This window comes from Billgrantia zhangzhouensis (assembly GCF_021404465.1).
Taxonomy (GTDB): domain Bacteria; phylum Pseudomonadota; class Gammaproteobacteria; order Pseudomonadales; family Halomonadaceae; genus Halomonas; species Halomonas zhangzhouensis.
The window spans coordinates 1-54,546 of record NZ_JABFTT010000015.1; the positions used below are offsets into that span (position 1 = coordinate 1).

A 54,546-nucleotide genomic window follows, 5' to 3' on the forward strand; every position below is an offset into this window, starting at 1 on the left:
GCCTGACGACCATAGCGAGTGGGAACCACCTGATCCCATGCCGAACTCAGCAGTGAAACCGCTCAGCGCCGATGGTAGTGTGGGGCCTCCCCATGCGAGAGTAGGTCATCGTCAGGCATTTCTTCAGAAACCCAGCTTCGAGAGAGGCTGGGTTTCGCCGTTTGGGGCCTCCCACGTAGAGTAGCGGGGAGCCGCCCTGGACATCGTCAGGCATTTTTTCAGAAACCCAGCTTCGAAAGAGGCTGGGTTTCGTCGTTTAGGGGCCTCCCATGGAAAGTAGCGGAGCGTTGCCCGGGGCGGCAGGCATCTATTCAGACATCCCGGCCAAACTTAGTCGGGTTTTTCTTTATCCGATCAATGCGTTTCCGCAACAGCGGCAGTTCGCTAGAATGGATCTTTTCCCGGTTAGGGCACAGGCATGACCATCGGCGAACTCATTCGGCTGCTGAGTGATGGAGACTTCCACTCCGGCGAGCAGCTGGGCGAACGGCTGGGAGTATCCCGTACTGCGGTCTGGAAGCAATTGAAGAAGCTCGAAGCGATGGATATTCCTCTCGAAGCGGTCAAGGGGCAGGGGTACCGTCTGACCATGCCGCTGGAGCTGATGGACGGCAAAAAAATCGTGGCCGGCCTGTCACGCCAGGGGCGTCAGCATCTCGCCAGGCTGTTCGTGGAGGAGACGCTACCATCCAGCAATGAGTTCATCCGCCAGCGCTTTGCCCAGGGCGCCGGACATGGTGAGGTATGCCTGGTGGAGCAGCAGAGCGCTGGTCGTGGCCGGCGTGGACGTGTCTGGTCGACTCCATGGGGGCGTGCGCTCATGCTGTCGGTAGGGTGGCGTTTCGAGTCCGGGGTCGCGGCACTGGAGGGATTGAGCCTGGCAGTGGGTGTAGCCTTGGCCAGGGTGCTCGAGCGCCATGGTATGCGGCCCCGACTGAAGTGGCCCAATGATGTTCTGCTTGCTGATGCAGAGGGTGGGCTGGGCAAGCTGGCTGGTATCCTGGTCGAGATCAGCGGAGACATGGGAGGCCCTTGCGAAGTCGTGGTCGGTATGGGTATCAACTTCAGCCTTCCTGATGGATTTCGTGCACAGATCGAGCAGCGTGTGGCTGCGGTTCATGATCAGGTGCCGGCGTTGTCACGCAACCAGTTGGGTGTCGAATTGCTGGACGAGCTGTTGCCGCTGCTGGCAGGCTACGAGTCGATGGGGTTCGCTGCCTGGCAGGAGGAGTGGAACGCACGCCATGCCTTTCGAGGATGTGAAGTGGATGTGCTGCGTGGACAGCAGCGTCTGGTGGCGACGGCCGAGAGTGTGGATGAGTCGGGCAATCTATGGATTCGTCATAGTGACGGGCGTGAGCGCCTGGGGGGAGGGGAGATCAGCGTGCGTGGGCGTACATGATCCTTGACCTGGACATTGGCAATACGCTTTCCAAATGGCGACTGAAGGATGCCGACAGCAGCGAGATTCGCTCGCGGGGCGCCGTCTGGACTCGCGAAGAGTGGAAGCCTGGCTCCGACATACCGGATCTCGACGTGGTCGAGGCGGTGCGCATCTCCAGTGTTGCCCGCCAGGCAGTGCTGGAGCAGACCGTGACGCTGCTACAGAGCCGGGTGCGTAACGTACATGTGGCGCGTTCGGTACCTGAGGCGCTGGGGGTGGTCAACGGTTATGAGGAGCCGCACCGGCTGGGTGTCGATCGCTGGATGGGGGTGCTGGCCGGCTATCAATTGGCTGGCGGCTGCTGCGCCGTGGATTGTGGCAGCGCCATTACCATTGATTTCGTGCTGCCGGGTGGGCGTCACTTGGGGGGCTACATCTTGCCGGGCCTGCGCTTGATGAAGGAGAGCCTCAAGCTTGGCACCCGTAACGTTGCCATTGACCCCGACAGCGAGGCCGAGGAGTTGCTGCTGCCTGGCAAGCGCACCGTCGAAGCGGTCAATCATGGAATCTACCTGGCTGCCGTCAGTGCGGTGAACCGCATCTACGCAGAAGTGTGTGATCGCGAAGGGGTGGCGTTGCCGATGTTACTGACCGGAGGTGATGCCCGGGTTGTGGCGAGAGGGGTGCACTCCCCGCATGCGGTGTGGCCCGATATGGTCTATGGCGGCCTGGAAGCGTGCTTTCCCCTGACGGCAGCCGAGCGAGCCGGGCGCATGTCCGGGGCGCCACGCGTCCCGCCGCCTGCAGGGCTGGAAAAAATTCGGGCAGGCCTTGCATTCTCCATGTTGCTTTGACACAATGCAGCGCGTTCCGAAGCCATGGGCGTGCGGCTATGCTGCGCTGTTTTGGCAAGTGGCTGAAAAATAAGCCCTTGACATGGTTTCGGTAGGCGGTAGAATGGGCCGCCATCTGGAGGGGTTCCCGAGTGGCCAAAGGGAGCAGACTGTAAATCTGCCGCGAAAGCTTCGAAGGTTCGAATCCTTCCCCCTCCACCAGATAAGCCGATCGAGGCCTGGGGTCTGGGTTGGAAAGAGTGGGTAGGCGGGCATAGTTCAATGGTAGAACCTCAGCCTTCCAAGCTGATGATGCGGGTTCGATTCCCGCTGCCCGCTCCAGGTATTGCCTTGAATGTAAGGGCGGTGGTGTCGTAAGTTTTGCTCATGTAGCTCAGGGGTAGAGCACACCCTTGGTAAGGGTGAGGTCGACGGTTCAAATCCGTCCATGAGCTCCAATTCTGAGAGGCGAGCGAAGGCTCGCCTTTCTTTTCTTCACGGTGGTGGTTCGCCGGGAAGGGTTGCCAGTCGGCGAGTCATCCGCTATCATGGCGCCCGCTGTTGTGCATGCGGCCTGCAAGAGGTGCTGCATACCAGATACAGGCCAGTAGCTCAATTGGCAGAGCAGCGGTCTCCAAAACCGCAGGTTGGGGGTTCGATTCCCTCCTGGCCTGCCAACCTTCCCCAGGTTGGCATTCTTCATACGAACATACTCGATTGCCGCACCCTGAGGAGTCTCGTTTTCATGAAACATAACGCCGAGGTGCAGGAGTCGCGCCGCGACGGGCTCAAGTGGGCGGTTGTCGTCACGTTGGTGGTGCTGGCGGTGGTGGGGAATACCTACTTTGCCGACCAGGCGCTTCTCTATCGTGTGCTTGGTGTCGTCGTGCTATGTGCGGGTGCTGCGGCGATCGCGCTGACTACCGCCAAGGGGCGGGACCTTGCCGAGTTGGCCAAGAGCGCCAAGAAAGAAATTCAGCGTGTGGTGTGGCCGACCCGTCCCGAGACCGTGCAGACGACTGCCATCGTGCTGGTGGCCGTGCTGGTCGTCGGGCTGATGCTGTGGCTGATCGACACCCTTCTTAGCTGGGCGATGTCCGGCGTCATCGGTTAGGAGTCTTCATGTCCAAGCGTTGGTACGTCGTTCACGCCTACTCCGGCTTCGAGAAACATGTCATGCGCTCCCTCAAGGAACGCGTGAAGATGTATGGCATGGAGGACCGTTTCGGCGAGATCCTGGTGCCGACCGAAGAAGTCGTCGAGGTGCGTGACGGCAAGCGCCGTAAAAGCGAGCGCAAGTTCTATCCCGGCTACGTGCTGGTTGAGATGGAGATGAACGACGCCACCTGGCACCTGGTCAACGAAACGCCCCGGGTCATGGGGTTCATTGGTGGCACCAAGGAGAAGCCGGCACCGATTACTCAGCGAGAGGCTGATGCCATCCTGCGCCGGGTGAAGGACGGTACCGATAAGCCACGGCCCAAGACCATGTTCGAGCCGGGCCAGTCCGTGCGTGTCATCGATGGTCCCTTCGCCGATTTCAATGGTGTCGTCGAAGAGGTCAACTACGACAAGAGTCGCCTCCAGGTCAGCGTGCTGATCTTCGGCCGGGCGACGCCTGTCGAGCTGGAGTTCTCGCAGGTCGAGAAAGAGTGATACATCTCGGCTTTTGAGTTTGTTGTCGACCGCTTCGGCGGTCGTTTAACCCGGGGAGCCGCGAGGCGCTACTACCCAACTGGAGTCAATCATGGCCAAGAAAGTACAGGCTTACATCAAGCTGCAGGTTGCAGCCGGTAAGGCCAATCCGAGTCCCCCTGTGGGTCCCGCGCTGGGTCAGCACGGCGTTAACATCATGGAGTTCTGCAAGGCGTTCAACGCTGCGACCCAGGACATTGAGCCGGGTTTGCCGACTCCCGTGGTGATTACCGTTTATTCCGACCGCAGCTTCACCTTCATCACCAAGACGCCGCCAGCGGCCGTCCTGCTGAAGAAGGCAGCTGGCATCAAGTCCGGCTCCGGTGAGCCGAACAAGAAGAAGGTCGGTACCGTGACCCGTGAGCAGCTCGAAGAGATCGCCAAGACCAAGGAGCCGGATCTCACGGCTGCCGATCTCGACGCCGCGGTGCGTACCATTGCCGGTAGCGCCCGCAGCATGGGCCTGAACGTGGAGGGTCTCTGATCATGGCCAAGCTTTCCAAGCGCGCACAGATGATTCGCGAGAAGGTCGATGCCACCAAGGCTTATTCCCTTGAGGAGGCCGTGGCACTGCTCGCTGAGCTCTCTACCGTCAAGTTCAAGGAGTCGCTGGACGTCGCCATCAATCTGGGCGTCGATCCGCGTAAATCCGATCAAGTGGTGCGCGGTGCTACCGTGATGCCCAACGGGACCGGCAAGGACGTGCGCGTCGCCGTGTTTACCCAGGGTGCCAACGCCGATGCCGCCAAGGAAGCCGGTGCTGACGTCGTCGGCATGGACGATCTGGCCGAGCAGGTCAAGAAGGGTCAGCTCGATTTCGACGTGGTCATCGCCTCGCCGGATGCCATGCGTGTGGTCGGCCAGTTGGGGCAGATCCTCGGTCCGCGCGGCCTGATGCCGAACCCCAAGGTCGGCACAGTGACTCCCGATGTGGCGACCGCGGTGAAGAACGCCAAGGCCGGCCAAGTGCGTTTCCGCACCGACAAGAACGGTATCATCCATACCACTCTGGGCAAGGTCGATTTCGACGCCGACGCCATCCGGGGCAACCTGGAAGCGCTGGTCGCCGATCTCAAGCGGCTCAAACCGAGCACGTCCAAGGGTATCTATTTCAAGAAGGTCACCCTGTCCACTACCATGGGCCCGGGCCTGACCCTCGATCATTCTGCCTTCGTGTAAGGCGAGGCAGAGCGAAGCGTTGCAAGAAACTTTGCGGTCCCCAAGTGCTCTGTTCAGGGCATGAGGGGCGCCGTCAAAGACCGCAGGTGCCGCCCTCTCTCGAGTGGGCGGCTTAATCTCCCCTAGGGATGCCTGCGCAGATGGTGTGGCCGCCAGAACGCTGGTGTGCACCATCACCCAGGACTCCCGGTATGCCTGTGGCTGCCTGGGAGAGATGGTAACCTCCGGAGCCCACTTTCGTGCGGTTCCGGCACGAAGGAGTGATCACTGTGCCACTAGCACTTGAAGGCAAGAAAGCGATCGTTGCCGAGGTCAGTGAAGCCGCCAAGGGCGCGCTCTCCGTCGTCGTTGCCGATTCTCGTGGCGTCACGGTCGAGAAGATGACCGGTCTGCGCAAGCAGGCTCGCGAGAATGGCGTCCAGCTGCGTGTTGTTCGCAACACCCTGGCACGTCGCGCCCTTTCCGGCACTCCCTGGGAGTGTCTGAACGAGAGTTTCGTTGGTCCGACTCTGCTGGCTTTCTCCACCGAGCATCCGGGCGCTGCCGCCCGTCTGTTCAAGGAGTTCGCCAAGGATGAGAAGAACTTCGAGATCAAGGCGCTGGCCTACGAAGGCGAGCTGATCCCGGCGAACGACATCGACCGTCTGGCGACCCTGCCGACTTATGACGAGGCCATTGCCAAGCTGATGTCCGTCATGAAGGAGGCTTCCGCCGGCAAGCTGGTTCGTACCCTGGCCGCGTTGCGCGATCAGAAGCAGGAACAGGCCGCCTGAACGGCGAGTACATTCCTGCTGTCTGAGTCGAACACTGAATAGAGCGCTCGGTGCGCCGAGGCTCCGCAAAGTTTAGGAATCATCAAAATGGCACTGACCAAAGAAGACATCATCAACGCCGTCGCCGACATGTCCGTGATGGAAGTCGTCGAGCTGATCGAAGCGATGGAAGAGAAGTTCGGCGTTTCTGCTGCTGCTGCCGTTGTGGCAGGCCCGGCTGCTGGCGGTGACGCCGGCGCTGCCGAAGAGCAGACCGAGTTCGACCTGGTGCTGGCCAGCGCCGGCGACAAGAAGGTCAACGTGATCAAGGCCGTGCGCGAGATCACTGGCCTGGGCCTGAAGGAAGCCAAGGCTGCCGTCGACGGCGCTCCGGCGACCATCAAGGAAGCCATGTCCAAGGACGAGGCCGAAGAGGCCAAGAAGAAGCTGGAAGAAGCCGGCGCCACCGTGGAACTCAAGTAACCCCTTGGTTTCCATGGCTTCACGCGCTGCGTAAGCTTCCACGGCTGGTGGCGGGCCTTCCCGCCGCCGGCCTTTTTCTGTTGCACTAGCGCCTTGCTGACGCAGCGTCGCTAGAAGAATCCCGACGGCGAGCTACCCCTGTGGAGCTTGCCGTCAGCGCCTGACGGGGGCGGTCCCGTCGGGTGGCGCCGACCACGCATCGGTCACCCATGGTGAACAAGCTGGGGAATACAGATGGCTTACTCATACACTGAGAAAAAACGCATCCGCAAGGATTTCGGCAAACTGCCCCAAGTGATGGATGTGCCCTACCTGCTGGCGATCCAGCTTGATTCCTACTACGACTTCCTCCAGCAGGACCGCTCGGCCGATGAGCGTCTCGAGGTGGGGCTGCATGCGGCGTTCAAGTCCGTGTTCCCAATCGAGAGCTTCTCCGGAAATGCCGCGCTCGAGTACGTCAGCTACCGTTTCGGCACCCCGGCGTTCGACGTCAAGGAGTGCCAACTGCGTGGCGTCACCTACTCTGCTCCCCTGCGGGTGAAGGTTCGCTTGATCATTTATGATCGCGACTCCTCGAACAAGGCCATCAAGGACATCAAGGAGCAGGAAGTCTACATGGGGGAGATCCCCCTGATGACCGAAAACGGTACCTTCGTGGTCAACGGCACCGAACGGGTCATCGTTTCCCAGCTGCACCGCTCACCGGGCGTGTTTTTCGACCATGACAAGGGCAAGAGCCACTCTTCCGGCAAACTGCTCTATTCCGCCCGTGTGATCCCCTACCGCGGCTCTTGGCTCGACTTCGAGTTCGACCCCAAGGACAACGTCTTCGTGCGTATCGACCGTCGCCGCAAGCTGCCGGCTACGGTGCTGCTGCGTGCGCTGGGCATGAGTGCCGAGGAGATCCTCGACGAGTTCTTCGATACCAGCACTTTCCACATCGAGAAGATCGGCTTCTCCGTGGATCTGGTGCCGTCGCGTCTGCGTGGCGAGACCGCCACCTTCGACATCAAGGATGCCGATGGCAACCTGATCGTCGAGGAGGGGCGGCGCATCACCCAGAAGCATATCCGGCAGTTGGAGAAGGCCGGTCTCGAGCGTCTCGAGGTGCCGATGGACTATCTGTTCGGCAAGACGCTGGCCAAGGATCAGGTCGATCCGAACACCGGTGAGCTGATCTGTTCCTGCAACGCCGTCATCACGCCGGAGCTGCTCGAGAAGCTGGGCCAAGCCGGTATCACCAAACTCGAGACTCTCTACACCAACGACCTCGACTGCGGTCCGTTCATCTCCGAAACCCTGCGCCTGGATACCACCAGCTCGCAGCTCGAAGCGCTGGTCGAGATCTACCGCATGATGCGCCCCGGCGAGCCGCCCACCAAGGAGGCCGCCGAGACGCTGTTCCACAACTTGTTCTTCACCGAGGACCGCTACGACCTCTCCGGCGTCGGTCGCATGAAGTTCAACCGCCGCCTGCGTCGCGATTCCGACACCGGCTCCGGCGTGCTCGACAACCGCGACATCCTCGACGTGCTCAAGGAACTGATCTATATCCGCAACGGCTTCGGCGAAGTTGACGATATCGATCACCTGGGCAACCGTCGTATCCGCTGTGTGGGTGAGATGGCCGAAAACCAGTTCCGCGTAGGCCTGGTGCGTGTCGAGCGTGCGGTCAAGGAACGTCTCTCCATGGCCGAGAGCGAGGGCTTGATGCCTCAGGACCTGATCAACGCCAAGCCTGTGGCGGCGGCGGTCAAGGAGTTCTTCGGCTCCAGCCAGCTCTCCCAGTTCATGGACCAGAACAACCCGCTTTCCGAGGTCACTCATAAGCGCCGCGTCTCTGCGCTTGGCCCGGGCGGCCTGACCCGCGAGCGGGCTGGCTTCGAAGTTCGCGACGTTCACGCCACCCACTACGGCCGCCTGTGTCCCATCGAGACGCCGGAAGGGCCTAACATCGGCTTGATCAACTCGCTGGCCACCTACAGCCACACCAACAGCTACGGCTTCCTCGAAACCCCGTACCGCAAGGTGGTGGATCGCCAGGTCACCGACGAGGTAGTGCACCTGTCGGCCATCGAGGAAGGGGACTACGTCATTGCACAGGCCTCGGCCAGCGTGGATGAGTCCGGCAAGCTGGTCGACGATCTGGTGCAGGTTCGCCACAAGGGCGAGACCACCTTCATGCGGCCCGAGCAGGTCACCCTGATGGACGTTTCGCCGCGCCAAGTGGTGTCAGTGGCGGCGGCGTTGATTCCGTTCCTCGAGCACGACGATGCCAACCGCGCCCTGATGGGCTCGAACATGCAGCGTCAGGCGGTGCCCACCCTGCGTGCCGAGAAGCCGCTGGTTGGCACCGGCATGGAGCGTTTCGTCGCGCGTGACTCCGGCGTCTGCGCTGTGGCGCGCCGAGGTGGTGTGATCGACTCCGTCGATGCCAAGCGCATCGTGGTACGAATCAACGAGGACGAGATCATCGGCGGCGAAGCCGGCGTCGACATCTACAACCTCACCAAGTACGTGCGCTCCAACCAGAACACCTGCATGAACCAGCGCCCCATCGTGCGTCCTGGCGACGTGGTCGAGCGTGGTGACATCCTGGCCGACGGCCCGTCCGTCGACATGGGCGACTTGGCGCTGGGTCAGAACATGCGCATCGCCTTCATGCCCTGGAATGGCTACAACTTCGAGGACTCGATCCTGCTGTCCGAGCGGGTGGTGCAGGAGGACCGTTTCACCACCATCCACATCCAGGAGCTGACCTGTGTCTCCCGCGACACCAAGCTGGGGCCGGAGGAAATCACCTCGGATATCCCCAACGTGGGGGAGTCGGCGCTCTCCAAGCTGGATGAGGCTGGTGTAGTTTACATCGGTGCCGAAGTTGGTCCGGGCGACATCCTGGTGGGCAAGGTGACGCCCAAGGGCGAGACCCAGTTGACCCCCGAAGAGAAGCTGCTGCGGGCGATCTTTGGCGAGAAGGCCTCTGACGTGAAGGATACCTCGCTGCGTGCGCCGACCGGTATGAAGGGTACGGTCATCGACGTGCAGGTGTTCACCCGAGACGGCGTGGAAAAGGATTCTCGTGCGCTGGCCATCGAGCAGATGCAGCTCGACGAGGTGCGCAAGGACCTTCAGGAGACCTACCGTATCGCTGAGGACGCCACCTTCGAGCGTCTCAAGCGCACGCTCACCGGCCAGCCGGTGAACGGTGGTCCCAAGCTGAAGAAGGGCGACGTGCTTTCTGACAGCTATCTGGAGGAGCTGCCGCGCCAGCAGTGGTTCAAGCTGCGCCTGCAAGACGAGTCGCTCAACGAATTGCTGGCCCAGGCCGACGAGCAGCTCGAGAACCGTCGCAAGGAGATGGAAGAGCGTTTCGAAGACAAGAAGCGCAAGCTGACCCAGGGCGACGACCTGGCGCCGGGCGTGCTCAAGATCGTCAAGGTCTACATGGCGGTCAAGCGCCGTATCCAGCCGGGTGACAAGATGGCCGGTCGTCACGGTAACAAGGGTGTCATCTCCGCCATCATGCCGGTGGAAGACATGCCCTTCGATGACAATGGCATGCCGGTGGACATCGTCCTTAACCCGTTGGGCGTGCCGTCACGTATGAACGTGGGGCAAATTCTCGAGACTCACCTGGGGCTGGCCGCCCATGGGCTGGGCATGAAGATCGAAGCCCTTTTGCGCGACGCCCGCAGTCAACAGGTGGCCGAACTCCGCGCGTTCCTGGGCGAGGTCTACAATTCCACTACGGGAACGCGGGTCGAAGATCTCGATTCGCTGAGCGACGACGAAATCATTGCGCTGGCCAAGAACCTGCGTGGCGGCGTGCCGATGGCTTCTCCGGTGTTCGACGGTGCTGCCGAGGGCGAGATCAAGCACCTGCTGCGCCTGGCCGACTTGCCGGACTCCGGTCAGATGACGCTGTACGACGGGCGTACCGGCGACGCCTTCGACCGTCCGGTGACGGTGGGCTACATGTACATGCTCAAGCTCAACCACCTGGTGGACGACAAGATGCACGCCCGTTCCACTGGCTCCTACTCGCTCGTTACCCAGCAGCCGCTGGGCGGCAAGGCGCAGTTTGGCGGCCAGCGCTTCGGTGAGATGGAGGTGTGGGCACTGGAAGCCTATGGTGCCGCTTATACCCTCCAGGAGATGCTCACGGTGAAGTCCGACGACGTGGAAGGTCGCACCAAGATGTACAAGAGCATTGTCGACGGCGACCACACCATGCATGCCGGCATGCCGGAATCCTTCAACGTTTTGGTGAAGGAAATCCGTTCGCTGGGCATCGATATCGAGTTAGAGAGCTAGGAGCCGACTCCATGAAAGATTTGGTGAAAGTCCTCAAATCGCAGTCACAGTCCGAAGAGTTCGACGCGATCAAGATTTCGCTCGCCTCGCCGGACATGATTCGCTCCTGGTCCTACGGCGAGGTCAAGAAGCCCGAGACCATCAACTACCGTACCTTCAAGCCGGAGCGGGACGGGCTGTTCTGTGCCAAGATCTTCGGTCCGGTGAAAGATTACGAGTGCCTGTGCGGCAAGTACAAGCGCATGAAACACCGCGGCATCATCTGCGAGAAGTGTGGCGTCGAGGTGACCAAGGCCGCCGTGCGTCGCGAGCGCATGGGCCATATCGAACTGGCCAGCCCGGTAGCCCACATCTGGTTCCTCAAGTCGCTGCCGAGCCGCATCGGCATGTTCCTCGACATGACCCTGCGCGACATTGAGCGGGTGCTCTACTTCGAGAGCTTCGTGGTCATCGACCCGGGCATGACCACCCTGGAGCGTGGCCAACTGCTCAACGACGAGCAATACTTCGAGGCGCTGGAGGAGTTCGGCGACGACTTCGACGCCCGCATGGGCGCCGAGGCGATCCAGGCGCTGCTCAAGGACATCGATCTGGGCGAGGAGGTCGACCGTCTGCGCGAGGAAATCCCGCAGACCAACTCCGAGACCAAGATCAAGAAGCTCTCCAAGCGTCTCAAGCTGCTGGAGGCCTTCCTGCAGTCGGGCAACGACCCGGCGTGGATGGTCATGGAGGTGTTGCCGGTGCTGCCGCCGGACCTGCGTCCGCTGGTGCCGCTGGACGGTGGCCGCTTCGCCACCTCGGACCTCAACGACCTCTATCGTCGGGTGATCAACCGCAACAACCGCCTCAAGCGCCTGCTCGATCTCAACGCGCCGGACATCATCGTGCGCAACGAGAAGCGCATGCTGCAGGAGGCGGTGGACGCGCTGCTCGACAATGGCCGCCGCGGTCGCGCCATCACCGGCTCCAACAAGCGCCCGCTGAAGTCGCTCGCCGATATGATCAAGGGCAAGCAGGGGCGTTTCCGCCAGAACCTGCTGGGTAAGCGCGTCGATTACTCCGGCCGCTCGGTAATCACCGTGGGCCCGACCCTGCGCCTGCACCAGTGCGGTCTGCCGAAGAAGATGGCGCTGGAGCTGTTCAAGCCGTTCATCTACTCCAAGCTGCAAGCCAATGGCCAGGCCTCCACCATCAAGGCGGCCAAGAAGATGGTCGAGCGCGAGCTGCCGGAGGTGTGGGACATCCTCGCCGACGTCATCCGCGAGCACCCGGTGCTGCTCAACCGCGCACCGACCTTGCACCGCCTCGGTATCCAGGCCTTCGAGCCGCTGTTGATCGAGGGCAAGGCGATCCAGCTGCACCCGCTGGTGTGTGCCGCCTACAACGCTGACTTCGACGGCGACCAGATGGCGGTGCATGTGCCGCTGACCCTGGAGGCCCAGCTCGAAGCCCGTGCGCTGATGATGGCCACCAACAACGTGCTGTCACCGGCCAACGGCGACCCGATCATCGTGCCGTCCCAGGACGTGGTGCTGGGGCTCTACTACATGACCCGTGAGAAGGTCAATGCCAAAGGCGAGGGCATGGTGTTCTCCGACCTCAACGAGGTGGAGCGTGCCTTCGGCACCCAGAGCGTCTCGCTGCACGCCCGGGTCAAGGTGCGCCTGACCGAGGTGGTGATCGACGAGGAGAGCGGTGAGCGCAGCACCGAGCGCACCCTGTACGACACCACCGTGGGCAGGGCGCTGTTGTTCCGCATCCTGCCGGAGGGCGTGCCCTTCGAGCTGGTCGACCAGCCGATGAAGAAGAAGGCGATCTCGCGGCTGCTCAACGAGGTGTACCGCCGCGCGGGTCTCAAGCCCACGGTCATCTTCGCCGATCAGCTGATGTACACCGGCTTCCGCATGGCGACCTGGTCCGGCGCCTCCATCGGGGTCAACGACTTCGTCATCCCGGAGGAGAAGAGTGCCATCGTCGAGGCCGCTGAGGCCGAGGTGAAGGAGATCGAGGATCAGTTTTCCTCCGGCCTCGTCACTGCCGGCGAGAAGTACAACAAGGTGATCGACATCTGGTCCAAGGCCAACGACAAGGTGGCCAAGGCGATGATGGCGGGCATCTCCAAGGAGACCGTGGTGGACCGCGAGGGCAAGGAGGTCGAGCAGGACTCCTTCAACAGCGTCTTCATCATGGCCGACTCCGGCGCCCGGGGCAGCGCGGCGCAGATCCGCCAGCTCGCTGGCATGCGCGGCCTGATGGCCAAGCCGGACGGCTCCATCATCGAGACGCCGATCGTGGCCAACTTCCGCGAGGGCTTGAACGTACTCCAGTACTTCATCTCCACCCACGGCGCGCGTAAGGGCTTGGCGGACACGGCACTCAAGACCGCCAACTCCGGTTACCTGACCCGCCGCCTGGTGGACGTAGCCCAGGACATGGTCATTACCGAGCAGGATTGCGGCACCGAGCAGGGCTTGACCCTGCATCCGGTAATCGAGGGTGGCGACATCATCGTCTCCCTAGCGCAGCGGGTGCTGGGTCGCGTGGTCGCCCAGGACGTGGTCGATCCCTCCACCGAGGAGGTGTTGATCGCCAAGGGCACCCTGCTCGACGAAGCTTGGTGCGAGCGCCTGGATACCATGGGCGTCGACGAGATCGTGGTGCGCAGTGCGATCACCTGCGAATCGGCCCATGGCGTTTGTTCGGCCTGTTATGGTCGTGACCTGGCGCGGGGGCATCAGGTCAACATCGGCGAGGCGGTGGGGGTCATCGCGGCCCAGTCCATCGGTGAGCCGGGCACCCAGCTGACCATGCGGACCTTCCACATCGGTGGTGCGGCATCGCGCGCCTCGGCGGTGGACAGCGTGCAGGTGAAGCACGGCGGCAAGGTGCGCCTGCACAACATGAAATTCGTCGAGCGCAACGATGGCAAGCTGGTGGTGGTGTCTCGCTCCAGCGCCCTGGCGGTGGCCGACGAGCATGGTCGCGAGCGCGAGTACTACAAGCTGCCCTATGGTGCCGAACTGTCAATCAAGGACGGTGAGGCGGTCGAGGCCGGGCAGATGGTGGCCAAGTGGGATCCGCACACCCACCCGATCATCGCTGAGGTCGAGGGCAAGGTGCAGTACGTCGACATGGTCGACGGCGTCACCATCCATCGCAGCGTAGACGAGATGACCGGCCTCTCCTCCATCGAGGTGATCGAGTCGGCGGCGCGCCCGCAGGCCGGTCGTGACAGCCGTCCGATGATCCTGCTCACCGACGAGAGTGGCGAGCCGGTCAGCGTGGTAGGCTCCAACACCCCGGTGCAGTATCTGCTGCCAGGCAAGGCGATCGTCTCGGTCGACAACGGCGCCCAGATCGGTATTGGCGAGATCGTCGCGCGAATTCCGGTGGAGGCGTCCGGTAACAAGGACATCACCGGTGGTCTGCCCCGCGTGGCCGACCTGTTCGAAGCGCGCAAGCCGAAGGAGCCGGCCATCCTCGCCGAGATCAGCGGTACGATCAGCTTCGGCAAGGAGACCAAGGGCAAGCGCCGCCTGACGATCACGCCGGAAGACGGTGGTGACCCGTTCGAGATGCTGATCCCGAAATGGCGCCAGATCGCCGTGTTCGAAGGCGAAACGGTGGAGAAGGGCGAGGTGATCTCCGACGGCCCGAGCAACCCGCACGACATCCTGCGGCTGCTGGGCGTGGCGGAACTGGCAAAGTACATCACTGCCGAGATCCAGGAGGTCTACCGGCTGCAAGGCGTAGGCATCAACGACAAGCACATCGAAGTGATCGTGCGTCAGATGCTGCGCAAGGTCGAGATCACCGACTCGGGCGACTCGGAGTTCATCCCGGGCGACCAGGTCGAGTTGGTCAAGGTCCTCGAGCAGAATGCACTGCTGGAGCAGGCCGAGAAGTTCCCGGCCAAGTATCAGCGTGTGCTGCTGGGTATCACCAAGGCCAGCCTGGCCACCGAGTCGTTCATTTCCGCGGCCTCCTTCCAGGAGACCACACGGGTCCTGACCGAGGCAGCGGTGACCGGCAAGCGCGATTATCTGCGCGGTTTGAAAGAGAACGTGGTGGTTGGTCGCCTGATTCCGGCAGGGACGGGGCTGGCCCACCATCAGGAGCGTCGTCGCAAGCGGGAAGATACCGAGCGTCTGCTCCATCCGTCGGCCTTCGATGTCGAGCAGGAGCTGGGCGCCCAGCTCACCGCTCTCGACTCGGACGACGACGAGCTGTAAGCGGGGTGGCGTCAAGCGTAGGGAGCCCCTGACGCTTGACGCCTCACCCCGTTAGACCTTAGAATGCGCAGCCTTTAACAGTGGGGTGGGTGCGCCCGCGTCCGCTGAAAGGCAAGGCAACCATTGGAGTCAGCTACACAATATGGCAACGATCAATCAGCTCGTGCGCAAGCCGCGCAAGCGCCCCGTCGCCAAGAGCGACGTGCCGGCGCTGCAGGCCTGCCCGCAAAAGCGCGGCGTTTGCACCCGCGTCTACACCACCACCCCGAAGAAGCCGAACTCGGCCCTGCGTAAGGTCTGCCGCGTGCGCCTGACCAACGGTTTCGAGGTTTCGTCCTATATCGGCGGTGAGGGTCACAACCTCCAGGAGCACTCTGTCGTGCTGATTCGCGGCGGCCGTGTCAAGGACCTGCCGGGTGTGCGTTACCACACCGTGCGTGGCGCCCTCGACACCTCCGGCGTGCAGAACCGTAAGCAGGGCCGTTCCAAGTACGGCACCAAGCGTCCGAAGTCCTGATCGGCCTCGGTACGCTAATAGGATTAATTTCGGTCTGATAAGAGTAAGGCCGGGCGTCGTGAGTTCGATAAAGAGCGTGCGAGTGTTCCGGGTTTGCCTGAAAGACCCTTCGATAGAGGGCTTGTCATGCCTAGAAGAAGAGTTGTCGCCAAGCGCGAGATCTTGCCGGATCCCAAGTTCGGAAGTGAGCGCCTGGCCAAGTTCATGAACCACCTGATGGTCAGCGGCAAAAAGTCCACAGCTGAGCGTATCGTCTATGGTGCGCTGGACACGGTTGCCGAGCGTAGCAAGGAAGAGCCGCTGGACATCTTCGATCGCGCGCTGGAAGCCATCCAGCCGATGGTCGAGGTAAAGTCCCGCCGCGTAGGCGGTGCGACCTATCAGGTGCCGGTAGAGGTTCGCCCCTCGCGTCGCCAGGCGCTGGCCATGCGCTGGCTGGTGGATGCGGCGCGCAAGCGCGGTGAGAAGACCATGGTGCAGCGCCTTGCTGGCGAGATGCTCGATGCCGCCGAAGGCAAGGGCTCCGCGGTCAAGAAGCGTGAGGACGTGCATCGCATGGCCGAGGCCAACAAGGCGTTCTCGCACTACCGTTTCTAAGTGCAGCGCTTCTCAACGCATCGCCAACCAACGGGGAGTTCCACCGTGGCACGCAAGACTCCACTAAACCGCTACCGCAACTTGGGTATCGTCGCTCACGTCGATGCTGGTAAAACCACCACCACTGAGCGGATCCTGTTCTATACAGGCGTCAACCACAAGCTTGGCGAAACTCATGAGGGTGCTTCCACCACCGACTGGATGGAGCAGGAGCAGGAGCGGGGCATCACCATTACCTCGGCTGCTGTGACGACCTTCTGGAAGGGCATGAATCACCAGTTTGACGAGCACCGCATCAACATCATCGACACGCCGGGACACGTCGACTTTACCATTGAGGTGGAGCGTTCGCTGCGCGTGTTGGACGGCGCTGTCGTGGTGCTGTGCGGCTCTTCCGGCGTGCAGCCTCAGACCGAGACCGTCTGGCGTCAGGCCAACAAGTATGAAGTCCCGCGCATGGTGTTCGTCAACAAGATGGACCGCACCGGGGCCGACTTCTTCATGGTCGTCGAGCAGCTCAAGGAACGCTTGGGCGCCAATGCGGTGCCGATCCAGATCAACTGGGGTACCGAGGAAGACTTCAAGGGCGTCATCGACCTGATCGAGATGAAGGCCATCAAGTGGAACGAGGACGACCTCGGTACCACCTATGATCTGATCGAGATTCCCGCCGAGCTCCAGGCCAAGGCTGAAGAGTACCGCGAGCAGATGGTCGAAGCCGCCGCCGAGGCTTCCGAAGAGCTGATGGACAAGTACCTCGAAGAGGGCGAGCTCACCAAGGAGGAGATCAAGGCCGGCCTGCGTCGCCGCACCCTGGATAACGAGGTCGTGCTGGTCACCTGCGGCTCCGCGTTCAAGAACAAGGGCGTGCAGGCGGTGCTGGACGCCGTGGTCGAGTATCTTCCGTCACCCACCGAGGTCAAGGCCATCGAGGGTGAGTTGGACGACAAGGAGGGTAGCATTGCCACCCGCGAAGCGGACGACGATGCGCCTTTCGCTGCCCTGGCCTTCAAGATCGCCACCGACCCCTTCGTCGGTACCCTGACCTTCATTCGCGTCTACTCGGGCGTGGTGAGTTCCGGCGACAGCGTCTTCAACTCGGTCAAGAGCAAGAAGGAGCGCATTGGTCGTCTAGTGCAAATGCACGCCAACTCCCGTGAAGAAATCAAGGAAGTACGCGCTGGCGACATCGCTGCCTGTATCGGCTTGAAGGACGTGACCACCGGTGACACCCTGTGCGATCTGGAGGACAAGATCGTGCTCGAGCGCATGGAGTTCCCGGATCCGGTCATCTCGGTAGCCGTGGAGCCGAAATCCAAGGCCGACCAGGAGAAGATGGGCGTGGCGCTGGGCAAGCTGGCCCAGGAGGATCCGTCATTCCGCGTCAAGACCGACGAGGAAACCGGCCAGACCATCATCTCCGGCATGGGCGAGCTGCACCTGGATATCATCGTCGACCGCATGCGTCGCGAGTTCAAGGTCGAGGCCAACATTGGCAAGCCGCAGGTTGCCTACCGTGAAACCATTCGCGGCAAGGTCGAGCAGGAAGGCAAGTTCGTGCGCCAGTCCGGCGGTCGTGGCCAGTACGGCCACGTCTGGCTGCGCATCGAGCCGCTCACCGAGGCGGACAAGGAAGGCGACGAAGACATGCACTTCAAGTTCGCCTCCGAGATCGTCGGCGGTGTGGTACCCAAGGAGTACGTGGGTGCCGTCGAGAAGGGAGCCTATGAGCAGCTGCAGAACGGCGTCATCGCGGGTTACCCGATGATCGACGTGAAGGTCACGCTGTACGATGGCTCCTACCATGACGTGGACTCGAACGAGAACGCGTTCAAAGTCGCTTCTTCCATGGCTGTCAAGGAAGGGGCGCGCAAGGCCAAGGCCGTGCTGCTGGAACCGGTGATGAAGGTCGAAGTCGTGACTCCCGAGGATTTCATGGGTGACGTCATGGGCGACCTCAACCGTCGCCGCGGTCTGGTGCAGGGCATGGATGACTCTTCCTCCGGCAAGGTCATCCGCGCGATGGTGCCTCTGGGCGAGATGTTCGGTTATGCGACCGATCTGCGTTCTCAGACCCAGGGTCGTGCGAGCTACGTCATGGAGTTCGCGAAGTACGAAGAGGCGCCCTCCAGCATCGTTGAAGCCGTCATCAACCAGAAAGGCTAACCGCTAGCAAACGTAAAGAGGTTATCGAAGTGGCTAAGGAAAAATTCGAACGTTCCAAACCGCACGTCAACGTCGGCACCATCGGTCACGTCGACCACGGCAAGACCACTCTGACTGCGGCCCTGACTCGCGTTTCTGCTGAGGTCTTCGGCGGTGAATGGCGTCAGTTCGACTCCATCGACAACGCTCCGGAAGAGCGTGAGCGTGGTATCACCATCGCCACCTCTCACGTCGAGTACCAGTCCGAGGAGCGTCACTACGCGCACGTCGACTGTCCGGGACACGCCGACTACGTCAAGAACATGATCACCGGTGCGGCCCAGATGGACGGTGCCATCCTGGTCTGTTCCGCAGCCGACGGCCCCATGCCGCAGACCCGCGAACACATCCTGCTGTCCCGTCAGGTTGGCGTTCCGTACATCGTCGTGTTCCTGAACAAGGCCGACATGGTCGACGACGAGGAACTGCTCGAGCTGGTCGAGATGGAAGTTCGCGAACTGCTCAACGAGTACGACTTCCCGGGCGACGACACTCCGATCATCGTCGGTTCTGCGCTGATGGCGCTGAACGGCGAGGACGACAACGGCATGGGTACCACCGCCGTTGCCAATCTGATCAAGGCGCTGGACGACTATATCCCCGAGCCGGAGCGTGCCATCGATCAGCCGTTCCTGATGCCGATCGAGGACGTGTTCTCCATCTCCGGTCGTGGCACCGTGGTCACCGGTCGTATCGAGCGTGGTATCATCAAGGCCGGTGAGGAAGTCGAGATCGTCGGTATCAAGGACACCACCAAGACCACCGTTACCGGTGTCGAGATGTTCCGCAAGCTGCTCGACGAAGGTCGTGCTGGCGAGAACGTCGGTGCCCTGCTGCGTGGTACCAAGCGTGATGAAGTCGAGCGTGGCCAGGTTCTGGCCAAGCCGGGCAGCATCAACCCGCACACCGTCTTCGAAGCCGAAGTCTACGTGCTGTCCAAGGAAGAAGGTGGTCGTCACACCCCGTTCTTCAAGGGCTACCGTCCGCAGTTCTACTTCCGCACCACTGACGTGACCGGTACCTGTGAACTGCCGGAAGGCGTCGAGATGGTCATGCCGGGTGACAACGTCAAGATGGTCGTCACGCTGATCGCTCCGATCGCCATGGATGAAGGTCTGCGTTTCGCCATTCGCGAAGGTGGCCGTACCGTCGGCGCCGGCGTCGTGGCCAAGATCGTCAAGTAAGCCCTGGGCTCACCGATCGATCGAAGGGGGCTCCGCAAGGAGCCCCCTTTCTGCGCACCTTGGGCGGAGTGTTTGACTCTCGTCCTCGGCATGCATATAATGCGCATCCTTTGTATGCGTGGGTAGGCGGCAGAGGCCGTCCACATCCATTGGAGTTTAGGGCAAATGCAGAACCAGAAGATTCGCATTCGGTTGAAGGCATTCGACCACCGCCTGATCGACCAGTCTGCCGCGGAGATCGTCGATACCGCCAAGCGTACTGGTGCTCAGGTTCGCGGTCCGATCCCGCTGCCGACCAATCGTGAGCGCTACACCGTGCTGATTTCTCCGCATGTCAACAAGGATGCGCGTGACCAGTACGAGATTCGCACTCACAAGCGCGTGCTCGATATCGTCGAGCCGACCGAAAAGACCGTCGATGCCCTGATGAAGCTCGACCTCGCCGCTGGCGTGGACGTGCAGATCAAGCTCGATTAACCACACTAGACACCCGCGGCCCAGCGCTCTTTCAAACGAGTTGGAGCAGCAGCCGCCGCGCCGTGATGGCGCCATACAACGTGCTAGTGGAATGCTCTGGAAAGGGCAGCCATAGCGGGTGATAGCCCCGTACACTAAAGGAGACTGAGAATGACTATCGGTTTGGTCGGTAGAAAGGCCGGTATGACCCGTGTCTTTACCGAAGATGGCGCTTCCGTGCCCGTGACCGTGATCGAGGTTGAACCGAATCGCATTACCAGCGTCAAGACCGTCGAATCCGACGGCTACGCGGCGGTTCAGGTTACAGCCGGCTCCCGCAAGGCCAAGCATCTCACCAAGGCGCAGGCAGGTCAGTACGCCAAGGCAGGTGTCGAGGCCGGTCGTTCGCTGATGGAGTTCCGCCTCAATGCAGGCGAGGAGGCTCCGGAAGTGGGCGGCGAACTCACCGTATCCCTCTTCGAAGCTGGTCAGAAGGTCGATGTGGCCGGCACCTCCAAGGGCAAGGGGTTTCAAGGCGCCGTCAAGCGCTGGAATTTCCGTACCCAGGATGCCACCCACGGCAACTCCCTGTCGCATCGTGCGCCGGGTTCCATCGGTATGTGTCAGACCCCGGGTCGCGTCTTCAAGGGCAAGAAGATGGCCGGTCAGATGGGCAATGTCCGCTGCACCGTCCAGAGCCTCGAAGTCGTACGGGTCGATGCCGAGCGCAACCTGCTGCTGATCAAGGGCGCCGTGCCTGGTGCTACCGGCAGCGACGTCATCGTTCGCAGCGCCGTCAAAGCTGGCTGAAGGGGATAGAACCGATGAATCTGAATCTTGCTGCAGGCGCGGGTACTGTCGAAGTCGCCGACGCCACCTTTGGCAAAGAATTCAACGAGGCGCTGGTTCACCAGGTCGTCACCGCCTATCTGGCTGGTGGTCGCCAGGGCACTCGCGCCCAGAAGACTCGTTCCGACGTGCGCGGCGGTGGCAAGAAGCCGTGGCGCCAGAAGGGCACCGGCCGTGCTCGCGCCGGTACCATCCGCTCGCCGCTGTGGCGTAGCGGTGGTGTGACCTTCGCGGCGCGTCCGCAGGAGCACTCGCAGAAAGTCAACCGCAAGATGTACCGCGCAGCAATGCGTTCCATCCTGTCCGAGCTGGTGCGTCAGGAGCGTCTGGTCGCCATCGACGAATTCACCGTCGATGCTCCTAAGACCAAGCAACTGGTCGCCAAGCTGGGTGAGCTGGGCCTGGAGAAGGCGCTGATCGTCACTGAGGAAGTCGACGAGAAGCTCTATCTGGCCGCTCGTAACATCCCCAACGTGGATGTGGTGGATGTGGCTGCCGCCGATCCGGTGAGTCTGATCGCCTTCGACAAGGTGCTGGTCACCGTCTCTGCTCTGCGTAAATTCGAGGAGAAGCTGGCATGAACCAGGAGCGCGTATTCAAGGTTCTGCTTGGTCCGCACGTGACCGAGAAGGCCGCTTTCGCCGCCGAGCGCAACCAGTATGTGTTCAAGGTGGCCAGCGATGCGACCAAGCCGGAAATCAAGCAGGCCGTGCAGGTGCTGTTTGGCAAGAAGGTCGATCGTGTCCAGGTGCTGAACATGAAGGGCAAGACCAAGCGCAGTGCGCACGGTCTGGGCCGCCGCCAGGGCTACCGCAAGGCCTACGTGACCCTGGCGGCTGGTGAGACGCTCGAAGACTTCACTGGCGCCGAATAAGGGCAGGAGTACGGATCATGGCAATCGTCAAGACAAAACCCACATCCGCCGGTCGTCGCCACCTGGTCAAGGTCGTCAACGACGAGCTGCACAAGGGCAAGCCCTATGCGCCGCTGCTCGAGAAGCAGTCGCGCAGCGGCGGACGTAACAACAACGGTCGCATCACCACCCGCCACGTGGGCGGTGGTCACCGTCAGCACTACCGGGTCATCGACTTCAAGCGCACCAAGGATGGCGTTCCTGCCGTCGTCGAGCGTCTTGAGTACGATCCCAACCGCAGCGCTCACATCGCGCTGCTGAAGTACCTGGACGGCGAGCGTCGCTACATCATCGCACCCAAGGGTGTGAGCGCAGGCGATCGTCTCGAGTCCGGCGTGAATGCGGCGATCAAGAAGGGCAATACCCTTCCGCTGCGCAACATCCCGCTGGGTTCCACCGTTCACTGCATCGAGCTCAAGCCCGGCAAGGGTGCGCAGCTGGCTCGCAGTGCCGGTACCAGTGCCCAGTTGGTCGCTCGTGAAGGCAACTACGCCACCCTGCGCCTGCGCTCCGGCGAGATGCGCAAGGTGCTGGCCGAGTGCCGCGCGACCCTGGGTGAAGTGAGCAACTCTGAGCACAGCCTGCGTCAACTTGGCAAGGCCGGTGCGAAGCGCTGGAGAGGCGTGCGTCCGACCGTTCGCGGTGTGGCCATGAACCCGGTGGATCACCCGCACGGTGGTGGTGAAGGCCGCACTAGCGGTGGACGCCATCCGGTGACGCCGTGGGGCGTGCCCACCAAGGGCCACAAGACCCGCAAGAACAAGCGCACTGACGCGCTGATCGTTCGCCGCCGCAAGGCCAAGTAACAGACATTAAGGGGTAACGGCTGTGCCACGTTCACTGAAGAAAGGTCCTTTTATTGACCTTCATCTGCTGAAGAAGGTTGAGGCTGCAGTGGAGAAGAACGACCGCAAACCGATCAAGACCTGGTCGCGTCGTTCCATGATCCTGCCGAACATGGTCGGGCTCACCATTGCTGTCCATAACGGTCGCCAACACGTCCCGGTGCACGTCTCCGAGGAAATGGTTGGCCACAAGCTGGGCGAATTCGCTGCCACCCGCACTTATCGCGGTCATGCGGCGGACAAGAAAGCCAAACGGTAAGCCAGAGAGGATTGAGAGATGGAAGTCACAGCTAAGCTGCGTGGCGCTCGTTTATCCGCCCAGAAGGCCCGTTTGGTGGCTGACCAGGTGCGCGGTAAGCCTGTCGCCGAGGCGCTCGACCTGCTGACCTTCTCACCGAAGAAGGCTGCCAAGCTGGTCAAGAAAGTGCTGCAGTCCGCCATCGCGAATGCGGAAGAAAACAACGGCATGGATATCGACGAGCTGCGTGTCTCGACCATCTGCGTCGATGAGGGCATGACGCTCAAGCGCATCCGTCCGCGCGCTAAGGGCCGTGCGGATCGCATCCTGAAGCGCACCTGCCACATCACCGTCAAGGTAGCCGAGAAGTAGGAGTCGACCAGATGGGTCAGAAAGTCAATCCGACAGGTATTCGGCTGGGTATCGTCAAGGACCACTCCTCGGTGTGGTATGCCGAGCGCGGTGCTTACGCCGACAAGCTGAACAACGATCTCGAAGTGCGTCGCTTCCTCGAAGAGCGTCTGAAGAACGCCTCCGTGAGCAAGATCACTATCGAGCGTCCGGCGAACAACGCCCGCATCACCATTCACACTGCTCGTCCGGGCATCGTGATCGGCAAGAAGGGCGAGGACGTCGACAAGCTGCGCCGTGATGTCACCGCGATGATGGGCGTGCCCGTGCACGTCAACATCGAGGAAGTGCGCAAGCCGGAACTCGATGCCAAGCTCGTCGCGCAGAACATCGCCGGCCAGCTCGAGCGTCGTGTCATGTTCCGTCGCGCCATGAAGCGCGCGGTACAGAACGCCATGCGCCTGGGCGCCGGCGGCATCAAGGTGCAGCTCTCCGGTCGCCTCGGCGGCGCGGAAATTGCCCGCACCGAATGGTACCGGGAAGGTCGCGTGCCGCTGCACACTCTGCGTGCGGACATCGACTACGCCACCTACGAGGCCAAGACCACCTACGGCATCATTGGTGTCAAGGTATGGGTCTTCAAGGGTGAAATCCTCGGGGGCATCGAAGAGGTCCGCGCCAAGGCCAAGCAACAGCCGCAGGCCGCGCCCTCCAAGAAGAAAGGTTCCAGGTAAGGGGAGAGCGAGTCGATGTTACAGCCCAAGCGCATGAAATTCCGCAAGATGCAAAAAGGCCGCAACCGTGGCCTGGCGCATCGCGGAAGCAAGATCAGCTTCGGGGAATACGGCCTGAAAGCTACCGGTCGCGGCCGCATCACGGCGCGTCAGATCGAAGCCGGCCGCCGTGCGATCACCCGTCACGTCAAGCGTGGCGGCAAGATCTGGATCCGCGTCTTCCCCGACAAGCCGATTTCCAAGAAGCCACTCGAAGTCCGTATGGGTAAGGGTAAGGGCTCCGTCGAGTACTGGGTCGCACAGATCCAGCCGGGCCGGGTCCTGTATGAAATCGAAGGCGTGTCCGAAGAGCTGGCCCGTGAGGCCTTCTCCCTGGCCGCGCAGAAGATGCCCGTGTCCACCACCTTTGTGAAACGGACGGTGATGTGATGAAAGCCCAGGAAATTCGTGAAAAGTCAGTCGAGCAGCTCCAGGAGCAGCTCTTCGAACTCCTCCGCGAGCAGTTCAACCTGCGCATGCAGAAGGCCACCGGTCAGCTCAGCCAGACTCATCTGCTCAAGCAGGTTCGTCGGGACATCGCCCGGGTGAAGACTGTGCTCAACGAGAAGGCAGGTGACTGAGATGGCCGAAGAAAAGAAAGCCCGTACGCTCACCGGCAAGGTGGTGAGCGACAAGATGGACAAGTCCATCGTCGTCATGATCGAGCGCCGCGAGCGGCACCCGATCTACGGCAAGTACGTCAAGCGCTCCACCAAGCTGCACGCCCATGACGAGGCGAACCAGGCCAAGGCCGGCGACACGGTATCCATCCAGGAATGCCGTCCGCTGTCCAAGAAGAAGGCCTGGACGCTGGTCGAGGTGATCGAGCAGGCCAAGGGCTGAGCTCGGCGAGAGCAGTCAGATTAGGTTTGGAGAAAACCGATGATTCAGACTCAGACAATGCTGGATGTCGCCGACAACAGCGGAGCGCGCCGGGTGCAGTGCATCAAGGTGCTTGGCGGCTCACACCGTCGCTACGCGCGTGTCGGTGACATCATCAAGGTCACGGTGAAGGAAGCCATTCCGCGTGGCAAGGTCAAGAAAGGCCAGGTCCTCAAGGCGGTAGTGGTTCGCACCCGCAGCGGTGTCCGTCGTTCCGACGGTTCGCTGATCCGCTTCGATGGAAATGCGGCGGTTCTGTTGAACAACACCAACGAACAGCCGATCGGTACCCGTATCTTCGGACCGGTGACCCGTGAGCTTCGTACCGAGAAGTTCATGAAGATCATTTCCCTGGCGCCCGAAGTGCTGTAAGGAGCGAGGCGGATATGCAAAAGATCAAACGTGACGATGAAGTGATCGTCATCGCCGGCAAGGACAAGGGCAAGCGCGGCACCGTCAAGCGCGTCCTCAAGGACGAACGCTTCGTCGTGTCCGGTGTGAACATGATCAAGCGTCACACCAAGCCCAACCCTATGGCGGGCAATCAGGGCGGTATCGTCGAGCGCGAGGCTCCGATTCACGCGTCCAACGTGGCGATCTTCAACTCGGAGACCGGTAAGGCGGATCGCGTCGGCTTCCAGGTTAAGGAAGACGGTACCAAGGTACGTATCTACAAGTCGACGCAGACGCAGATCGACGCCTAACGCGAGTCGGGTAGCAAAATGGCGAACTTGAAAGAACGTTATCAGAACGAGGTGGTGGCTCAGCTCAAAGAGCAGTTCAGCTACGCCAACGTGATGCAGGTGCCGCGGATCACCAAGGTGACCCTCAACATGGGCATCGGTGACGCGACCAGCGACAAGAAGCTGATCGAAAATGCCATCAGCGACCTGGAGAAGCTCTCCGGTCAGAAGCCGCTGGTGACCAAGGCGCGCAAGTCCATCGCGGGCTTCAAGGTGCGCGAAGGTTGGCCGATCGGCATCAAGGTGACCCTGCGCTCCGAGCGCATGTGGGAATTCCTCGATCGCCTGGTCAACATCGCGATTCCCCGCGTGCGTGACTTCCGTGGTCTCAACCCGAAGTCCTTCGACGGTCGCGGCAACTACTCCATGGGTGTGCGTGAGCAGATCATCTTCCCCGAGATCGAATATGATAAAATCGATCGGATTCGTGGGCTGGATGTCACCATCACCACTACTGCCAACACCGACGAGGAAGGTCGTGCGCTGCTGAGCGCGCTGAACTTCCCGTTCAAGAAATAAGGGTGGGATCATGGCAAAGAAGAGCATGATTGAACGCGAGCTCAAGCGCACCAAGCTGGTCGAGAAGTATGCGGCCAAGCGCGCCGAGCTCAAGGCGATCATCCAGAACGTGAACGCTTCCGATGAAGAGCGCTTCGAAGCGACGCTGAAACTGCAGCAGTTGCCGCGTGACTCCAGCCCGGTGCGTCAGCGTAATCGCTGCCGTATCACCGGCCGTCCGCACGGCTACTACAACAAGTTCGGGCTTGCCCGTAACAAGCTGCGTGAAGCCGCTATGCGTGGCGAAGTCCCTGGGCTGAAGAAGTCCAGCTGGTAAGCCGCCACGGAATCATCAGGAGCGCAATGTAAATGAGCATGCAAGATACTCTGGCGGATATGTTCACCCGTATCCGCAATGCGCAAATGGCCACCAAGGAGACGGTCACCATGCCGTCCTCCAAGCTCAAGGTCCAGGTGGCCCGCGTATTGAAGGAAGAGGGCTATATCAACGACTTCGCGGTCGCTGAAGGTACCAAGCCCGAACTGACCGTGACCCTCAAGTACTTCGAGGGCAAGCCGGTCATCGAGCACCTGCAGCGGGTATCCAAGCCGTCCCTGCGCCAGTACAAGGGCAAGGATGCATTGCCCAAGGTGGCGGACGGCATGGGTGTGGCGATCGTCACCACCTCCAAGGGCGTGATGACCGACCGTGCCGCTCGCCAGGCGGGCGTCGGTGGCGAAGTCATCTGCACCGTATTCTAGGAGTCTGGAATGTCCCGCGTAGCCAAATATCCGGTTAAAGTGCCCGCCGGCGTCGACGTCAAGCTCGACGGCGACCAGCTGACCGTCAAGGGCGGCCAGGGCACGCTGTCCATGACCGTTCATCCGGACGTGGCCATCGCTCAGGAAGAGGGTCAGCTGACCTTCAATCCAAGCGAGAGCGCCAAGTCCTGGGCCATGGTCGGCACCACTCGTGCTCTGGTTCAGAACCTGGTCACCGGCGTCTCCGAGGGCTTTACCAAGACCCTCGAAATCGTTGGCGTCGGCTATCGTGCCCAGGCAAGTGGCCAGACGCTGAATCTGTCACTGGGCTTCTCCCACCCGGTCGAGTATTCCCTGCCTGAGGGTGTCTCTGCGGAAACGCCGAAGAACACCGTCATCGTGCTGAAGAGCGCGGACAAGCAGAAGCTGGGCCAGGTCGCCGCCGAGGTTCGTGCCTTCCGTCCGCCTGAGCCCTATAAGGGCAAGGGTGTGCGGTACGCCGACGAGCAAGTGCGTCGTAAAGAAGCCAAGAAGAAGTAAGGCAGGGTTATGAACGCGAAGAAAGAATCTCGTCTCCGTCGTGCCCGCCGCGCTCGCGCCAAGATGCGCGAGCTGGGCGTGTATCGCCTGTGCGTCAACCGTACCCCGCGCCACATCTACGCGCAGATCATCTCGCCGGATGGTGGCAAGGTGCTGGCCAGCGCTTCCACGCTGGACAAGGACCTGCGCGAGGGAGCGACCGGTAACTCCGACGCCGCCGCCAAGGTCGGTGCGCTGATTGCCGAACGCGCCAAGCAGGCTGGCATCACCCAGGTGGCCTTCGATCGTGCCGGTTACAAGTATCACGGTCGCGTGAAGGCCCTGGCCGACGCCGCACGTGAAGGCGGCCTGGAATTCTAAAGGGTTTTACGATGGCGAAGAACGAACAGAACACCGGCGATCTGCAGGAAAAACTCGTGCAGGTCAACCGTGTCGCCAAGGTGGTCAAGGGTGGCCGTATTTTCGGCTTCACTGCTCTGACCGTCGTCGGCGACGGCAATGGTCGTGTCGGCTTCGGTCGTGGCAAGGCGCGTGAAGTGCCGGTCGCGATCCAGAAGGCGATGGACCAGGCGCGCCGCAACATGGTCAAGGTGAGCCTCAAGGGCCATACCCTGCAGTACCCGGTGAAGGCCCGTCACGGCGCCTCCAAGGTGTACATGCAGCCGGCTTCCGAAGGTACCGGGATCATCGCCGGCGGCGCCATGCGCTCCGTGCTCGAGCTGGCTGGCGTCCATGACGTCCTGGCCAAGTGCTACGGCTCCACCAATCCGGTCAACGTGGTGCGCGCGACCGTCAAGGGTCTCGCGTCCATGCAGTCGCCGGAAGACATCGCCGCCAAGCGCGGTCTGTCTGTCGAAGCGATCACGGGGTAAATACCATGGCAGCCACACTCAAGGTTACCCAGATCCGTAGCACCATCGGCACGCTGCCCAAGCACAAGGCCACCATGAAGGGCCTGGGCCTGCGCCGCATCGGTCATACGGTCGAGCTGGAAGACACCCCTGCCGTGCGCGGCATGATCCACAAGGTCAACTACCTTGTGCGGGTAGAGGGAGAGTAATCCATGAAACTCAACACGCTGAGCCCGGCACCGGGCTCCAAGCACGCCGAGAAGCGCGTCGGCCGTGGCATCGGCTCCGGTCTGGGCAAGACCGGCGGCCGTGGCCACAAGGGCCAGAAGTCGCGTAGCGGCGGCACCGTGAAGCCTGGTTTCGAGGGCGGTCAGATGCCGTTGCAGCGGCGTCTGCCCAAGTTCGGCTTCACCTCCATGAAGTCGCTGGTCTCCGAAGAGGTGCGCCTGAGCGAGCTGGCCAAGGTGAGCGGTGACGAAGTCACCCTGGAAACCTTGAAGCAGGCCAACGTGCTCAAGGATGCCACCCAGCACGCGAAGATCATTCTTTCCGGCGACGTCAACAAGGCGGTTACCGTCCGCGGTCTCAAGGTCACCAAGGGTGCCCGTGCCGCGATCGAAGCCGCCGGCGGCAAGGTAGAGGACTAAATGGCCAAGTCAGGAAACATGCCGGCGATGGGCAGCGGTCTGAGTGAACTGTGGGCGCGTCTGCGCTTCGTGCTCCTCGCCATCGTGGTGTACCGCATCGGTGCCCATATCCCCGTTCCCGGTATCAATCCTGACCAGCTTGCTGCCTTGTTCAGGGAGCAGCAGGGCACCATCCTGGGACTGTTCAACATGTTCTCGGGTGGTGCGCTGGAACGCATGAGTATCTTCGCCCTGGGCATCATGCCCTACATCTCGGCGTCGATCATCATGCAACTGCTGACCGCAGTCTCGCCCCACCTCGAGCAGCTGAAGAAGGAGGGCGAGGCTGGCCGTCGCAAGATCAGCCAGTACACCCGCTACGGTACCGTGCTGCTGGCCTTCGTCCAGGCTACCGGCATGTCGGTGGGCCTGGCCAGCCAGGGCATCGCCTACACCGCTGACTTCAGCTTCTACTTCACTGCCATCGTCACCTTCGTGTCGGGTGCAGTGTTCCTGATGTGGCTGGGCGAGCAGATCACCGAGAAGGGTATCGGCAACGGCATCTCGCTGCTGATCTTCGCCGGTATCGTCGCCGGCCTGCCGGGTGCGGTAGGCCAGGCATTCGAGCTGGCCCGCAACGAAGGTGCGTGGAACGTACTGCCGCTGCTGGCCCTCTCCGTGCTGGGCGTGGCGACCGTAGCCTTCGTGGTGTTCATCGAGCGCGGTCAGCGCCGCATCACGGTGAACTACCCGCGGCGCCAGGTGGGCAACAAGATGTATGCCGGGCAGAGCAGTTATCTGCCGCTGAAGGTGAACATGGCGGGTGTGATTCCGCCGATCTTCGCTTCCAGCATCCTGCTGTTTCCTGCCTCCATCGGCCAATGGGTCGGCGCCGGCGACGGCATGGAGTGGCTGCAGCGTGCTTCCCAGGCCCTGGGGCCAGGACAGCCGTTGTACATCTTGCTTTTCGCGGCGGCGGTGGTATTCTTCTGCTTCTTTTACACAGCGCTGGTCTTCAATCCCAAGGATGTCGCCGACAACCTCAAGAAGTCGGGGGCTTTCCTGCCGGGTATTCGCCCTGGTGAGCAGACCGCTCGCTATGTCGACAAGGTCATGACACGTCTGACCTTGTTCGGTGCCCTTTACATCACCGCGGTTTCCCTGATGCCCCAGTTCCTGATCGTGGCGTGGAACGTGCCGTTCTTCTTCGGCGGTACCTCGCTTCTGATCGTGGTGGTGGTCATCATGGACTTCATGGCTCAGGTGCAGTCGCACCTCATGTCGCACCAGTACGAGTCGGTGATGAAGAAGTCCAACCTGAAAGGCTATGGCAGCGGCGGCATCATGCGCTGAGCCGCGCCGTCAGTGCTCTGGCGCGCCGCGTGCCGATTTTGGAGTAAGGAACGATGAAAGTTCGAGCTTCCGTCAAGAAGATGTGCCGCAACTGCAAGATCATTCGTCGCAATGGCGCGGTTCGCGTCATCTGCATCGAGCCGCGGCACAAGCAGCGCCAGGGTTGATCCTGGCGCCTGTGGAAAAGTGGTGCCGGCATACCCCTTGCCCTAAGGTGGGTAAAGGGGTATGCTGTTGCGCCTTTTGTAGTGACTAATCGAGCAAGCCGCTCAAATTTCGGAGAAAGCTGATGGCCCGTATTGCAGGCGTCAATATCCCGGACAACAAGCATGCGGCGATCTCGCTGACCTATATCTTCGGGATTGGCCGCACGCGCGCGCAGGAAATCTGTGCCGCTACCGGCATCGCGCCGACCACCAAGGTTCAGGAGCTCTCCTCTGAGGAGGTAGATGCCCTGCGTGCCGAGGTCGGCAAGTACACCGTGGAAGGTGACCTTCGTCGTGATGTGACGCTCAACATCAAGCGTCTCATGGACCTGGGTTGCTATCGTGGTCTGCGTCATCGTCGTAGTCTTCCGCTGCGTGGTCAGCGTACCAAGACTAACGCGCGTACCCGTAAGGGCCCGCGTAAGCCGATCCGCAAGTAACACGCACGTTCTGGCGTAAAGACAGGAATTGACATCAACATGGCTAACCCGCGCAGCAACCGTAAAAAGGTTAAAAAGCAGGTAGTGGACGCCGTTGCGCACATCCACGCCTCTTTTAACAACACGATCGTGACGATCACAGACCGCCAGGGCAATGCCCTTTCCTGGGCAACTGCCGGTGGTTCGGGTTTTCGTGGTTCTCGCAAGAGCACCCCGTTCGCTGCTCAAGTGGCAAGCGAACGTGCAGCGACTGCTGCAGCCGAGTATGGTGTGAAAAACGTCGACGTGCTGGTCAAGGGCCCCGGTCCTGGTCGTGAATCCGCCGTGCGCGCGCTGAGCGCCGCCGGCTTCCGCGTGCAGAGCATCACTGACGCGACGCCCATTCCCCACAATGGCTGCCGTCCGCCGAAGAAACGCCGCGTTTAAGGAGACAGATTCATGGCTCGTTATATTGGACCGAAGTGCAAACTGTCTCGTCGTGAAGGCACCGACCTCTTCCTCAAGAGCGGTGTGACTCCCTTCGAGAAGAAGTGCAAATCCGAGCAGATCCCGGGTGTGCACGGCCAGCGCCGTCAGCGTCTTTCCGACTACGGCTTGCAGCTTCGCGAGAAGCAGAAAGTGCGTCGTATCTACGGCGTGCTCGAAAAGCAGTTCCGCAGCTACTACAAGGAGGCCGCCCGTCGCTCCGGCGCCACCGGCGAAGTCCTGCTGCAGCTGCTCGAATCCCGACTGGACAACGTCGTCTATCGCATGGGCTTCGGTTCCACCCGTTCCGAGGCGCGCCAACTGGTGAGCCACAAGGCGATTGCGGTCAACGGCCGTACCGTCAACGTGGCTTCCTACCAGGTCAAGCCCGGCGACGTGGTTTCCGTTCGTGAGAAGGCAAAGAACCAGGCGCGCATTCAGAGTGCGCTTTCCATCGCTGCCAACCGTGGCGATGTTGCCTGGATCGAGGTGGACGCCAAGAAGATGGAAGGCACCTTCAAGGCTATCCCGGAACGCGGCGACCTGTCGGCTGACATCAACGAAAACCTGATCGTCGAGCTGTACTCGAAGTAAGCGCCGCTGATCGCGTCGTGCCGGTCCTTCGGGGCCGGCGCCGAGTACCGAGTAACCGTTAGGCAGCCTCAAAGGTGTAGTTATGCAGCGTTCAGTGACAGAGTTTCTCCGTCCGCGCGATATCAAGGTCGAAGAGATCAGCGCGCACCACGCGAAGATCGTGCTCGAGCCGTTCGAGCGTGGCTTTGGCCATACCCTGGGCAATGCGCTGCGTCGCATTCTGCTCTCGTCCATGCCCGGCTGTGCCGTGGTGGAAGTCGAGATCTCGGGTGTCGAGCATGAGTACAGCGCGATCGAGGGTGTTCAGGAAGACGTCATCGAGATTCTCCTGAACCTCAAGGACGTGGCCATCCGCATGCACAGTCGCGACGAGGCGGTGCTCTCGCTGAACAAGCAGGGCCCGGCCGTGGTGACCGCGGGCGATATCGTGCTCGACCATGACGTCGAGATCGTCAATCCCGACCACGTCATTGCTCACGTCAACGAAGGCGCTGAGCTCAAGATGCAGCTCAAGGTCGCGCGTGGTCGCGGCTACGAGCCGGCGGATACCCGCGTGGGCGCTGACGATGAGTCGCGTGCCATCGGCCGCCTGCAGCTGGATGCCACCTTCAGCCCCGTGCGTCGTGTCTCGTATGCCGTCGATGCCGCGCGTGTCGAGCAGCGTACCGATCTCGACAAGCTGATCATCGATCTGGAAACCGACGGCACCCTGGATCCCGAAGAGGCGATCCGTCGCAGCGCCACCATCCTGCAGGAGCAGCTGGCAGCGTTCGTCGACCTGGAAGCCGACAAGGAACAGGAGGTCGAGGAGGAAGAGGATCACATCGATCCGATCCTGCTGCGTCCCGTAGACGATCTCGAGTTGACCGTCCGCAGTGCCAACTGCCTGAAGGCCGAGAATATCTACTACATCGGCGATCTGATCCAGCGCACCGAGGTGGAGCTGCTGAAGACGCCGAATCTCGGCAAGAAGTCTTTGAACGAAATCAAGGACGTGTTGGCTGCTCGTGGTCTTTCCCTTGGCATGCGGCTGGAGAACTGGCCGCCGGCGAGCCTGAAGGACGACAAGGCCTCCGCGTGAGCGTCGACTCGAGTCCCAGTTTGGTAAGGAATCACAACCATGCGTCATCGTAAGAGTGGTCGTCACCTCAATCGTACCAGCTCGCATCGCCAGGCCATGTTCAAGAACATGAGCGTGTCGCTGATCGAGCACGAAGTGATCAAGACAACCCTGCCCAAGGCCAAGGAGCTGCGTCGCGTCATCGAGCCGCTGATCACCCTGGCCAAGCAGGACAGCGTCGCCAACCGTCGTCTGGCCTTCAGCCGCACCCGCTCGAAGGAAGCGGTCGGCAAGCTCTTCAATGAGCTGGGTCCGCGTTACGCCGAGCGTCCGGGCGGTTACGTCCGTATCCTCAAGTGCGGCTTCCGCACCGGCGACAACGCCCCCATGGCCTTCGTCGAACTCGTCGACCGTCCGGTCGCCGAGGAGGTCGAGGAAGCCGCCGCCGAGGAGTGATCCCCGGCAGCGGGCCTGGCCCGGCAATGCTGTAGCGGTAGATACGAAAAACCCGGCTTCTCACGAAGTCGGGTTTTTTATTGCGCTTTCGACCTACTTGGATGTCGCCAGCTCGGCCTGCTGGCTTCTGGCTCGCTCCAGCAATGGCTTGAGGAAGCGCCCGGTGTGGGAGACTTCCATCGCGGCGACCTGCTCCGGGGTGCCCTCGGCGATGATGCGCCCGCCGCCGGAGCCGCCCTCGGGGCCGAGGTCGACGATCCAGTCGGCGGTCTTGATCACGTCCAGGTTATGCTCGATGACCACGATGGTGTTGCCATGATCGCGTAGGCGATGCAGCACGGCGAGAAGCTGGCGGATGTCCTCGAAGTGCAGCCCGGTGGTGGGTTCGTCGAGGATGTAGAGGGTCTTGCCGGTGTCGCGCTTGGCCAGCTCGCGAGCCAGCTTGACCCGCTGGGCCTCACCACCGGAGAGCGTGGTGGCGCTCTGGCCCAGGCGGATGTAAGAGAGCCCCACGTCGAGCAGGGTCTGCAGGCGCCGGGCGATGGCCGGCACCGGGCTGAAGAATTCCAGCGCCTCTTCCACGGTCATCTCGAGCACCTCGTCGATGCTCTTGCCCTTGTACTCGATCTCCAATGTCTCGCGGTTGTAGCGCTTGCCCTTGCACACGTCGCAGGGCACGTAGATGTCGGGCAGAAAGTGCATCTCGACTTTGATCATGCCTTCGCCCTGACATGCCTCGCAGCGTCCGCCCTTGACGTTGAACGAGAAGCGCCCCGGCTTGTATCCGCGTGAGCGTGCCTCCTGGGTGCCGGCGAAGAGCTCACGTATGGGTGTGAAGATGCCGGTGTAGGTGGCCGGGTTGGAGCGTGGCGTGCGACCGATGGGGCTTTGGTCGATGTCGATTACCTTGTCGAGCTGGTCGAGCCCCTCAATGGTGCCGTAAGGGGCCGGTGACAGGGTGGTGGCGTGATTGAGTTCGCGTGCGGCGATGGGCATCAGCGTCGAGTTGATCAGCGTCGACTTGCCCGAGCCGGAGACTCCGGTGACGCAGATGAACAATCCCAGCGGCAGGGTCAGGGTGACGTCGTGTAGGTTGTTGCCCTGTGCCCCCGTGAGTACGAGCCGTTTCTCAGGGTTGCCGGGAATTCTCCATTTGGGCACCTCGATGCGACGCTTGCCAGAGAGATACTGCCCCGTCAGCGAGTCGTGGCTGGCCATGACCTGCTCCGGAGTGCCCTGGGCGACGATCCTGCCGCCGTGCACGCCGGCACCGGGGCCGATATCGAGTACATGATCCGCGGCGCGAATGGCGTCCTCGTCGTGCTCCACCACGATCACGGTGTTGCCCAGGTCGCGCAGGTGAATCAGGGTCTTGAGCAGGCGATCATTGTCGCGCTGATGCAGGCCGATGGAGGGTTCGTCGAGGATGTACATGACGCCTACCAGGCCGGCACCGATCTGGCTGGCCAGGCGGATGCGCTGGGCCTCGCCGCCCGAAAGGGTCTCGGCGCTGCGCTCGAGGTTGAGGTAGTCGAGTCCGACGTTGACCAGGAATTCCAGGCGAGCATGGATTTCGTTGATCACCTTCTGGGCGATCTCGCCCTTACGCCCGGGCAGGGTCAGGCGCTGGAAGTAGTCCCAGGCCTCGCCGATCGGCAGCTGCACGATCTGCGGCAGCGTGTGGTCGTCGACGAAGACGTGGCGTGCCTCCTTGCGCAGGCGCGAGCCGTGGCAGGTGGGGCAGGGGCGGTCGGCAATGTAGCGGGCCAGCTCCTCGCGCACCATGCTCGACTCGGTTTCGCGATAGCGACGCTGCATGTTGGGCAGCACGCCTTCGAAGGGGTGCTCGCGAGTGACTCGCCGGCCCCGATCGTTGACGTAGGAGAAGCTTATCTCGTCATCGCCGCTGCCGAAGAGAACGATGTCCTTTTCATGGCGAGCCAGCTCCTGCCACGGTGTCTCCAGGGTGAAGCGGTAGTGGTCGGCCACTGCCTGAAGCTGGCTGAAGTAGTAGACGCTGCGCCGGTCCCAGCCCTTGATCACGCCCTCGGCCAGGGATAGCTCCGGATGGCTGATCAACTTGTCGGGATCGAAGACCTGCTGCACGCCAAGTCCGTCGCAGGTGGGGCAGGCGCCTGCAGGATTGTTGAACGAGAACATACGCGGTTCGAGCTCGGCAATGGCGTAGCCGCATACCGGGCAGGCGAAGCGTGCCGAGAAGGTGATGTCCTCGGCCTCGCCGTCCATGAAATGCACCACGGCAATGCCGTCGGCCAGGTTGAGTGCCGTCTCGAACGACTCGGCCAGACGCTGGGCCAGCCCTTCACGCACCTTGATGCGATCGATCACCACGCTGATATCGTGTTTCTTGTTCTTGTCCAGCGGGGCGATATCGTCGAGCTCCAGCGCCTGACCATCGACCATCACTCGCACGAAGCCCTGGGCGCGCAGCTCGGCCAGCAGCTGCAGGTGCTCGCCCTTGCGGCCCTTGACCACCGGCGCCAGCAGCATCAGTTTGCTGCCTTCGGGGAGCGCCAGTACCTGGTCGACCATCTGCGAGATGGTGCTGGCTTCGAGCTCCTCGCCGTGTTCGGGGCAACGCGGCGTGCCGGCACGGGCGAATAGCAGGCGCAGGTAGTCGTAGATCTCGGTGATGGTGCCCACCGTGGAGCGCGGGTTGTGGGAGGTGGACTTCTGTTCGATGGAGATCGCCGGAGATAGCCCCTCGATATGGTCGACGTCGGGCTTCTCCATCATCGACAGGAACTGTCGGGCGTAGGTGGAGAGCGACTCCACGTAGCGGCGCTGGCCCTCGGCGTAGAGGGTGTCGAAGGCCAGCGACGACTTGCCCGAGCCCGAAAGCCCGGTGACCACGATCAGGCTGTCGCGGGGCAGCTCGACGTCGATCTGCTTGAGGTTGTGGGTGCGCGCACCCCTGACCACGATCCTGTCCATTCACACCTCATGGCGCTCGGCAAAACCTCGATTATACGTCCGCGGTCGACTGCGCGCCAAAGCGTCGCTGGTCGAGACGTTTCCTGTGGGGGCCGGAATCGTTAGAATAGTCGGTTCATCAAAAAGGGCTCCGGCCCGACCATCATGGAATCCTCTAATCCCCTATGCGCAAGCTCTCTGGACTGCTGCTAGCCTCCGAACGGCGCGCCATTACCGGCCTGGCCGGCCTGTATGCCACGCGCATGCTGGGGCTGTTCATGGTGTTGCCGGTGCTGGCACTGTACGCCGACGAACTGGCCGGCGCCACGCCGCTGCTGGTGGGGCTGGCGCTGGGTGTCTACGGTCTTACCCAGGCGATCCTGCAGATCCCCTTCGGTCTGCTTTCCGACCGCCTCGGACGCAAGCCGGTAATTGCCGGCGGACTGCTGTTGTTCATGCTGGGCAGCGTGGTGGCGGCCTCCGCGGATACTATCGGCGGAGTGATCCTGGGGCGCTGCCTGCAGGGTAGCGGAGCCGTGGCGGCGGCGATCATGGCACTGCTCGCCGACCAGACCCGTGAGCAGGTGCGCACCGCCGCCATGGCGACCATCGGTCTCTCCATCGGCGTGGCGTTTGCCGTCGCCATGGTGCTGGGGCCGTGGCTGGCGGCGGCATTCGGACTCGCCGCGGTGTTCTGGTTCACCGCCCTGCTCGCCGCGCTGGGCTTGGCAGTGCTGTGGAAGCTGGTGCCGCCAGCGCCGCGCCGTCTGCGCCATCGCGACGTCGGTCTCGACCGGCGCCAACTGGGCGCGATTCTCGCCCGCGCCGACCTGTGGCGCCTGGACCTGTCGATCTTCACCCTGCACCTGGTGCTGATGGCGATCTTCGTGGCCGTGCCGTTTCGCCTGGTGGAGGCGGGCATCGCTGCGGAGCGCCATGGCGTGACCTATCTCGCCGTCATGGCGCTGGCATTCGTCGCCATGGTGCCGCTGGTAGTGGTGGCCGAGAAACGCCAACGCATGAAGGGCATGAGCCTGGCGGCGATCGCTGCGATTACCGCCAGCCTGGCCGGGTTGGCCGGCTTCGGCAGCGGCTGGGCACTGTTCGCCTGGCTGCTGCTGTTCTTCACTGCCTTCAACCTGCTCGAGGCCATGCTGCCGTCGATGCTCAGCAAGCTGGCACCGGCCGGGGCCAAAGGCACGGCGATGGGCGTCTATTCGACCAGCCAGTTTCTCGGCGCCTTCCTGGGTGGCGTGCTGGGGGGCTTTCTGGCTCAGCAGTGGGGGCTGTCGGCGGTCTTCGTCGGCAGTGCCGTGTTGGCCGCGCTCTGGTGGTTGTTGATGCTGGGCATGCCGGCCCCGCCGCATTTGTCGAGCGAGGTCGTGGCCTTGGACGACGAGCACCAGGGGGATACGCTCGATACGTTGATGGCGAGCTTTGCCGAAGTGGCCGGGGTCGAGGACGTTCTGGTCGTGCCGGAGGAGCGAGTCGCGTATCTTAAGGTGGATCGGCGCCGCCTCGATGAGGATGCCCTAGCGCGTCTGATCCGCTCGAACCGCCACGGCGGTTAGCCTGCTTGTCAGGCATCGGCCCGCAAGGCCGAACCATTACAATGCACCTGTTCACTATAGAGGGAGTCCAGCATGGCCCGTGGCGTCAACAAGGTCATTCTCATCGGCAACCTGGGGCAGGACCCCGAGGTCCGCTTCATGCCTTCCGGCAGTCCCGTTGCCAACCTGCGCGTTGCTACCACCGACACTTGGACCGACAAGCAAAGCGGTCAGCGTCAGGAGCGTACCGAATGGCACTCGGTGGTGCTGTTCAACCGCCTGGCCGAGATTGCCCAGCAGTACCTGAAGAAGGGCTCGCGGGTCTATCTCGAGGGGCGCTTGCAGACACGCAAGTGGCAGGGGCAGGACGGACAGGATCGCTATACCACCGAGATCGTCTGCAACGATATGCAAATGCTCGATTCGCGCAGCGGCGATTTCGGTGGCCAGCCCGGCGCGGGCATGCCGCAGCAGCAGGGCGGTGGCTATGGTGCGCCTCAAGGCGCTCCCGCGCCGCAGCAGGGCGGTTATGGCGCACCGCCGCAGGGTGGTGGCGGCTACGGTAACGCGCCCCAGCAGGGCGGCTATGGCGGTGGCCAGCCGCAGCAGCGTCCGGCACCGGGAGGTCAGCCCCAGCAGGGCGGCCAGAAGCAAAACAACTATGGCGCACCCGATCCAGGCAGCTTCGACGATTTCGACGACGAGATCCCGTTCTGATCTCATCCGATCGAAGCCGCCGGAGGCGTTAGCGTGAAGCTGTTGATACTGGATGCCGGCCATTGCCTCAATCTGGCGCTGGCCAGGCTGGTGCATCGGCGTAGCGATACCGAGCTCGTCATAGAGCCCGGCCTGAACATCGATGCGGCCAAACTGCGCGAGCTGGCACCGACGGCGGTGATCGTGCCGCCATTGTCAGCGCCGATGGAGATCGAGCCCGCCGCCGTGATGGCCCACGGCGAGGGGGTCGACGCCTGTCTGGAAGCCTGCCGTGAGACCGATACGCCACTGGTCTGGTGTGTTTCCGATCAGCTCTACCAGGATGGCTTCGAGACGCCCATCGATGAGCATGTGATCCCGGCGCCACGCGACGAGAGCCTCAGGCGGCTGATCGCCATTGGCGATCGCATCCGCAGCAGCCATCCGCGGCACTTGATCGCGCGGCTGGGGCCGCTGTTTGCGCTAGAAGGCGGGCATGCCTGGCTCAACGGCTTGATCGACAGCCTGGTGGCAGGGGATGAAGTGCGGGCGGCGCAGGACGTAATCTTCTGCCCCACTTCGGCAGATGCCGTGGCCATGGCGCTGGTTGGCATGTTGCACCAGCTCGACTGCGGCTCCAACGCTTGGGGCGCTTATCACCTGGCGGGAACAGAGCCGGTCAGCGCCTACACCTTCACGTCCATGGTGCGTACTCAGCTCTCGACGCGTCTGGAGGGACTGGGGATGCATGTGGCGCTGGGCGAAGTGAAGGCGCTCAAGCATCATCACGACCAACCGCTGCGTCGCGTGCTCAACTGCCGGCGTGTGCTGGAGGCCTTCGGGGTGCATCAGAAGCCCTGGCGACTGGAAGTGGGACGTCTGCTCGACGAATGGTGCCAGGCGCGCCGACCCACCATGAGAGATGAAGGGGGCCGCTCTCCTGCATGAACGTATTGCGCAGCGTGCTGTTTTATCTCGGCTACTTCTTCGCCATTCTCGTTTGCGGCGTGCTGTTTCTGCCTGTTGCGCCATTCCTGGCCCTGCCGGCGCGTTATCGCTTGCTCAATCTTTACAACCATTTCATCACCGCCTGGTTCCGTTGGACCTGCGGGGTGACCTACCGAGTCAATGGCAAGGAGCATTTACCGCAGGGCCCCTGCGTGATCCTGGCCAACCATCAGTGCGAATGGGAAACCCTATACCTGCAGATTCTCAAGCCGCCGGTATGTACGGTACTCAAGCAGGAACTGCTGCGCATTCCGGTATTCGGCTGGGGGCTCAGGTTGCTGCACCCCATCGGGCTGGATCGCTCGAAACCTGCGCGGGCCATGAAGCAAGTGCTGACTCAGGGCGTGGCACGCCTGCAGGAGGGGTTGACGGTATTGATCTTTCCCGAGGGCACTCGGGTTGACCCGGGGCAACGGCGGCGCTACAACAAGAGCGGTGCCGTCATCGCCTGTCGCGCCGGGGTGCCGGTATTGCCGGTGGCGCACAACGCCGGTGAGCGCTGGCCAGGCCGCTACTGGGTGAAGAATCCGGGGCTGCTCAACGTGGTGGTCGGTGAGCCTATCGAGACCGAGGGGCGCACGCCGGAGGAGGTGCTGGTCGAGGTTGAAGCCTGGATCGAGGCGCGTCTGGCTGAAATTTCCGAGGTTCCGCGTCCGGAAGCAGCCAAGCCCGCAGTGACGGTAGCTTCCCAGCCATAGCAACAGCTGACGAGCAGACGAGCAGAGATCGAAATGCAGAAGGTGCCGAGGGGCGCCTTCTGCGTTCTGACGTGGCTACATCTGCGTCTTCGTCTGTGACTAGTCGCGATAGCGCTGTAGCACCAGGCAGGCGTTGGTACCACCGAAACCGAAGCTGTTGGAAAGCACGCGATCCAGCGTGACATCGTCGCGCCGCTGGGTGACGATATCGAAGCCCGCTGCCTGGTCGTCGAGCTCCTCGACGTTGGCCGAGGCGGTGATGAAGCCGTGCTCCATCATCAACAGCGAATAGATGGTTTCCTGCACGCCGGTGGCGCCCAGCGAGTGGCCGGTCAGCGACTTGGTCGAACTCATCGGTGGGGTGGAGTCGCCGAAGACCTCGCGGATGGCCTTGAGTTCGGCAACGTCGCCCACCGGAGTCGAGGTGCCATGAGTGTTGATGTAATCGATCTTGCCATCGATGCCGGCCATGGCCTGGCGCATGCAGCGCACTGCCCCCTCTCCGGAGGGTGCGACCATGTCGTGACCATCGGAGGTGGCGCCGTAGCCGACCAGCTCGGCATAAATCTTGGCGCCGCGTGCCTTGGCGTGCTCAAGTTCCTCGAGCACCAGCATGCCGCCGCCACCGGAGATGACGAAGCCGTCCCGGGCCTTGTCATAGGGGCGCGAGGCCTTGGCGGGAGTGTCGTTGTACTGGGTCGTCAAGGCGCCCATGGCATCGAACAGGCACGATAGGGTCCAGTGCTCTTCCTCGCCGCCGCCAGCAAAGACGACGTCCTGCTTGCCCATCTGGATCTGTTCCATGGCGTTACCGATGCAGTGGGCCGAAGTGGCACAGGCCGAGGAGATCGAGTAGTTGACCCCCTTGATCTTGAACGGCGTGGCCAGACAGGCCGAGACGGTGCTGCCCATGGTGCGGGTGACCCGGTAGGGGCCGACCCGGCGTAGGCCCTTCTCGCGCATCGCGTCGGCGGCCTCGACCTGGTTGGCGCTGGAGGCGCCGCCGGAGCCGGCGATCAGGCCGGTACGTTCGCTGGAAACCTGCTCGAGGCTGAGGCCCGAGTCCTCGATGGCCTGGGCCATGCTCACATAGGCGTAGGCCGCAGCATCGCCCATGAAGCGGCGCAGCTTGCGGTCGACCAGCGTGTCGAGGTCGATGTCGACGACCCCGGCGACCTGGCTGCGAAAGCCTCGTTCAGCGTACTCCTCCTTGAAGCGAATGCCCGAGCGCCCATTCCTGAGCGCGTCGACGACCGTCTTAGGGTCGTTGCCCAGGCAAGATACGATGCCCAGACCGGTGACTACCACTCGTCGCATGGAAGCCTCCTGTTTCAGAAATTCGCGGTAGAGGTGAACAGGCCGACCCGCAGGTCGTGAGCCTGATAGATTTCGCGGCCATCCACCGATACGGTGCCATCGGCGATGCCGAGGATCAGGCGCCGGGTAATGATGCGCTTGACATGAATGTGATAGGTGACCTTGTCGGCCTCGGGCAGGATCTGGCCGGTGAACTTCACCTCGCCACAGCCCAGCGCACGCCCACGACCAGGGTGACCAAGCCAGCCTAGATAGAAACCCACCAATTGCCACATGGCATCGAGCCCCAGGCAGCCGGGCATGACCGGATCGCCGGGAAAGTGACAGTCGAAGAACCACAGGTCGGGTTTGATATCCAGTTCGGCGATCAGTTCGCCCTTATTGAACTGGCCTCCCTGCTCATGAATGTGCCTGATGCGATCGAGCATCAGCATGTTGGGGGCCGGCAACTGGGCGTTGCCGGGGCCGAAGAGCTCGCCGCGGCTGCATGCCAGCAGTTCTTCGCGTTCGAAGGAGTGTTGCTTGGTCACTGAGTCGTTCCGAGTCGCAATTGTAGTGGGCCCTTCCGCGTGCGGTGCGGAGGCAGCATGGCACAAAGAGCCAACCCGCCCGGGCGGCCCTGCCTAGTCTACTGGCCGAGGCCCATGATTGCACGCCGGGCATGACGCAACCGACGCCAAAGATTAAAGTGTCAGCGCCATGTGTCGATACTCTATGGATAGGGTCGATGCAATAGCATGGGCGCAACTCAACTTACATCACCGTTACGTCGGGACCACTCATGCGGCCATCCTTTGCATTGAATCGCTCCTTGATCTGGGCTGCCGTGGTGGCGCTACCGGCCTGTATCTGGCTGCCCGGTCATGGCTTGCGAACGGTTGCTGTCGCCTTGGTCGCATTAGGGCTGGGCTCAGCCTGGCGCCAGATCAAGCGCGATCGCCAGCATGCCGATCTGATGCAGCAAGTGCTGATGCTCTCCGAGGAAGGGGTGCAGATCACCGATGCCGAGAACCGCATTCTCTCCGTCAATCCGGCCTTCACCCGTATCACCGGCTATACCGAGGAGGAAGTGCGTGGTCTCAACGCGGCCAATCTGGCCGCCGCACGACACGATTCGGCTTTCTTCAAGCGCTTCTGGCAAACCCTGCACAGCAAGGGGCGCTGGGAGGGCGAGATCTGGAATCGGCGTAAGCAGGGCGATGAGTTTCCGGAGTGGCTGCGGGTCAAGGCGATCCACGATGCACGTGGTCATATTAGCCACTACGTTGGGACCTTCACCGATATCTCGGTGCACAAGGCGCGTGAGCAGGACCTGCGGCGCATCGGCTTTGAGGATCCGCTCACCGGGCTACCCAACCGCCGCCGTCTACACGATCTGATGACCTCACGTCTGCGCCACCTGCGGGCCGGCGAGAGTCTCGACATGGCGATCGTCGATATCGATGGCTTCAAGTCGGTCAACGACAGCCTGGGGGTGGAACAGGGCGACCGGCTGCTGGCCCGTTTCGGCCAGCGCCTGGCCCGGCATGTGGCCGGTGGTGTCGTGGGCCGTTTGGGTGGCGATGAGTTCCTCGTCATTCGCACCACTACCTTCGACGATCACGACAAGTGGATCGCCGGGCTGCGCCAGCACCTGGGCGAACCCTTCGAACTGGGCAGCAAGACCTTGCGTCTGGGGCTCTCCATCGGCAGCTGCCGCGCGCCCGAGGATGGCAAGGAGTCCGGAGTGCTGTTCCAGCGCCTGGAGTCGGCGCTCTACTCCGCCAAGCGCCATGGACGTAACGTCACCCAGCGTTTCCGCCCTGCGCTGGACATGCAGAACTCGCCACACATGACATTGGTCTACGGCCTGCGCGATGCCCTGGCCAACGGCGAGCAGTTGGAGCTGCACTACCAGACCCAGCATCGCATCATGGATGGAGCCGTGGTGGGCATGGAGGCGCTGCTGCGCTGGCGGCATCCGGAGCATGGCATGGTGTCGCCCGCTGACTTCATCCCGCTGGCCGAGCGGCATGGCCTGATGGGGCCGTTGGGCAATTGGGTGATCGATGAGGCTTTGGCGCAGATGGCGCGCTGGCATGAGATGGGCCTTCCCCAACTGCCGCTCTGGATCAATATCTCGGCGATCCAGATGTTCCAGGGCGAGCTCGAGACCTCTCTTTCGGCCGGTCTGGCCCGGCATGGCATCGAGCCTTCTCAACTGGGCCTGGAGCTGACGGAGTCGGTGCTGCTCGACGAGCGCGCCGGGGATGTCGTGCCGCGCCTGGAGGCGCTGCGGGCCAAGGGGCACTGTATCGCCATCGACGACTTCGGTATGGGCTACTCGTCGCTCAGCTATCTGAAGAATCTGCCGCTGGACAAGCTCAAGCTCGACCGCACCTTCATCCGTTCGTTGCCTGACGACCCCGCCGATGCCGCCATCGTCAGCGCCGTGCTGGCGATGGCACGGGGCCTGGGTCTCGACGTCGTTGCCGAGGGAGTGGAAACCCACGGCCAGCTCGACTTCCTGCAGCAGGCCGGTTGCAGGCTGGTACAGGGCTATCTCTATTCGCGACCGGGGCCGGCCGACGTGATCGAAGCTCAGTGGCAAGCGCTGAGGTCGGATACGTCGGGACTGATGTTGCGAGCCGAGCCAACGGTCTAATACAACGTATTGGCTCGCCTAGTGAGCTGTCGGTAATGCCGTGAAGGCGCCGAGAGCTCGCTGGCGGGTAGCCTTGTGGTTGACGGTCGGCGACGAATAGCCGGTTACGTCTCGCTAGTGCGCGGCGTTCGCGCGGTGGCCAGTGCCGTGTTGTCCTGCACACGCAGGTCACTGCGATCAAGGCGCAGGCCAGATCCGGTGTCTCGCGGTGGGTTCAATGTTCGAAGATCAACGACCGCATGCGCGTCATGGCCAGGGGCAGGTCGTCGCCGAGCAACTCCACCAGGCTGTCGGCCAAGTCGCCGCTGCGAATTCGTGCGACCGGTCCGCACAGGCCAAGGGGGGCGTCGAGCTGCTCGGCCAGGCGCGGAAGCTGGCGCCGGATCAGATCGGCACGCTCGGCGCGGCCGCTGACGAGCACCAGGGCGGCGGCCTGCAGGCGCTCGACCGCCAACGGCAGCTCGCCTAGCGGCAGGGCGCCGTCCAGCAGTGAGACGCGATAGCCGGCGTCGCTTGCGGCCAGTGCCGCCAGCAGTAGCCACAGAGCCCCAGGGTCGTCAGGCAGAGGCGCGATCAACAGCGCGGGCCCTCTGGCTTGCTGGTTGGCATGGTAGAGCCGAATGCCGATGCGAGTGCGCAGGAACGATTCCAGGTAGCGATGCTGCAGAGTGGCACCGAGCTGGTCGGCCCAATGTTCCTCGAGTTCACGTACCACCGGCTGCCATAGTTCCGTCAGACAGATGGCCACGGGATAGAGTGCCAGGCTCTGGGTGAAGAGCGTTTCCATCTGGCTCTGGTCGAGGGCTTCGATGGCAGCCGTCAGTAGGCGCCGTTGGCTTGGCCAGTCGCCGGAGATGGGTTCGGCCACCGGCGCGGCTTGCGGCTGGTCGATGAGCTCCTTGACCTGACTGACCGGTACCCCGCGTCCGAGCCATTGTAGGATCCGCTCGACTCGTTCGATGTCCTCGCGGGCATAGAGGCGATGGCCTTTGGGGGTGCGCTGAGGGCGGATAAGGCCATAGCGGCGCTCCCAAGCGCGCAGGGTGACCGAGTTGACCCCGGTGATGCGGGACACTTCGCGAATGGGATAGAGCGGTGTGTCGGCCGGATGGGTCGCCTTTTCGGTCATTCTCGCCTGCCCTTTGTGGTGTCTTGGCCCCGTCGTTGAGGAAGTGGCCGTCTGATCGCTACCGCAGCCCATGGTCTGGGAATATTGTGTACTAAACGAGCGATGTACAACTGAAGGCGATCGCGGTCAAGTTGGCAGCGGCTCCCCCGCCTGTTCGGCGATCACCGCGGCCAGAGCATCAATAAAGGCGGGGTGCTCACCGACGGGAGGCAGTAGCGTTAGTTCGATGCCGGTATGGGTCGCTGCGAGAGCCCCGACCTGAGCGGGCACGTCCTTGCGCAAGTGGCGCCCGGCGGCAAAGAACAGCGGCAGGATCTCGGCGCGTTGCACGCCTGCCGAAGCGAGGTCGGCCACGGTGCTTTCCAGCGAGGGTTCGCTAAGCTCCATGTAGGCGAGTCTCAGCGAGACCTGCATGCGTGTTGCCAGGATTTCATGAAGGCGCTCGAAAGGGGCTCGCCATGCAGGGTCGCTGGAGCCGTGGGCGAGCAGGATCAGGCTATAAGACATGGCAGTCTCCCGTGGCCAGGGCAGGAGTGGCGAGCGAAGTCGCAGCCAGCTCGTTCGGTTGTCCCAGAGTAGCAGAATCGTACAATGGCTGTATAACGAAAGGCAGCGAAGCGGCGAACGAGACTATCAGCCGAACGACGGGAGAGAGGCTATGCGAATCTTGATTACCGGTGGCAGCGGTTTCGTAGGGCAACGCCTGTGTATACGGCTGAGGGAAGCAGGGCACCGCCTACAGGTGGTGTCTCGTGACCCGGCATCCGCCCGGCGCAAGTTGCCGGAGGGTGTCGATGTGCGACGTTCGGTGCTCGACTTCGTCGACTCGCCACCACACGCCATCGTCAACCTGGCCGGTGAGCCCATCGCTGCCCGGCGTTGGAGCGACGAGCAGAAAAACCGGTTGATCGACTCCCGCGTGAACGTCACCCGCGATCTGGTGATTCTCTGCGAACAACTCAGGCAGGCCAACGGCGAGGCACCGCGTGTCATGGTGTCGGGATCGGCGATGGGCTTCTATGGCGATCAGGGAAGCCGCGAGGTCACCGAACAGACGCCGCCCCACGACGAATTTGCCCACCGTCTGTGCAAGCGTTGGGAAAATACTGCCCTCGAGGCGGCCGATTTTGGTACCCGCGTGGCGCTATTGCGCACCGGGCTGGTGCTGGACGTGGGCGGTGGCAGCCTCGAAAAGATGCTGCCACCGTTCAAGCTGGGGCTGGGCGGGCGGTTCGGCGGAGGCAAGCAGTTCATGCCATGGATACACCGTGAGGATCTGGTGCGGGCAATCCGGTTCCTGCTCGAGCGTGACGACCTCGACGGGCCGTTCAACGGTAGTGCGCCGCATCCCGTCACCAACGCCGGGTTCACGCGTATCCTGGCCAGGCAGCTCAACCGCCCGGCGGCCCTGCCGATGCCGGCACTGGTACTGGAAACCGCATTCGGCGAGATGGCGCGGCTGCTGCTGACCGGCGCGGACATGCGCCCGGCGCGCCTGCTCGAGGCCGGCTTCGAGTTTCGCTTCCCGACGCTGGAGCAGGCGCTGGCCGACATCCTCGGGAAGCGCTGATGCGCTCGGTGCTTCCCGGTCGCGGCTTCAACGGCTCTCTTCTCCCACCGTAACGATGACCCTGACCGCATCCAGCCGCAGCCGGGTACCTTCGATGGCGCCATCGAGTTCGCGGCGTTCGCGACGCAGCGCCTCGAGCTCCTCCTCGCGCACCGCCGGATTGAGGCGTGCCAGAGCCTCCAGGCGGGCCAGCTCCCCGTCGAGCTCCCGGCGCATGCGCACCTGGGCGGATTCGACAATGCTCGGCAGCTCACGTTCGGCTTCTTGCTCGCCTTGAGTGAGCAGGTCGCGCAACTGGTCGTGACGGCTTCGAATCAGGTCGCGGGCCATGGCCTTCTTGACCTTGCGCAGGTTCTTCGACAGGCCAGTGAACGAAACCTTGTCGCTGAGCACGGCGCTTGATTCGTCGAGCAGCACGCGCACCGCGGTCGGCGGCAGGAAGCGGTTGACGTGTAGCCGCTTGGGTGCCGGGCAGTAGGTGCGAAACACCAGTTCAGCCATCAGTCGCCCGGCTGGTATTGCGGGATGCTTGAGCAGCGCCAGGGCGGTATTCCCCATGGTGCCGTCGAGGATGCGTCCCATCATCTCGCGCAGCAGCGGATGTTCCCAGGAGAGGCGCTGCACGTCGTCGCGGGCCAGGGCGCGCTCACGCGACAGGGTGGCGGTGAAGCCTTCCTCGCCCTTGGCCAGACCGGGCAGGCCGTCGAGCATCTGCGGGCCGGGCTGCAAGTGCAACAGGCCGCCGCCGAGTTCCTGGCTATCGACACCGAAGATATCCAGCGACTGGTCGAGGTAGCGCGTCAACGCCGGGTCAGCGTCGAGTTCGCGGATCGCCGTGGCCACCGCTGCGGCGCGAGCTGGGCGACAGGCGTTGAGTTCAAGCAGGCGGTTGCGTCCCGCGTCGCGCTGGGCCAGGCGGTTCTCGAACAGTGCCCGGGTCTCGTTGATGACGTCTTCCAGCGCTTCGTCGTCGAGCAGTGCCTCGGCCAAGGCATCGCCGAAGGCGTCGAACAGTTCATTGCCGACGCCGTGGGGCGAAGCGAAGGCATCCATTCCCTCGTTGAACCAGCGCAGCAGGCGCTCACCGGGGCTGGCCTCGAACAGCGGCACGTGGATCTCGATGGCGTGGCGCTGGCCGATTCGGTCCAGGCGACCGATACGCTGCTCGAGCTGGTCGGGATGCTGCGGCAGGTCGAACATCACCAGATGACGGCAGAACTGGAAGTTGCGTCCTTCCGAGCCGATTTCCGAGCACACCAGCACCTGGCTGCCCTCTTCCTCATCGGCAAAGGCGGCTGCCGCACGATCGCGCTCGACCAGCGTGAGTCCTTCGTGGAACACCGGGGCATGCAGCCCGCCCAGTACCCGCAGGGCCTCGGCCAGGCCCTGGGCGGTTTCGCGACCATGGGCGATCACCAGCACCTTGTCGTTGGCGAAGCCCAGCTCGCCGTCATCGGCAAGCCGCTCCAGCAGCCAGGTCACGCGTGGATCGATTTGCCACCAAGGCTCGATGTTGAGCGGGTCGTCCGAGAGCGCGCGATAGGTTGTATCGGGGTAGATCAACACATCGGGGTGGTCGAGCCCGGTCTCGATCAGCAGTTCGTCGAGGTAGTCCTCGTCGCGCTCGAGCTTGCGCAGCACGCGGCGGTAGGCCGAGGGTAGCGCCAGTGTCGCCACGTGCAGGCGGCGTTCGGGAAAGCCGCCCACATGACGACGGCTGTTGCGGAACATCACTCGACCGGTGCCGTGCCGGTCAAGCAATTGCTCGCGCAGCTGGTCGCGGGCGCTGGCCTGCTGCTCCGGGCTGCTCTCGGGGTTGGCCAGGATATCCAGCAGGGCCTGGCTGTCGGACTCGTCGATCACCTCCGCCACGCTGCCGCGAGCGTCGCTGCCGCCTGCGGGGAGCTTTTCCAGGGCGTCGATGGCTTGGGCCACTTCCACATAGTGTTGCTCCTCTTCGCGGAAGGCATCGAGGCTGTGGTAGCGGTCCGGATCGAGCAGACGCAGGCGGGCGAAATGGCTTTCGAGCCCCATCTGCTCGGGGGTGGCGGTCAGCAGCAGGACGCCCGGCACCGCCTTCGCCAAGCGTTCGACGCAAGCGTAGCCGGGGCCGACCTGGTCGGCACTCCAGTCGAGGTGATGTGCCTCGTCGACGATCAGCAGATCCCAGTCACTGCTGGCGGCCTGCTCCTGGCGATGCGGATTGGCGAACAGCCACTCCTGGCTGGCCAGGATCAACTGGCCGGATTCGAAGGGGTTGCTCTCGGCCTGGGCCAGGCTCTGCTGCTCGTCGAGCAGGGTCACTTCCAGGGCGAAGCGGCGCAGCAGCTCTACCAGCCATTGGTGAGTGAGGCTCGGCGGTACCAGGATCAGGGCGCGCTGGGCACGACCGGTGAGCAGCATGCGATGCAGGATCAGGCCGGCCTCGATGGTCTTGCCCAGTCCTACCTCGTCGGCCAGGAGCACGCGCGGCGCGTGGCGGCGGGCCACTTCATCGGCGATGTAGAGCTGGTGCGGAATCAGGTCGATGCGCGGCCCGGCCAGGCCCAGAGCCGGGTTCTGCTCGATGCGATGGTGATGATGCAGGGTGCGAAAGCGCAGGTCGAACCAGTCGTTGCGATCGACCTGGCCGGTCAACAGGCGGTCACGGGCCTGATCGAAACGCATGGTATCGGCCAGGCATGCCTCGGGCAGCTCGCGCAGCTCGCCTTGATCATCCTCACCGATATACACGATCAGCCCATCGACCTCCTTGCTGTCGTCAACGGTCAGGCTCCAGCCCTCGGCGGACTGGACGCGGTCGCCACTGCCGAAAGCCACGCGGGTTAGCGGGGCCTGTCGGCTGCTGTAGGTTCGGGTTTCCTGGCTGGCGCCGAATAGCACGGTGACGCTACGGTGATCGCAACTCAGGATGGTGCCCAGGCCCAGATCGGCCTCGCCGTCGCTGATCCAGCGCTGGCCGGGTGAAAAGTCGCTCATGATGCCTCGGTCGATGCGGAATACGGTGCGCTGGCTGCTGGCGGAGGAAGTCCCGGCAGCAGCAGGGCGGGGGATTCTAACGCAAAGCCCGCCATGGCTTAAGGCTGGTGGAGAAGAGTGGGAAATGGTAGGGCGAGGTGGCGGGGAGCGCTGAGCGCCGCGCCGCTCAGCGATTTGCCTGCTCAGGCATTCTGGCTGCTAGTGGCGCCGCAACCAGCCGTCCAGTTGCGCTCGCGAGAGTTCACCCACGTGGCGTTCCACCGCGCGTCCCTCTCGATCGAACAGCACCGTAGTGGGCAGTCCCGGCGACTCCATGGTCTTCATCATCTCCTGGCTGGGGTCGAGCAGCGGATAGCGGAAAGCCAGCTCTTGTTCATCCAGGTAGCGCACCACCTGTAGCAGTTCTTCGCCTTGGTTGATCACTACCACGGTAATGCCTTCGCGGGTATCGGCCTCGGCCAGCAGCGGCATCTCACGCAGGCATGGAGGGCACCAGGTGGCCCATAGGTTGACCACTACCAGGTCGCCGCGCAGTGCCTGCAGCTCGACTGGCTCGCCCTCCAGGTTTTCCAGGGTGACGTCGGGCAGCTCGCGAATTGGCATGTCGTCACCCAGTGGGGCCAGGGTGACCAATACCAACCACAGCGCTGAGGCGCCAATGGTCAGGCCCATGGCGCCTATCATGGGCAGCAGCCGGTTGCGCAGTGCCCAGCCGGTCCAGATCAGCGCTGCGAGCAGCCCCCACAGGCCGTGATAGCCGGGTTGCCATAGCTTGAAGATATCCAGCGGGGCGGCGGCATAGGCGTCGAAGTTCATGGCAACGTGGCCCAGGCGGGCACCGGCCAACCAGGCCAGCAACAGGCCGTTGTACCAGCGTGCCCGTGCAGCCGGCGACAGCCCCAGCAGTAGCCAGGCCGCGAGCAACAGCAGCAGGGCGCAGCCAATGGCGTACAGCCGCGGCACGGATATCAGCACGGGGCCCAGGGCAAAGGCGTCCATTGGCTCAGCTCCGAGAATGAGGGTCGGCGCAAACGGCAAGACCGGGTAGAATCATTGAGTTGCATAACCTTACCGCGTCAGGCAGAGCAAGCCTACTGCTCACGACCTGCACTGTCACCCCGGCGGGAGCCCTCCATGGCACACAAGTCGTTCGATCCCCTGCGCGCCCTGGCCATCGGCAGCCAGGCGCTGGGCTTCATCCTGATCATCACGCTGGAAACCGTGATGGGCGGTGAGGCCGCCCGGCCCTGGCAGGGGGTGACGCTGGCCACCATGGTCGCGTTCGCCCTGGGCCTTGCCCTGGCCCGGCTCTATCGGCGCAACAGGGCGCGCAAGGAGATGGCTCGCCGTCTGGCGGATGACGATGACGAACCCTGAACGAGGCGGCATGCGACGAGCCCGAAGCTGGCGTCTGGTACTCTGCGGCCTGTTGGCTTTCGTGCTGCAGGGCTGTGCCGCTGCGCCAGTGCCACGTGAGCATGGCGTTCCGTTGACCCCAGCCGAAAGCGAGGCTACCTGGTTAGGCCAATGGGCGCGGCTGAGTGCCTCGGCTCACCCCGGCAAGAGCGGCTTCGCCCTGCTGTCGAGCGGCCAGGATGCCTTCAGCCTGCGGGTCCTGCTCAGCGAACAGGCCGACCGGCGGCTCGATATCCAGACCTACCTGATGGGCGATGGGCAGACGACCCGAATGTTGCTGCGTCGTCTGCTGAGTGCCGCCGAGCGGGGTGTCGAAGTGCGCCTGCTGATCGACGACATGGGCGCGGTGGGCCAGGGACGTGAGCTGGCGGCGCTCGACAGCCATCCCCACATTCAGGTGCGGGTCTACAACCCTCTGGGCGTAGGTCGCGGGACGCTGATAGGTCGCGTGCTGGCCTCCGCCCCGCAGGCTGCCCGCCAGCAGCGCCGCATGCACAACAAGCTGTGGATTGCCGACGACTCCCTGGCCATTGTCGGCGGACGCAATCTGGGCGACGAATACTATAGCGCCAGTGAACCGCGCAACTTCACCGATCTCGATCTGCTGGCTCTCGGACCGGTGGTGGAGCCGTTGTCACACAGCTTTCACCTCTACTGGAACCACGGCCTGGCCCAGCCCGTCGGACGCTACCACCGTGTTGGCGGGGATGCCTGGCGGGAGCTGCAAGCCTCGCTCGCCGAGTGGTTCGTGACTCATGCCGACTCGCCCTATTTCGCCGATCTGCGCCAGCGCTATGCCGACGTCGAGCAGGGGGCGCTGGTGGGCAGGCTGCACTGGGGAGAGGGGATTGCCTTGTGGGATGCGCCGGGCAAGCCGGCCTGGCGCGGCAGACCGGCTCTTGAGCGCACCATGGCCGGCGAACTGCTCAAGCAGGCCGGCGAGCCGAGCGAACGGTTAACGGTCGTGTCCGCCTACTTCGTGCCGGGCGAGGCCGGTACGCAGCTGCTGCAACGGCTGGCCGAGGCCGGCGTCGAGGTCGAGGTGTTCACCAATTCGCTGGAGGCGACCGACGTGCCGGTCGTGCATGGCGCCTACCAGCCGCGGCGCCACGCACTGCTTGACAGTGGCGTTGCCCTGTATGAGATGCGTACCGAGAGAGAGCCTGACGACGACGTCGGCTTCGGCGTGGGCTCTTCGGCCTCCGCCTTGCACATCAAGGCGCTCGGCATCGATCGTGACCGCATCTTCGTCGGCTCGGCCAACGCCGACCCGCGCTCCGTGTGGTGGAATACGGAAGTCGGGGTGCTGGTCACTAGTCCGGGGCTGGCGGCCGAGCTGCAGGCCCTGGCAGAAATCGGCAAGTCGCCAGCGCTGAGTTACCGGGTCGAGCAGGATGAGCACGGACGCCTCAACTGGCTGACGGCACACCAGGGGGAAGCGGTCTCGTTCGAGCGCGAGCCCGGCGGTTTCTGGCGTCACCTGGGGGCCATGCTGGGCAGGATCGCCTGGTTGGAGCCGCTGTTGTAGAAGCGTATGGCTCGGCGCACCACCGCCATGCTCAGGCGTGGGCGCCGGCGATGCCCACTCGATTGCGCCCTGCTCGCTTGGCCCGGTAGAGCGCATTGTCGGCGCGGGCCAGCATCGCTTCCGGCCCGTCGCCGCGGCGGTATTCCGCAATGCCCAGGCTGATGGTCACGTTCAGTCCGTGTAGGCGGGTTTCCGCCACCTGCTGACGCAGCCGCTCAGCAAAGATCGACGCACCCTGGATGGTCGTATCCTGCAGCAGGATGGCAAACTCCTCGCCGCCCCAACGCGCCAGCATGTCGGTGCTGCGCAGGGCCTGGCTCACCAGCGTGGCAAGGCGCTTGAGTATGCTATCACCCGTGTCGTGTCCATGCTGGTCGTTGATCGACTTGAACAGGTCGATATCGAATAGCAACAGGGAGAAGGTATTGTCACTGCGCTCGGCTTGACGGATCGCTTTGCGCATGGTGGTGTCAAAGGCGCGGCGGTTGTGGGCGCCGGTCAGGTGGTCGCGGGTGGCCTGCTGTTCCAGCTCCTCCTCGAGGCGCTTGCGTTCGGCGATGTTGTGAAATACGCCAATATAGTGGCGTACCTTTCCCGTCTCGTCGGACACGGCCGTGATCGATTGCCACAGCGGATAGATTTCGCCATATTTGTTGCGGTTCCAGATTTCGCCCTGCCAATGGCCGGTCTCGAGTACGTCCCGCCATAGCTGGGTGTAGAAGGCCTGATCATGCCGGCCAGACTTGAATAGGCGGGGCGTGTGGCCAATGACCTCTTCCGGAAGGTAGCCAGTGATGTCGGTAAAGGCCTGGTTGACCCGCTCGATACGCATCTCCGAGTCGGTGATCAGGGGCGCCTGGCCGGTCTGGAACACGCTGGCGAGCAGTCGTAGTTCTTCCTCCTGGCGCTTGCGTTCGGTGATGTCTTCCTTCACCGCCACGAAGCGCACGACCTCGCCCGTATCGTCGCGCACCGGCGTGATGATCTCGGCTTCCCAGTAGAACTCACCGTTCTTCTTGCGGTTCTGCAGCTCGCCGCGCCACACTTGGCCGCTGCGTAGCGTCTGCCACAGGTCGCGATAGACCGCCTCGGGCGTGGTACCCGACTGGATCATCGCCGGCGTCTTGCCGATCAGTTCCTCGCGCGAATAACCGGTCACCTCCAGGAAGCGCTGGTTGACGTACTCGATGCGCCCTTCGGTATCGGTAATCGCGGTCGCCGCCGGGCTCTGCTCCACGGCGATGTGGAGTTGATAGAATTTGGCGCGCAGCGTGTCGAGGTCGAGGTTGGAGCAATGGGGGCCGGACATGGCGCGCTCGCTGCCGTCAGCGCCATACACTGATGCCTGCTCGTCGGTCTTCACGAGCACCCTCCGTACGAGTGGGACTTGTTCTAGAGCAAGTCTCTTATGGGATATGCTTGAGTTGCGGGGCCAGAGTGGCGCTTGCCGGCCCGACCGCGCAGCATAGCGTCTTTGCATGGCGCGTTCACGCCAAAATTGTCGCCGTGGCTTTGGGTGTAGCACCGTGGCTCGGAGACTCGAGCGGGCGGGGCTGAACCGTCTGGCCGCTTTCCCGTGTCCTGACCGACAACGGCGCCTGCTACCGATCCAAGCCATTCCATTGCTTGTGCTGGCGCCTGGGGCTAAAGCACAAGCGCCCCCGGCCCTACACCCCACGCACCAATGGCAAGGCAGAGCGGTTCATCCAGATCGCCCCGCGGGAGTGGGGCTATGCGCGCGCCTACGAGAGTTCAGAGCAGCGAGGCCAGCATTTGCCGATCTGGCTGCATCAGCACAACT

General features: G+C 62.8%; 58 protein-coding genes, 4 tRNA genes, 1 rRNA gene and 1 pseudogene (1 of these 64 only partly in view). 56 read left to right on the top strand and 8 right to left on the bottom strand.

The window, feature by feature from the left end; all coding sequences use genetic code 11:
- The first annotated feature begins 1 nt into the window (after position 1).
- From rrf to rplQ, 47 genes are all read left to right on the top strand, one after another.
- Positions 2–117 (top strand): 5S ribosomal RNA (gene rrf / locus HOP51_RS17605).
- A 301-nt stretch (positions 118–418) separates the two neighbouring features.
- On the top strand, positions 419–1,402 hold the full coding sequence (locus tag HOP51_RS17610; RefSeq protein WP_234275224.1) for a biotin--[acetyl-CoA-carboxylase] ligase: 984 nt from the start codon (positions 419–421) through the stop codon (positions 1,400–1,402).
- Positions 1,399–2,238 (top strand): type III pantothenate kinase, encoded by an 840-nt coding sequence (locus HOP51_RS17615; protein WP_234275225.1) that lies wholly within the window; start codon positions 1,399–1,401, stop codon positions 2,236–2,238. The genes HOP51_RS17610 and HOP51_RS17615 overlap by 4 nt, the downstream gene beginning before the upstream one ends.
- A gap of 117 nt (positions 2,239–2,355) precedes the next feature.
- A tRNA-Tyr gene (locus HOP51_RS17620) sits at positions 2,356–2,439 on the top strand.
- Between the two features lie 46 nt (positions 2,440–2,485).
- A tRNA-Gly gene (locus tag HOP51_RS17625) sits at positions 2,486–2,559 on the top strand.
- A gap of 41 nt (positions 2,560–2,600) precedes the next feature.
- Positions 2,601–2,675, top strand: a tRNA-Thr gene (locus HOP51_RS17630).
- Between the two features lie 143 nt (positions 2,676–2,818).
- Positions 2,819–2,894, top strand: a tRNA-Trp gene (locus tag HOP51_RS17635).
- Between the two features lie 68 nt (positions 2,895–2,962).
- A complete protein-coding gene (secE, locus tag HOP51_RS17640; protein WP_234275226.1) occupies positions 2,963–3,331 on the top strand; it encodes a preprotein translocase subunit SecE in 369 nt (122 codons plus the stop codon).
- An 8-nt stretch (positions 3,332–3,339) separates the two neighbouring features.
- The gene (nusG, locus tag HOP51_RS17645) at positions 3,340–3,873 is read left to right on the top strand and encodes a transcription termination/antitermination protein NusG (protein WP_234275227.1); all 534 of its coding nucleotides are present in this window, start codon (positions 3,340–3,342) and stop codon (positions 3,871–3,873) included.
- Between the two features lie 91 nt (positions 3,874–3,964).
- A complete protein-coding gene (rplK, locus tag HOP51_RS17650) occupies positions 3,965–4,396 on the top strand; it encodes a 50S ribosomal protein L11 (RefSeq protein WP_071943762.1) in 432 nt (143 codons plus the stop codon).
- Positions 4,397–4,398: 2 nt separating this feature from the next.
- On the top strand, positions 4,399–5,091 hold the full coding sequence (gene rplA, locus HOP51_RS17655; protein ID WP_234275228.1) for a 50S ribosomal protein L1: 693 nt from the start codon (positions 4,399–4,401) through the stop codon (positions 5,089–5,091).
- Positions 5,092–5,360: 269 nt separating this feature from the next.
- A complete protein-coding gene (gene rplJ / locus HOP51_RS17660; protein WP_234275229.1) occupies positions 5,361–5,864 on the top strand; it encodes a 50S ribosomal protein L10 in 504 nt (167 codons plus the stop codon).
- Between the two features lie 87 nt (positions 5,865–5,951).
- A complete protein-coding gene (rplL, locus tag HOP51_RS17665; protein WP_159554823.1) occupies positions 5,952–6,326 on the top strand; it encodes a 50S ribosomal protein L7/L12 in 375 nt (124 codons plus the stop codon).
- Between the two features lie 234 nt (positions 6,327–6,560).
- Positions 6,561–10,640: a DNA-directed RNA polymerase subunit beta gene (gene rpoB, locus HOP51_RS17670; RefSeq protein ID WP_234275230.1), complete on the top strand. Its 4,080-nt coding sequence runs from the start codon at positions 6,561–6,563 to the stop codon at positions 10,638–10,640.
- 11 nt (positions 10,641–10,651) lie between these two features.
- Positions 10,652–14,872 (top strand): DNA-directed RNA polymerase subunit beta', encoded by a 4,221-nt coding sequence (rpoC, locus tag HOP51_RS17675; RefSeq protein WP_234275231.1) that lies wholly within the window; start codon positions 10,652–10,654, stop codon positions 14,870–14,872.
- A 142-nt stretch (positions 14,873–15,014) separates the two neighbouring features.
- On the top strand, positions 15,015–15,389 hold the full coding sequence (gene rpsL / locus HOP51_RS17680; protein WP_095623214.1) for a 30S ribosomal protein S12: 375 nt from the start codon (positions 15,015–15,017) through the stop codon (positions 15,387–15,389).
- A gap of 126 nt (positions 15,390–15,515) precedes the next feature.
- Entirely contained in the window at positions 15,516–15,986 is a 471-nt protein-coding gene (rpsG, locus tag HOP51_RS17685; protein WP_159554817.1) for a 30S ribosomal protein S7, read from the top strand.
- Between the two features lie 45 nt (positions 15,987–16,031).
- Positions 16,032–18,152 carry an elongation factor G gene (gene fusA / locus HOP51_RS17690; RefSeq protein WP_234275232.1) on the top strand — a complete coding sequence of 707 codons (2,121 nt, stop codon included), beginning with the start codon at positions 16,032–16,034 and terminating at the stop codon, positions 18,150–18,152.
- A gap of 29 nt (positions 18,153–18,181) precedes the next feature.
- The gene (tuf, locus tag HOP51_RS17695; protein WP_234275233.1) at positions 18,182–19,375 is read left to right on the top strand and encodes an elongation factor Tu; all 1,194 of its coding nucleotides are present in this window, start codon (positions 18,182–18,184) and stop codon (positions 19,373–19,375) included.
- Between the two features lie 165 nt (positions 19,376–19,540).
- Complete coding sequence (gene rpsJ, locus HOP51_RS17700; protein WP_010626466.1) at positions 19,541–19,852, top strand: 30S ribosomal protein S10; 312 nt, start codon at positions 19,541–19,543, stop codon at positions 19,850–19,852.
- A 150-nt stretch (positions 19,853–20,002) separates the two neighbouring features.
- Positions 20,003–20,641 (top strand): 50S ribosomal protein L3, encoded by a 639-nt coding sequence (gene rplC, locus HOP51_RS17705; RefSeq protein ID WP_234275234.1) that lies wholly within the window; start codon positions 20,003–20,005, stop codon positions 20,639–20,641.
- Between the two features lie 14 nt (positions 20,642–20,655).
- A complete protein-coding gene (gene rplD, locus HOP51_RS17710) occupies positions 20,656–21,261 on the top strand; it encodes a 50S ribosomal protein L4 (RefSeq protein ID WP_234275235.1) in 606 nt (201 codons plus the stop codon).
- Positions 21,258–21,554 carry a 50S ribosomal protein L23 gene (rplW, locus tag HOP51_RS17715; protein WP_010626469.1) on the top strand — a complete coding sequence of 99 codons (297 nt, stop codon included), beginning with the start codon at positions 21,258–21,260 and terminating at the stop codon, positions 21,552–21,554. Before rplD ends, rplW begins: the two co-directional genes overlap by 4 nt.
- Positions 21,555–21,571: 17 nt before the next feature.
- A complete protein-coding gene (gene rplB / locus HOP51_RS17720) occupies positions 21,572–22,399 on the top strand; it encodes a 50S ribosomal protein L2 (protein ID WP_234275236.1) in 828 nt (275 codons plus the stop codon).
- Positions 22,400–22,421: 22 nt separating this feature from the next.
- A complete protein-coding gene (rpsS, locus tag HOP51_RS17725; RefSeq protein WP_009098993.1) occupies positions 22,422–22,697 on the top strand; it encodes a 30S ribosomal protein S19 in 276 nt (91 codons plus the stop codon).
- A gap of 18 nt (positions 22,698–22,715) precedes the next feature.
- Complete coding sequence (gene rplV / locus HOP51_RS17730) at positions 22,716–23,048, top strand: 50S ribosomal protein L22 (RefSeq protein ID WP_097790618.1); 333 nt, start codon at positions 22,716–22,718, stop codon at positions 23,046–23,048.
- 11 nt (positions 23,049–23,059) lie between these two features.
- On the top strand, positions 23,060–23,761 hold the full coding sequence (rpsC, locus tag HOP51_RS17735; protein WP_111413340.1) for a 30S ribosomal protein S3: 702 nt from the start codon (positions 23,060–23,062) through the stop codon (positions 23,759–23,761).
- A gap of 15 nt (positions 23,762–23,776) precedes the next feature.
- The gene (rplP, locus tag HOP51_RS17740) at positions 23,777–24,190 is read left to right on the top strand and encodes a 50S ribosomal protein L16 (RefSeq protein ID WP_111413341.1); all 414 of its coding nucleotides are present in this window, start codon (positions 23,777–23,779) and stop codon (positions 24,188–24,190) included.
- Positions 24,190–24,381 (top strand): 50S ribosomal protein L29, encoded by a 192-nt coding sequence (gene rpmC, locus HOP51_RS17745; RefSeq protein ID WP_010626474.1) that lies wholly within the window; start codon positions 24,190–24,192, stop codon positions 24,379–24,381. The genes rplP and rpmC overlap by 1 nt, the downstream gene beginning before the upstream one ends.
- Before the next feature lies 1 nt (position 24,382).
- The gene (gene rpsQ / locus HOP51_RS17750) at positions 24,383–24,643 is read left to right on the top strand and encodes a 30S ribosomal protein S17 (RefSeq protein ID WP_159555891.1); all 261 of its coding nucleotides are present in this window, start codon (positions 24,383–24,385) and stop codon (positions 24,641–24,643) included.
- A gap of 39 nt (positions 24,644–24,682) precedes the next feature.
- Positions 24,683–25,054, top strand: coding sequence for a 50S ribosomal protein L14 (gene rplN / locus HOP51_RS17755; RefSeq protein WP_010626476.1), 372 nt, complete (start codon positions 24,683–24,685; stop codon positions 25,052–25,054).
- Positions 25,055–25,068: 14 nt separating this feature from the next.
- Positions 25,069–25,386, top strand: coding sequence for a 50S ribosomal protein L24 (rplX, locus tag HOP51_RS17760; protein WP_086507996.1), 318 nt, complete (start codon positions 25,069–25,071; stop codon positions 25,384–25,386).
- An 18-nt stretch (positions 25,387–25,404) separates the two neighbouring features.
- On the top strand, positions 25,405–25,944 hold the full coding sequence (gene rplE, locus HOP51_RS17765) for a 50S ribosomal protein L5 (protein ID WP_159554805.1): 540 nt from the start codon (positions 25,405–25,407) through the stop codon (positions 25,942–25,944).
- Between the two features lie 10 nt (positions 25,945–25,954).
- Positions 25,955–26,260, top strand: a complete 306-nt coding sequence (gene rpsN, locus HOP51_RS17770; protein WP_159554803.1) for a 30S ribosomal protein S14 — start codon at positions 25,955–25,957, stop codon at positions 26,258–26,260.
- A 32-nt stretch (positions 26,261–26,292) separates the two neighbouring features.
- On the top strand, positions 26,293–26,685 hold the full coding sequence (gene rpsH, locus HOP51_RS17775) for a 30S ribosomal protein S8 (RefSeq protein WP_159554801.1): 393 nt from the start codon (positions 26,293–26,295) through the stop codon (positions 26,683–26,685).
- 9 nt (positions 26,686–26,694) lie between these two features.
- Positions 26,695–27,225 carry a 50S ribosomal protein L6 gene (gene rplF, locus HOP51_RS17780; protein ID WP_111413346.1) on the top strand — a complete coding sequence of 177 codons (531 nt, stop codon included), beginning with the start codon at positions 26,695–26,697 and terminating at the stop codon, positions 27,223–27,225.
- A 9-nt stretch (positions 27,226–27,234) separates the two neighbouring features.
- A complete protein-coding gene (gene rplR, locus HOP51_RS17785; RefSeq protein WP_111413347.1) occupies positions 27,235–27,585 on the top strand; it encodes a 50S ribosomal protein L18 in 351 nt (116 codons plus the stop codon).
- An 11-nt stretch (positions 27,586–27,596) separates the two neighbouring features.
- Positions 27,597–28,097 carry a 30S ribosomal protein S5 gene (gene rpsE, locus HOP51_RS17790; RefSeq protein ID WP_010626483.1) on the top strand — a complete coding sequence of 167 codons (501 nt, stop codon included), beginning with the start codon at positions 27,597–27,599 and terminating at the stop codon, positions 28,095–28,097.
- A gap of 5 nt (positions 28,098–28,102) precedes the next feature.
- Positions 28,103–28,285, top strand: coding sequence for a 50S ribosomal protein L30 (rpmD, locus tag HOP51_RS17795; RefSeq protein ID WP_010626484.1), 183 nt, complete (start codon positions 28,103–28,105; stop codon positions 28,283–28,285).
- Positions 28,286–28,288: 3 nt separating this feature from the next.
- Positions 28,289–28,723, top strand: a complete 435-nt coding sequence (rplO, locus tag HOP51_RS17800; RefSeq protein WP_159554799.1) for a 50S ribosomal protein L15 — start codon at positions 28,289–28,291, stop codon at positions 28,721–28,723.
- The gene (secY, locus tag HOP51_RS17805) at positions 28,724–30,055 is read left to right on the top strand and encodes a preprotein translocase subunit SecY (protein ID WP_159554797.1); all 1,332 of its coding nucleotides are present in this window, start codon (positions 28,724–28,726) and stop codon (positions 30,053–30,055) included.
- 53 nt (positions 30,056–30,108) lie between these two features.
- Positions 30,109–30,222, top strand: coding sequence for a 50S ribosomal protein L36 (gene rpmJ, locus HOP51_RS17810; RefSeq protein ID WP_009099023.1), 114 nt, complete (start codon positions 30,109–30,111; stop codon positions 30,220–30,222).
- Between the two features lie 122 nt (positions 30,223–30,344).
- A complete protein-coding gene (rpsM, locus tag HOP51_RS17815; protein WP_159554795.1) occupies positions 30,345–30,701 on the top strand; it encodes a 30S ribosomal protein S13 in 357 nt (118 codons plus the stop codon).
- 39 nt (positions 30,702–30,740) lie between these two features.
- Complete coding sequence (rpsK, locus tag HOP51_RS17820) at positions 30,741–31,127, top strand: 30S ribosomal protein S11 (protein WP_010626488.1); 387 nt, start codon at positions 30,741–30,743, stop codon at positions 31,125–31,127.
- A gap of 12 nt (positions 31,128–31,139) precedes the next feature.
- Positions 31,140–31,760 (top strand): 30S ribosomal protein S4, encoded by a 621-nt coding sequence (rpsD, locus tag HOP51_RS17825; RefSeq protein ID WP_010626489.1) that lies wholly within the window; start codon positions 31,140–31,142, stop codon positions 31,758–31,760.
- Between the two features lie 82 nt (positions 31,761–31,842).
- Positions 31,843–32,841, top strand: a complete 999-nt coding sequence (locus HOP51_RS17830) for a DNA-directed RNA polymerase subunit alpha (RefSeq protein WP_234275237.1) — start codon at positions 31,843–31,845, stop codon at positions 32,839–32,841.
- Between the two features lie 39 nt (positions 32,842–32,880).
- The gene (gene rplQ / locus HOP51_RS17835) at positions 32,881–33,276 is read left to right on the top strand and encodes a 50S ribosomal protein L17 (RefSeq protein ID WP_159554791.1); all 396 of its coding nucleotides are present in this window, start codon (positions 32,881–32,883) and stop codon (positions 33,274–33,276) included.
- A gap of 93 nt (positions 33,277–33,369) precedes the next feature.
- Here rplQ and uvrA read toward each other — a convergent pair whose 3' ends face one another.
- Positions 33,370–36,231 (bottom strand): excinuclease ABC subunit UvrA, encoded by a 2,862-nt coding sequence (gene uvrA / locus HOP51_RS17840; RefSeq protein WP_234275238.1) that lies wholly within the window; start codon positions 36,229–36,231, stop codon positions 33,370–33,372.
- A 164-nt stretch (positions 36,232–36,395) separates the two neighbouring features.
- Here uvrA and HOP51_RS17845 point away from each other — a divergent pair, with 164 nt between their 5' ends.
- The 4 genes from HOP51_RS17845 to HOP51_RS17860 all read left to right on the top strand — a co-directional run bounded on the left by HOP51_RS17845 (position 36,396) and on the right by HOP51_RS17860 (position 40,162).
- Positions 36,396–37,781 carry an MFS transporter gene (locus HOP51_RS17845; RefSeq protein ID WP_234275239.1) on the top strand — a complete coding sequence of 462 codons (1,386 nt, stop codon included), beginning with the start codon at positions 36,396–36,398 and terminating at the stop codon, positions 37,779–37,781.
- A 72-nt stretch (positions 37,782–37,853) separates the two neighbouring features.
- The gene (locus HOP51_RS17850) at positions 37,854–38,477 is read left to right on the top strand and encodes a single-stranded DNA-binding protein (protein WP_234275240.1); all 624 of its coding nucleotides are present in this window, start codon (positions 37,854–37,856) and stop codon (positions 38,475–38,477) included.
- 33 nt (positions 38,478–38,510) lie between these two features.
- Positions 38,511–39,404, top strand: coding sequence for a sugar nucleotide-binding protein (locus HOP51_RS17855; RefSeq protein ID WP_234275241.1), 894 nt, complete (start codon positions 38,511–38,513; stop codon positions 39,402–39,404).
- Entirely contained in the window at positions 39,401–40,162 is a 762-nt protein-coding gene (locus HOP51_RS17860) for a lysophospholipid acyltransferase family protein (RefSeq protein ID WP_234275242.1), read from the top strand. The genes HOP51_RS17855 and HOP51_RS17860 overlap by 4 nt, the downstream gene beginning before the upstream one ends.
- 99 nt (positions 40,163–40,261) lie before the next feature.
- Here the strand turns inward: HOP51_RS17860 and fabB are convergent, their stop codons facing one another.
- Together fabB and fabA are read right to left on the bottom strand one after the other, a co-directional pair.
- Positions 40,262–41,479: a beta-ketoacyl-ACP synthase I gene (fabB, locus tag HOP51_RS17865; RefSeq protein WP_234275243.1), complete on the bottom strand. Its 1,218-nt coding sequence runs from the start codon at positions 41,477–41,479 to the stop codon at positions 40,262–40,264.
- A gap of 14 nt (positions 41,480–41,493) precedes the next feature.
- Complete coding sequence (gene fabA / locus HOP51_RS17870; protein ID WP_159554777.1) at positions 41,494–42,009, bottom strand: 3-hydroxyacyl-[acyl-carrier-protein] dehydratase FabA; 516 nt, start codon at positions 42,007–42,009, stop codon at positions 41,494–41,496.
- Between the two features lie 251 nt (positions 42,010–42,260).
- Between fabA and HOP51_RS17875 the strand changes: the two genes are divergently transcribed.
- Positions 42,261–44,123, top strand: a complete 1,863-nt coding sequence (locus HOP51_RS17875) for a putative bifunctional diguanylate cyclase/phosphodiesterase (protein WP_234275244.1) — start codon at positions 42,261–42,263, stop codon at positions 44,121–44,123.
- A 214-nt stretch (positions 44,124–44,337) separates the two neighbouring features.
- On the opposite strand, the gene HOP51_RS17880 is transcribed toward HOP51_RS17875, so the two are convergent.
- Positions 44,338–45,252, bottom strand: coding sequence for a MerR family transcriptional regulator (locus HOP51_RS17880; RefSeq protein WP_267957793.1), 915 nt, complete (start codon positions 45,250–45,252; stop codon positions 44,338–44,340).
- Between the two features lie 126 nt (positions 45,253–45,378).
- Positions 45,379–45,759 carry a sirohydrochlorin chelatase gene (locus HOP51_RS17885; protein ID WP_234275245.1) on the bottom strand — a complete coding sequence of 127 codons (381 nt, stop codon included), beginning with the start codon at positions 45,757–45,759 and terminating at the stop codon, positions 45,379–45,381.
- Between the two features lie 151 nt (positions 45,760–45,910).
- On the opposite strand from HOP51_RS17885, the gene HOP51_RS17890 reads away from it, so the two are divergent.
- A complete protein-coding gene (locus HOP51_RS17890) occupies positions 45,911–46,822 on the top strand; it encodes a TIGR01777 family oxidoreductase (RefSeq protein WP_234275246.1) in 912 nt (303 codons plus the stop codon).
- Between the two features lie 27 nt (positions 46,823–46,849).
- Here the strand turns inward: HOP51_RS17890 and rapA are convergent, their stop codons facing one another.
- Positions 46,850–49,801: an RNA polymerase-associated protein RapA gene (gene rapA / locus HOP51_RS17895; protein WP_234275247.1), complete on the bottom strand. Its 2,952-nt coding sequence runs from the start codon at positions 49,799–49,801 to the stop codon at positions 46,850–46,852.
- A 198-nt stretch (positions 49,802–49,999) separates the two neighbouring features.
- Positions 50,000–50,800 (bottom strand): TlpA disulfide reductase family protein, encoded by an 801-nt coding sequence (locus HOP51_RS17900; protein WP_234275248.1) that lies wholly within the window; start codon positions 50,798–50,800, stop codon positions 50,000–50,002.
- A gap of 135 nt (positions 50,801–50,935) precedes the next feature.
- On the opposite strand from HOP51_RS17900, the gene HOP51_RS17905 reads away from it, so the two are divergent.
- Positions 50,936–51,178: a hypothetical protein gene (locus HOP51_RS17905; protein ID WP_234275249.1), complete on the top strand. Its 243-nt coding sequence runs from the start codon at positions 50,936–50,938 to the stop codon at positions 51,176–51,178.
- 10 nt (positions 51,179–51,188) lie between these two features.
- Complete coding sequence (locus HOP51_RS17910) at positions 51,189–52,745, top strand: phospholipase D family protein (RefSeq protein ID WP_234275250.1); 1,557 nt, start codon at positions 51,189–51,191, stop codon at positions 52,743–52,745.
- 31 nt (positions 52,746–52,776) lie between these two features.
- On the opposite strand, the gene HOP51_RS17915 is transcribed toward HOP51_RS17910, so the two are convergent.
- On the bottom strand, positions 52,777–54,108 hold the full coding sequence (locus HOP51_RS17915; protein ID WP_234275251.1) for a sensor domain-containing diguanylate cyclase: 1,332 nt from the start codon (positions 54,106–54,108) through the stop codon (positions 52,777–52,779).
- Positions 54,109–54,320: 212 nt separating this feature from the next.
- On the opposite strand from HOP51_RS17915, the pseudogene HOP51_RS17920 reads away from it, so the two are divergent.
- Positions 54,321–54,546: pseudogene (locus tag HOP51_RS17920) on the top strand (integrase core domain-containing protein); its annotated part runs 55 nt beyond the window's last position; the annotation flags it as partial.

What these genes read in the sequence shown, in the direction of transcription:
- secE (WP_234275226.1), top strand. Translation starts at nt 2,963, where the DNA reads ATGAAACATAACGCCGAGGTGCAGGAGTCGCGCCGCGACGGGCTCAAG.
- rpsJ (WP_010626466.1), top strand. Translation starts at nt 19,541, where the DNA reads ATGCAGAACCAGAAGATTCGCATTCGGTTGAAGGCATTCGACCACCGC.
- rplF (WP_111413346.1), top strand. Translation starts at nt 26,695, where the DNA reads ATGTCCCGCGTAGCCAAATATCCGGTTAAAGTGCCCGCCGGCGTCGAC.
- rapA (WP_234275247.1), bottom strand. Translation starts at nt 49,801, where the DNA reads ATGAGCGACTTTTCACCCGGCCAGCGCTGGATCAGCGACGGCGAGGCC.
- HOP51_RS17850 (WP_234275240.1), top strand. Translation starts at nt 37,854, where the DNA reads ATGGCCCGTGGCGTCAACAAGGTCATTCTCATCGGCAACCTGGGGCAG.
- rplN (WP_010626476.1), top strand. Translation starts at nt 24,683, where the DNA reads ATGATTCAGACTCAGACAATGCTGGATGTCGCCGACAACAGCGGAGCG.
- secY (WP_159554797.1), top strand. Translation starts at nt 28,724, where the DNA reads ATGGCCAAGTCAGGAAACATGCCGGCGATGGGCAGCGGTCTGAGTGAA.
- rpsN (WP_159554803.1), top strand. Translation starts at nt 25,955, where the DNA reads ATGGCAAAGAAGAGCATGATTGAACGCGAGCTCAAGCGCACCAAGCTG.
- HOP51_RS17910 (WP_234275250.1), top strand. Translation starts at nt 51,189, where the DNA reads ATGCGACGAGCCCGAAGCTGGCGTCTGGTACTCTGCGGCCTGTTGGCT.
- rpsC (WP_111413340.1), top strand. Translation starts at nt 23,060, where the DNA reads ATGGGTCAGAAAGTCAATCCGACAGGTATTCGGCTGGGTATCGTCAAG.
- HOP51_RS17875 (WP_234275244.1), top strand. Translation starts at nt 42,261, where the DNA reads ATGCGGCCATCCTTTGCATTGAATCGCTCCTTGATCTGGGCTGCCGTG.
- rpmD (WP_010626484.1), top strand. Translation starts at nt 28,103, where the DNA reads ATGGCAGCCACACTCAAGGTTACCCAGATCCGTAGCACCATCGGCACG.
- rpmC (WP_010626474.1), top strand. Translation starts at nt 24,190, where the DNA reads ATGAAAGCCCAGGAAATTCGTGAAAAGTCAGTCGAGCAGCTCCAGGAG.
- HOP51_RS17880 (WP_267957793.1), bottom strand. Translation starts at nt 45,252, where the DNA reads ATGACCGAAAAGGCGACCCATCCGGCCGACACACCGCTCTATCCCATT.
- rplE (WP_159554805.1), top strand. Translation starts at nt 25,405, where the DNA reads ATGGCGAACTTGAAAGAACGTTATCAGAACGAGGTGGTGGCTCAGCTC.
- HOP51_RS17615 (WP_234275225.1), top strand. Translation starts at nt 1,399, where the DNA reads ATGATCCTTGACCTGGACATTGGCAATACGCTTTCCAAATGGCGACTG.
- rplL (WP_159554823.1), top strand. Translation starts at nt 5,952, where the DNA reads ATGGCACTGACCAAAGAAGACATCATCAACGCCGTCGCCGACATGTCC.
- rplW (WP_010626469.1), top strand. Translation starts at nt 21,258, where the DNA reads ATGAACCAGGAGCGCGTATTCAAGGTTCTGCTTGGTCCGCACGTGACC.
- rpsQ (WP_159555891.1), top strand. Translation starts at nt 24,383, where the DNA reads ATGGCCGAAGAAAAGAAAGCCCGTACGCTCACCGGCAAGGTGGTGAGC.
- rplV (WP_097790618.1), top strand. Translation starts at nt 22,716, where the DNA reads ATGGAAGTCACAGCTAAGCTGCGTGGCGCTCGTTTATCCGCCCAGAAG.
- rpsE (WP_010626483.1), top strand. Translation starts at nt 27,597, where the DNA reads ATGGCGAAGAACGAACAGAACACCGGCGATCTGCAGGAAAAACTCGTG.
- rpoB (WP_234275230.1), top strand. Translation starts at nt 6,561, where the DNA reads ATGGCTTACTCATACACTGAGAAAAAACGCATCCGCAAGGATTTCGGC.
- rplR (WP_111413347.1), top strand. Translation starts at nt 27,235, where the DNA reads ATGAACGCGAAGAAAGAATCTCGTCTCCGTCGTGCCCGCCGCGCTCGC.
- rplP (WP_111413341.1), top strand. Translation starts at nt 23,777, where the DNA reads ATGTTACAGCCCAAGCGCATGAAATTCCGCAAGATGCAAAAAGGCCGC.
- HOP51_RS17830 (WP_234275237.1), top strand. Translation starts at nt 31,843, where the DNA reads ATGCAGCGTTCAGTGACAGAGTTTCTCCGTCCGCGCGATATCAAGGTC.
- HOP51_RS17905 (WP_234275249.1), top strand. Translation starts at nt 50,936, where the DNA reads ATGGCACACAAGTCGTTCGATCCCCTGCGCGCCCTGGCCATCGGCAGC.
- nusG (WP_234275227.1), top strand. Translation starts at nt 3,340, where the DNA reads ATGTCCAAGCGTTGGTACGTCGTTCACGCCTACTCCGGCTTCGAGAAA.
- rplX (WP_086507996.1), top strand. Translation starts at nt 25,069, where the DNA reads ATGCAAAAGATCAAACGTGACGATGAAGTGATCGTCATCGCCGGCAAG.
- rpsL (WP_095623214.1), top strand. Translation starts at nt 15,015, where the DNA reads ATGGCAACGATCAATCAGCTCGTGCGCAAGCCGCGCAAGCGCCCCGTC.
- HOP51_RS17885 (WP_234275245.1), bottom strand. Translation starts at nt 45,759, where the DNA reads ATGTCTTATAGCCTGATCCTGCTCGCCCACGGCTCCAGCGACCCTGCA.
- rplK (WP_071943762.1), top strand. Translation starts at nt 3,965, where the DNA reads ATGGCCAAGAAAGTACAGGCTTACATCAAGCTGCAGGTTGCAGCCGGT.
- rpsH (WP_159554801.1), top strand. Translation starts at nt 26,293, where the DNA reads ATGAGCATGCAAGATACTCTGGCGGATATGTTCACCCGTATCCGCAAT.
- uvrA (WP_234275238.1), bottom strand. Translation starts at nt 36,231, where the DNA reads ATGGACAGGATCGTGGTCAGGGGTGCGCGCACCCACAACCTCAAGCAG.
- rplA (WP_234275228.1), top strand. Translation starts at nt 4,399, where the DNA reads ATGGCCAAGCTTTCCAAGCGCGCACAGATGATTCGCGAGAAGGTCGAT.
- rpsM (WP_159554795.1), top strand. Translation starts at nt 30,345, where the DNA reads ATGGCCCGTATTGCAGGCGTCAATATCCCGGACAACAAGCATGCGGCG.
- HOP51_RS17610 (WP_234275224.1), top strand. Translation starts at nt 419, where the DNA reads ATGACCATCGGCGAACTCATTCGGCTGCTGAGTGATGGAGACTTCCAC.
- rplO (WP_159554799.1), top strand. Translation starts at nt 28,289, where the DNA reads ATGAAACTCAACACGCTGAGCCCGGCACCGGGCTCCAAGCACGCCGAG.
- HOP51_RS17860 (WP_234275242.1), top strand. Translation starts at nt 39,401, where the DNA reads ATGAACGTATTGCGCAGCGTGCTGTTTTATCTCGGCTACTTCTTCGCC.
- rplD (WP_234275235.1), top strand. Translation starts at nt 20,656, where the DNA reads ATGAATCTGAATCTTGCTGCAGGCGCGGGTACTGTCGAAGTCGCCGAC.
- rpmJ (WP_009099023.1), top strand. Translation starts at nt 30,109, where the DNA reads ATGAAAGTTCGAGCTTCCGTCAAGAAGATGTGCCGCAACTGCAAGATC.
- fabB (WP_234275243.1), bottom strand. Translation starts at nt 41,479, where the DNA reads ATGCGACGAGTGGTAGTCACCGGTCTGGGCATCGTATCTTGCCTGGGC.
- HOP51_RS17900 (WP_234275248.1), bottom strand. Translation starts at nt 50,800, where the DNA reads ATGGACGCCTTTGCCCTGGGCCCCGTGCTGATATCCGTGCCGCGGCTG.
- rpsK (WP_010626488.1), top strand. Translation starts at nt 30,741, where the DNA reads ATGGCTAACCCGCGCAGCAACCGTAAAAAGGTTAAAAAGCAGGTAGTG.
- HOP51_RS17845 (WP_234275239.1), top strand. Translation starts at nt 36,396, where the DNA reads ATGCGCAAGCTCTCTGGACTGCTGCTAGCCTCCGAACGGCGCGCCATT.
- rplB (WP_234275236.1), top strand. Translation starts at nt 21,572, where the DNA reads ATGGCAATCGTCAAGACAAAACCCACATCCGCCGGTCGTCGCCACCTG.
- rpsG (WP_159554817.1), top strand. Translation starts at nt 15,516, where the DNA reads ATGCCTAGAAGAAGAGTTGTCGCCAAGCGCGAGATCTTGCCGGATCCC.
- rplQ (WP_159554791.1), top strand. Translation starts at nt 32,881, where the DNA reads ATGCGTCATCGTAAGAGTGGTCGTCACCTCAATCGTACCAGCTCGCAT.
- HOP51_RS17890 (WP_234275246.1), top strand. Translation starts at nt 45,911, where the DNA reads ATGCGAATCTTGATTACCGGTGGCAGCGGTTTCGTAGGGCAACGCCTG.
- rplC (WP_234275234.1), top strand. Translation starts at nt 20,003, where the DNA reads ATGACTATCGGTTTGGTCGGTAGAAAGGCCGGTATGACCCGTGTCTTT.
- rpsD (WP_010626489.1), top strand. Translation starts at nt 31,140, where the DNA reads ATGGCTCGTTATATTGGACCGAAGTGCAAACTGTCTCGTCGTGAAGGC.
- rpoC (WP_234275231.1), top strand. Translation starts at nt 10,652, where the DNA reads ATGAAAGATTTGGTGAAAGTCCTCAAATCGCAGTCACAGTCCGAAGAG.